The 57,671-nt window shown below is 38.3% G+C and carries 42 protein-coding genes and 1 riboswitch (1 of these 43 running past the window's edge); of the genes, 10 read left to right on the top strand and 32 right to left on the bottom strand.

The genetic code is table 11. The annotated features are described in order from the left end of the window. Positions 1–639, bottom strand: the 5' portion of a protein-coding gene (locus CBF35_RS11505) for an HAD family hydrolase (protein WP_126781317.1). Its footprint begins 189 nt before the window's first position; 639 of the gene's 828 nt are visible here — the first part of the coding sequence; it begins with the start codon at positions 637–639; its stop codon lies off the left edge, out of view. A 422-nt stretch (positions 640–1,061) separates the two neighbouring features. Here CBF35_RS11505 and CBF35_RS11500 point away from each other — a divergent pair, with 422 nt between their 5' ends. Continuing rightward, positions 1,062–1,898, top strand: coding sequence for a VOC family protein (locus CBF35_RS11500; protein ID WP_126781315.1), 837 nt, complete (start codon positions 1,062–1,064; stop codon positions 1,896–1,898). Between the two features lie 127 nt (positions 1,899–2,025). Further along, on the top strand, positions 2,026–2,643 hold the full coding sequence (locus CBF35_RS11495) for a GyrI-like domain-containing protein (RefSeq protein ID WP_126781313.1): 618 nt from the start codon (positions 2,026–2,028) through the stop codon (positions 2,641–2,643). Between the two features lie 63 nt (positions 2,644–2,706). Here the strand turns inward: CBF35_RS11495 and CBF35_RS11490 are convergent, their stop codons facing one another. Next, positions 2,707–3,669 carry an L-lactate dehydrogenase gene (locus CBF35_RS11490; RefSeq protein WP_126781311.1) on the bottom strand — a complete coding sequence of 321 codons (963 nt, stop codon included), beginning with the start codon at positions 3,667–3,669 and terminating at the stop codon, positions 2,707–2,709. A 210-nt stretch (positions 3,670–3,879) separates the two neighbouring features. Here CBF35_RS11490 and CBF35_RS11485 point away from each other — a divergent pair, with 210 nt between their 5' ends. Continuing rightward, on the top strand, positions 3,880–4,098 hold the full coding sequence (locus CBF35_RS11485; protein WP_126781309.1) for a hypothetical protein: 219 nt from the start codon (positions 3,880–3,882) through the stop codon (positions 4,096–4,098). Positions 4,099–4,139: 41 nt separating this feature from the next. Here CBF35_RS11485 and CBF35_RS11480 read toward each other — a convergent pair whose 3' ends face one another. From CBF35_RS11480 to CBF35_RS11470, 3 genes are all read right to left on the bottom strand, one after another. Then, positions 4,140–4,910 carry a helix-turn-helix domain-containing protein gene (locus tag CBF35_RS11480; protein WP_126781307.1) on the bottom strand — a complete coding sequence of 257 codons (771 nt, stop codon included), beginning with the start codon at positions 4,908–4,910 and terminating at the stop codon, positions 4,140–4,142. A gap of 99 nt (positions 4,911–5,009) precedes the next feature. Further along, positions 5,010–5,657, bottom strand: coding sequence for an HD domain-containing protein (locus tag CBF35_RS11475; RefSeq protein ID WP_126781305.1), 648 nt, complete (start codon positions 5,655–5,657; stop codon positions 5,010–5,012). A 100-nt stretch (positions 5,658–5,757) separates the two neighbouring features. Continuing rightward, entirely contained in the window at positions 5,758–6,483 is a 726-nt protein-coding gene (locus CBF35_RS11470; RefSeq protein WP_126781303.1) for an SDR family oxidoreductase, read from the bottom strand. A gap of 114 nt (positions 6,484–6,597) precedes the next feature. On the opposite strand from CBF35_RS11470, the gene CBF35_RS11465 reads away from it, so the two are divergent. Further along, positions 6,598–6,933, top strand: a complete 336-nt coding sequence (locus tag CBF35_RS11465; protein WP_126781301.1) for a winged helix-turn-helix transcriptional regulator — start codon at positions 6,598–6,600, stop codon at positions 6,931–6,933. 2 nt (positions 6,934–6,935) lie between these two features. Here the strand turns inward: CBF35_RS11465 and CBF35_RS11460 are convergent, their stop codons facing one another. From CBF35_RS11460 to CBF35_RS11385, 16 genes are all read right to left on the bottom strand, one after another. Further along, positions 6,936–7,481, bottom strand: coding sequence for a recombinase family protein (locus tag CBF35_RS11460; RefSeq protein ID WP_170174789.1), 546 nt, complete (start codon positions 7,479–7,481; stop codon positions 6,936–6,938). 368 nt (positions 7,482–7,849) lie between these two features. Further along, positions 7,850–8,884: a glycosyltransferase family 2 protein gene (locus CBF35_RS11455; protein ID WP_126781297.1), complete on the bottom strand. Its 1,035-nt coding sequence runs from the start codon at positions 8,882–8,884 to the stop codon at positions 7,850–7,852. A 9-nt stretch (positions 8,885–8,893) separates the two neighbouring features. Then, the gene (locus tag CBF35_RS11450; RefSeq protein ID WP_126781295.1) at positions 8,894–10,183 is read right to left on the bottom strand and encodes a nucleotide sugar dehydrogenase; all 1,290 of its coding nucleotides are present in this window, start codon (positions 10,181–10,183) and stop codon (positions 8,894–8,896) included. Between the two features lie 143 nt (positions 10,184–10,326). Further along, positions 10,327–23,049: a MucBP domain-containing protein gene (locus CBF35_RS11445; RefSeq protein ID WP_126781293.1), complete on the bottom strand. Its 12,723-nt coding sequence runs from the start codon at positions 23,047–23,049 to the stop codon at positions 10,327–10,329. 91 nt (positions 23,050–23,140) lie between these two features. Next, positions 23,141–28,207 carry an isopeptide-forming domain-containing fimbrial protein gene (locus CBF35_RS11440; protein ID WP_126781290.1) on the bottom strand — a complete coding sequence of 1,689 codons (5,067 nt, stop codon included), beginning with the start codon at positions 28,205–28,207 and terminating at the stop codon, positions 23,141–23,143. Positions 28,208–28,279: 72 nt separating this feature from the next. Beyond that, positions 28,280–28,552 carry a hypothetical protein gene (locus tag CBF35_RS11435; protein ID WP_126781288.1) on the bottom strand — a complete coding sequence of 91 codons (273 nt, stop codon included), beginning with the start codon at positions 28,550–28,552 and terminating at the stop codon, positions 28,280–28,282. 13 nt (positions 28,553–28,565) lie between these two features. Then, a complete protein-coding gene (locus tag CBF35_RS11430) occupies positions 28,566–29,240 on the bottom strand; it encodes a hypothetical protein (RefSeq protein WP_126781286.1) in 675 nt (224 codons plus the stop codon). Positions 29,241–29,259: 19 nt separating this feature from the next. Next, positions 29,260–30,135 carry a BsaA family SipW-dependent biofilm matrix protein gene (locus CBF35_RS11425; protein ID WP_126781284.1) on the bottom strand — a complete coding sequence of 292 codons (876 nt, stop codon included), beginning with the start codon at positions 30,133–30,135 and terminating at the stop codon, positions 29,260–29,262. A 91-nt stretch (positions 30,136–30,226) separates the two neighbouring features. Continuing rightward, on the bottom strand, positions 30,227–30,964 hold the full coding sequence (locus tag CBF35_RS11420) for a hypothetical protein (RefSeq protein WP_126781282.1): 738 nt from the start codon (positions 30,962–30,964) through the stop codon (positions 30,227–30,229). A 34-nt stretch (positions 30,965–30,998) separates the two neighbouring features. Continuing rightward, entirely contained in the window at positions 30,999–32,297 is a 1,299-nt protein-coding gene (locus tag CBF35_RS11415; RefSeq protein WP_126781280.1) for a hypothetical protein, read from the bottom strand. Positions 32,298–32,354: 57 nt separating this feature from the next. Beyond that, on the bottom strand, positions 32,355–33,224 hold the full coding sequence (locus CBF35_RS11410) for a signal peptidase I (RefSeq protein WP_170174788.1): 870 nt from the start codon (positions 33,222–33,224) through the stop codon (positions 32,355–32,357). A gap of 604 nt (positions 33,225–33,828) precedes the next feature. Further along, positions 33,829–34,206, bottom strand: a complete 378-nt coding sequence (locus CBF35_RS11405; RefSeq protein ID WP_126781276.1) for a hypothetical protein — start codon at positions 34,204–34,206, stop codon at positions 33,829–33,831. Positions 34,207–34,231: 25 nt separating this feature from the next. After that, a complete protein-coding gene (locus CBF35_RS11400; protein ID WP_126781274.1) occupies positions 34,232–34,561 on the bottom strand; it encodes a hypothetical protein in 330 nt (109 codons plus the stop codon). Between the two features lie 394 nt (positions 34,562–34,955). Further along, on the bottom strand, positions 34,956–35,909 hold the full coding sequence (locus CBF35_RS11395) for an NAD-dependent epimerase/dehydratase family protein (protein WP_126781272.1): 954 nt from the start codon (positions 35,907–35,909) through the stop codon (positions 34,956–34,958). 27 nt (positions 35,910–35,936) lie between these two features. Beyond that, positions 35,937–37,124 carry a glycine C-acetyltransferase gene (locus CBF35_RS11390; protein ID WP_126781270.1) on the bottom strand — a complete coding sequence of 396 codons (1,188 nt, stop codon included), beginning with the start codon at positions 37,122–37,124 and terminating at the stop codon, positions 35,937–35,939. 204 nt (positions 37,125–37,328) lie between these two features. Next, on the bottom strand, positions 37,329–39,557 hold the full coding sequence (locus CBF35_RS11385) for a glycoside hydrolase family 3 protein (protein ID WP_244922594.1): 2,229 nt from the start codon (positions 39,555–39,557) through the stop codon (positions 37,329–37,331). A 191-nt stretch (positions 39,558–39,748) separates the two neighbouring features. Between CBF35_RS11385 and CBF35_RS11380 the strand changes: the two genes are divergently transcribed. Next, complete coding sequence (locus CBF35_RS11380) at positions 39,749–39,934, top strand: hypothetical protein (protein ID WP_126781268.1); 186 nt, start codon at positions 39,749–39,751, stop codon at positions 39,932–39,934. Positions 39,935–40,007: 73 nt separating this feature from the next. Here the strand turns inward: CBF35_RS11380 and CBF35_RS11375 are convergent, their stop codons facing one another. The 3 genes from CBF35_RS11375 to CBF35_RS11365 form a co-directional block, all read right to left on the bottom strand. After that, complete coding sequence (locus CBF35_RS11375; RefSeq protein ID WP_126781265.1) at positions 40,008–40,826, bottom strand: ZIP family metal transporter; 819 nt, start codon at positions 40,824–40,826, stop codon at positions 40,008–40,010. Between the two features lie 142 nt (positions 40,827–40,968). Beyond that, positions 40,969–41,496, bottom strand: a complete 528-nt coding sequence (locus CBF35_RS11370) for a folate family ECF transporter S component (protein WP_126781263.1) — start codon at positions 41,494–41,496, stop codon at positions 40,969–40,971. Positions 41,497–41,534: 38 nt separating this feature from the next. Further along, a riboswitch (THF riboswitch) is annotated at positions 41,535–41,634 on the bottom strand. Positions 41,635–41,698: 64 nt separating this feature from the next. Further along, the gene (locus CBF35_RS11365) at positions 41,699–42,124 is read right to left on the bottom strand and encodes a methylglyoxal synthase (RefSeq protein ID WP_126781261.1); all 426 of its coding nucleotides are present in this window, start codon (positions 42,122–42,124) and stop codon (positions 41,699–41,701) included. Positions 42,125–42,380: 256 nt separating this feature from the next. On the opposite strand from CBF35_RS11365, the gene CBF35_RS11360 reads away from it, so the two are divergent. After that, positions 42,381–43,484, top strand: a complete 1,104-nt coding sequence (locus tag CBF35_RS11360; protein WP_126781259.1) for an ABC transporter ATP-binding protein — start codon at positions 42,381–42,383, stop codon at positions 43,482–43,484. A gap of 86 nt (positions 43,485–43,570) precedes the next feature. Here CBF35_RS11360 and CBF35_RS11355 read toward each other — a convergent pair whose 3' ends face one another. Both CBF35_RS11355 and CBF35_RS11350 read right to left on the bottom strand, forming a co-directional pair. Further along, positions 43,571–44,617, bottom strand: coding sequence for a HAMP domain-containing sensor histidine kinase (locus tag CBF35_RS11355; RefSeq protein WP_126781257.1), 1,047 nt, complete (start codon positions 44,615–44,617; stop codon positions 43,571–43,573). Continuing rightward, complete coding sequence (locus CBF35_RS11350) at positions 44,595–45,284, bottom strand: response regulator transcription factor (RefSeq protein ID WP_126781255.1); 690 nt, start codon at positions 45,282–45,284, stop codon at positions 44,595–44,597. The genes CBF35_RS11355 and CBF35_RS11350 overlap by 23 nt, the downstream gene beginning before the upstream one ends. Positions 45,285–45,443: 159 nt before the next feature. Between CBF35_RS11350 and CBF35_RS11345 the strand changes: the two genes are divergently transcribed. Next, positions 45,444–47,795, top strand: a complete 2,352-nt coding sequence (locus tag CBF35_RS11345) for an ABC transporter ATP-binding protein/permease (RefSeq protein ID WP_126781252.1) — start codon at positions 45,444–45,446, stop codon at positions 47,793–47,795. Positions 47,796–48,148: 353 nt separating this feature from the next. Here CBF35_RS11345 and CBF35_RS11340 read toward each other — a convergent pair whose 3' ends face one another. The 5 genes from CBF35_RS11340 to metG form a co-directional block, all read right to left on the bottom strand. Beyond that, positions 48,149–48,733, bottom strand: coding sequence for a hypothetical protein (locus CBF35_RS11340; RefSeq protein WP_126781250.1), 585 nt, complete (start codon positions 48,731–48,733; stop codon positions 48,149–48,151). Positions 48,734–48,874: 141 nt separating this feature from the next. Next, the gene (gene rsmA / locus CBF35_RS11335; protein WP_126781248.1) at positions 48,875–49,774 is read right to left on the bottom strand and encodes a 16S rRNA (adenine(1518)-N(6)/adenine(1519)-N(6))-dimethyltransferase RsmA; all 900 of its coding nucleotides are present in this window, start codon (positions 49,772–49,774) and stop codon (positions 48,875–48,877) included. Between the two features lie 35 nt (positions 49,775–49,809). Beyond that, positions 49,810–50,385 carry a ribonuclease M5 gene (rnmV, locus tag CBF35_RS11330; protein WP_126781246.1) on the bottom strand — a complete coding sequence of 192 codons (576 nt, stop codon included), beginning with the start codon at positions 50,383–50,385 and terminating at the stop codon, positions 49,810–49,812. Next, positions 50,386–51,156, bottom strand: a complete 771-nt coding sequence (locus CBF35_RS11325; RefSeq protein WP_126781244.1) for a TatD family hydrolase — start codon at positions 51,154–51,156, stop codon at positions 50,386–50,388. A 79-nt stretch (positions 51,157–51,235) separates the two neighbouring features. Continuing rightward, positions 51,236–53,242, bottom strand: a complete 2,007-nt coding sequence (metG, locus tag CBF35_RS11320) for a methionine--tRNA ligase (RefSeq protein ID WP_126781242.1) — start codon at positions 53,240–53,242, stop codon at positions 51,236–51,238. A 204-nt stretch (positions 53,243–53,446) separates the two neighbouring features. Between metG and CBF35_RS11315 the strand changes: the two genes are divergently transcribed. Both CBF35_RS11315 and CBF35_RS11310 read left to right on the top strand, forming a co-directional pair. Beyond that, positions 53,447–54,169: a gamma-glutamyl-gamma-aminobutyrate hydrolase family protein gene (locus CBF35_RS11315; protein WP_126781240.1), complete on the top strand. Its 723-nt coding sequence runs from the start codon at positions 53,447–53,449 to the stop codon at positions 54,167–54,169. 548 nt (positions 54,170–54,717) lie between these two features. Then, entirely contained in the window at positions 54,718–55,401 is a 684-nt protein-coding gene (locus CBF35_RS11310) for a metal-dependent hydrolase (RefSeq protein ID WP_126781238.1), read from the top strand. 41 nt (positions 55,402–55,442) lie between these two features. Here the strand turns inward: CBF35_RS11310 and CBF35_RS11305 are convergent, their stop codons facing one another. Further along, positions 55,443–56,279 (bottom strand): aldo/keto reductase, encoded by an 837-nt coding sequence (locus CBF35_RS11305; RefSeq protein ID WP_126781236.1) that lies wholly within the window; start codon positions 56,277–56,279, stop codon positions 55,443–55,445. Between the two features lie 216 nt (positions 56,280–56,495). On the opposite strand from CBF35_RS11305, the gene add reads away from it, so the two are divergent. Beyond that, a complete protein-coding gene (gene add, locus CBF35_RS11300) occupies positions 56,496–57,518 on the top strand; it encodes an adenosine deaminase (protein ID WP_126781234.1) in 1,023 nt (340 codons plus the stop codon). Positions 57,519–57,671: the final 153 nt, after the last annotated feature.

Raw genomic sequence — 57,671 nt, 5'->3', positions numbered from 1 at the left:
AATGCCTAAGGTTTTAGCTAAATCAATTAAGCCCTGTCCTTTGTCGATCCCTAAAGCATTAAACTCCATGTAACGATTTGAAGAGTAACTAACTTCAACACAGCCTTCAGTAATGGCTGCCATCTCAGGTTCTAATTGATGTAAATAGTCACTATCAATATTTTGAAATAAGACTTTTGCAATCGGCTGATCTTGCAAAAAGGCTAGTGAATGACTCTCCTGTAGTTGATAGATCATCGTGTCACTATCAAAACGTGCTTGCTCGCTGTCAGAAATATTAAAAACGAATAGCTCTTCTTGGGTATACACATGAATACACACGTCTTTCGTTAAACCAAATTCAAATAATTCAAGGGCTTTGGGATAAGGTAAGCCTTTGAATTGTAACAGCTTGTTGTTTTTATTTTCTGTCAACGCACCACCATTAAATGACAGCACGTATTCTTCTGCTAGGCCGATTAACCCAAGCTCCTTTAAAGTATTTTGAACTGAAGCGTAACCTCTACCAGTAGCTGGTACAAACTTCACCCCAAACTCCTCCCGGGCTCTTTTAATAGCTGCAATGTTACTCTGTGGTATTTGATGGTTACGATCTAATAAGGTTTCATCTAAATCGCAGGCGATTAATTTATAAGTCATTCTTATTCCAACCTTTCTTACTTTAGCTACTCTTCCTTCATCATAACAGTTGCTTCCTTGACTAGCTGAATAATGAGGTAAAATAAAACACGTTTTTCAAAAAAAAAAACCGAAATCTCAAAGGATTTCGGTTACAAGATGAGTTAGAATGATCAGAAAGAAGCACTTATGGACCACTCAGTTTGAAGACCCTGTGACCAAAAAGGGGGGAATGCTCAAAAGGGTTATCTTTTTAAACTGTATTGTCTTCTCCCTAACATTATCTTAATTATACAAGTTACTTTAAACTATTTATCTCAATTTTGTCTTTTAATAAACTGGTTTTTTGATTTAATATCCTCGTCTTTTCGATACTTATTATTTGTAAGTAACTATCTTTTAGTGTATGCTTAATTTATAAACTTAAGAGAGAAGGAAAACTAATGGATTTAACTAATTATAAAATCACTGAAGTAACTTTAAACGTCAACAATTTAATCAAGATGAGTCATTTTTACCAAGAAATTATGGGTTTAACAATTTTAAAAGAAGAAACTGACTTAGTGATCTTAGGGATTAAAGAAACAAAGACGCCCTTACTCACTTTAAAAGCTGTCAAAACTTTAAAAACTCCGACTAGCGGCCTTTACCATGTGGCCTACTTACTACCTAACCGTAACGCTTTAGGTAACTTTTTACGGCATATTGCTATCACTCAGTACCCTTTACAAGGCGCCAGTGATCACGGTTATAGTGAAGCGATCTACTTAGCTGACCCGGAAGGTAACGGCATTGAAGTTTATGCTGACAAAGACGAATCTCTTTGGGACATTCGCGACAACGGCATCATTGTTGGGGTAACTGAACCGATGGACGTTGAAGGTGTCTTGGAAGCAGCTGATGAAGAGTTTGAAAAAATGACCCCAGAGACTTTTATCGGTCACGTCCATTTAGCAGTCTCTGAAGTTGCGGAAACGAGCCGCTTCTTTACTGATATTTTAGCTTTTACGATCACCACTGAATTTGGCCAACAAGCCGCTTTTTACGGCAAAGACGGCTACCACCATCAATTTGCCGGCAACGTTTGGGAAACTCGTCATGCCCCTAAAAACGACCCCTTAGCTCCTGGTTTAGCGGAAATTAAAGTCGCTCTTGCCCAAGAAGTCTTTAATGATACTCTGACAGCTTTGGAAACAGCAGCTTATCCTTTTGATTTACAAGACAACGAATTAAATTTTGTTGATCCGAATAACATTGCGTTTCGTTATCAAGTGAATTAAGGGTTTGTATTTAGGAATGATAACCATCGAAAGACTAATTAAGGCTGCTGCTGACTAATGTCACAGCAGCCTTTTTTATGCTATGATAATGTTAATAAACATACGTAAATTAAAAGGAGCTAGACAGATGAAATACGAATGGCGAAAAAACGATAAAGAACTTTATTTAACGAGTCAGCAACCGACCCTTTTGACTCTTCCAAAAATGACCTATTTAACTTTAAAAGGGGAAGGTAACCCTAATGGCGAAGATTTTTCAAAACGAATTGAAGCCCTTTACAGCTACTCTTACAACATTAAAATGTCTCCTCGCAAAGGCATCGAAACAGCTGGCTACTACGACTATACGGTTTTTCCTTTAGAAGCTTTTTGGGACTCCAAAGTTGTCGTCATTCCAGGGGAGCCACTTGATAAAGAGCAACTGACTTATGAGTTAATGATTCGCCAACCTGATTTTGTGACAACTGAATTACTCTCTCAAGTTAAAGCTAACGTTGCTAAAAAAGTTGCACCTGAACTACTCGAAGAAGTTCAATTGCAAGAGATAACTGAAGGTAAAAACTTACAACTCCTTCATCTCGGTAGCTATGACGATGAGCCGGCTAGTTTTGCTGAAATGGCAGTCTATTGTCAAACTGAGAATTTGGAACGCCTCGGTCATCGGCATAAAGAAATTTACTTATCTGACCCCCGGCGAACTGAACCAAGTAAACTAAAAACCCTTTTACGTTTCCCCGTCAAATAAAAACAGCAGTGATTTCCGTCCTGGCCTTAGTTAGCGGCCTTGTGAAATCACTGCTGTTCTATTTTATGACCTTAACTTGCTAAAGGCTTCTTCTCGCATACTGCGGATTGTTGCAACTGACTCTGACATTTTTTGTTTTTCTAAATCATTTAAAGGAATTTCGATAACTGATTTAATGCCTTCACGATTGATGACTGCTGGGGTACCGATGTAAATGTCCTCTGTGCCATATTCGCCGTCTAAATAGACCGACAATGGTAAAATTGCATTTTCATCATCAAAAATCGCTTTTGTAATCCGGGCTAAGGCGATGGCGATGCCATAATGAGTAGAGCCTTTCCGTTGAATGATTTTATAAGCAGCATCACGAACGCCAGTAACGAGTTCAATTAAGCTTTCTTCTGTCACTTCTGGGTGTTTTTTAACCCATTCATAGATTTGCATGCCGCCAATATTAGCGTGAGACCAAACTGGAAATTGAGTATCACCATGTTCACCAATAATATAAGCGTGGACATCGCGAGCATCAACTTCGGTAATTGTTGCTAAGGCACGACGGAAACGAGCGCTATCTAATGAAGTGCCGGAACCGATGACTTGGGAAGAAGGTAAGCCGGAAAACTTCCAGACGGCATAAGTTAAAATATCCACAGGGTTACTGGCAACTAAAAAGATCCCGTTAAACCCACTGGCCATAATATTTTCAACGATGGATTGAGTGATTTTCAAATTTTTATTAATTAAATCTAAGCGGGTTTCCCCAGGTTTCTGTGCTGCGCCAGCTGTTAAGACAATTAAATCGGCATCATGACAGTCTGCATAAGTAGCTGCGTAGATTTTTTTAGGGGAAGTAAAGGCTAACCCATCTGATAAATCTAAGGCGTCTCCTTCACTTTTACCTGTATTTAAATCAATAATTCCTAATTCTCGCCCAATATTTTGAGCAACTAAGGCAAAGGCGTAACTCGAACCAACATCTCCTGCGCCTACTAAGATAATTTTTTCTTTTTCCTTTTGTAATGTCATCTCTATCACCCTTATCTTCTATTATTTGCCTACAATGTTATTTTAACTCTTTTATTATTAAGTAGACACTTTTTTGTCCCGGGAACTTATATGACAAACTAATGTCATTCCTAGTCTAAATGACAAACTACTGACATAATGTCTTGATAATGATTTATCACTTAAAGGCTTATCATGTTATAGTAAGAGAGTAAAGGAGGTTGTTAATCGATGGCATATTGTGAAGATATTGAACAACTATTAATTGCTGAAGCTAAGAAGGAGTTACCACCACTGGTCACTCATGTAAAAAATTACCCAAACTTCCTTCAACAAGACGTTGAAGATACGGCAAAAACTCTTATCGCTAACAAGTCTATTCGTGCAAGCTTCCATTTTCACTACAAAGACCTTTGCACTATTACTTTTCTAGCTAACCGGAACTTTTAAACACAAATCCCCAACTTCTAAGAAAGAAGTCAGGGATTTTTTTATTTCTTAACAGACTGGTAGGTTTCGATAAACTTTCCTACTAAAACAAAAAGAACAGCACCAATCCCGTTACTAATTGACGTGATGATTGTACTTAAAACAACTGTCTCTGCCCCTCCCATGAGATTCGTTAAATAATTAGCCGGAATCGCCACTAGACATAGGAGTGCCAATGAGTAGCTCCACTGCCACTTCAATCGCCATTTGATTAACCCGACTAGCCAAAGTACTCCTAGCCATAGCAAGCAAATTGGTAAAGCAACTTCCATAAACCACTTTTCTTGAACAAGATGATTATTAATTAAAATCGATTCTAATAACATTAAGTAAAGCGGGATTAAACCACTTAAAGCGATACTCCCTTTTAAGAGCTTGGCAGTTTTGCTGCTAGTTATAATCACACTTGGAATTAGCACTAAAGCCAGACTTAGAATGACAATTAAAGACCAACTAAGCTGCCGATTAATGGCTAAATCGACTATTAAAGAAATCATTCCTCCTAATAATACTAACCCGTAACAAATGTTTTTGGCTATTTTCAGCCCTGTTGTTTTATTAATTTCTTTCACGATCCGTGCATCTCCTTTGAGTAGGGTATCGAGAGAGATTTGATAATAATCGCTAATTACGATAATCGTTTCTAGATCAGGGTAATTTTTTCCAAGTTCCCAATTTGAAATTGCTTGTCGTGAGACGTGTAAGTTTTTAGCAACTTCATCTTGAGTTAAGGCAAGTTCTGTTCGCCGACTTTTTAATTTTTCACCAATCATTAGCTATTCCCTCCCTAAATTCAGTCTACCAAAGTTCACTAATATTCCTAGCAAGGATCTCTTGCATCCTTGTTATATCAAGCTTTTAATTTTTAATAATTAGTTTCCAGACCATTCTTTCATAAAGGCTCTTAAAAAATCTTCCATCATTTTTAAGCGCTCTTTGCCAATTTCTTGTGCCAAAGTTGTATTTAGTAAGCTTGGTATTTTTAATAGTTTCTCATAAAAATGATTAATGACCGTTTCATTAACTCGATACTCTGCCTTTGATTGTAAGTCTCGAGGTAAGATTGCTGGATCATGAATTTTATGGCCAGTTTTGCCACCATAATAAAAGGTTCGGGCAATCCCCGTCGCCCCAATAGCATCTAAGCGATCAGCATCTTGGACAATTTGAGCTTCAATACTTAAGACCACTGGCTCTTTCCCTAGACTATGACTAAAGGAAACATTCTCAATAATATCAGCTATTTCAGCAATTTGTTGACTTGTCAGTTGAATTTCTTGTAAAAAGCTGTTTAGTTCTTGTTCAGCGACTAAAACATCTGGGACTAACTTATCATCGGTTACGTCATGTAAGTAGGCAGCAGCTTGTATTAAAAATAAATCACAGGTTTCACTTTCAGCTAGGCGTTCCGCCATTTTCACTACTCGCTCAATATGATCCATACTATGGCCGGAAGCATCTCCTGCTAAAACTTGTTCGGCATATGCCTTAATGTTAACTAACTGTTCACTTTGATTCATCTTTGATTTCCCCCAGTTTTAAGCGACTTCCTCTATTCTATCCTATTTTGGCAAACAAAAAAAGAACGTAAAAAAGTTCTTACGTTCTAATAGTTAATTTTTAATTATCTTGACGGGTGCTAGCAATCACTAATTCACGAATCGACACATTTTGGGGACGCTCATACATAAAAGCCACACTTTCAGCAACTTCTTGGGGATCCATAGCTAGCCCACCCATCGTCTCTTTCCACTCATTATAACCATCTTTAATCTCAGCATCTGTGGTGTGAGTTAGTAAGTCTGTCTCAGCTGCTCCTGGTGAGATTAATAAGACTCTAACGTTGTCTGCAGAAGCTTCTAACCGAACAGTCTCAGTTAAACCATGAACACCATACTTCGTGGCACAGTAAGCTGCATGATTAGCAAAAGCTTTAAAACCAGCAATTGAAGAGACATTAATAATTGTTCCGGTTTTAGCAGCTTTCATTTGTGGTAAGACAGCACTAACACCATTCAAGGTCCCTAGTAAATTGGCTTCAATCATCCGTTGCCACTCTATAGGCTCTTGTTTGCCTAAATCCCCTAATAACATTTGGCCAGCATTATTAATTAATAAATCAACTGGTCCGTATAACTCTTCCGCTTTTTTAATCGCAGCTACAAAACTTTCTTGATGGCTAACATCAACTTTTTCAACTAAGGTGTTTGGCAAGTTAAACTCTTCCATCAACTCTTTACGGCGTCCGATTAATAGTAAGGGATGGCCTTTACGACTAAACAAGTAAGCCATTTCTTTACCAAAACCACTACTAGCACCTGTAATCACAACTAATTTCTTTTTCACAATCAATTCCTCCAATGTTTTCCTTGCTTTTACTATACAATAGATATAGATTAATACTAGTACGCACTTTCAAGTAACGTAGTAACTTATAAGTTACTACTAGGAGGAATAAAGATGTATCTAAACGAATTTGATGCCACGATGCAACTGATTCAAGGCAAATGGAAAATTTATATTTTATACGATATTCACGAAAATAAAGTCGCTCGTTTTAATCAATTGTCCCGTTCAATTAAAACTGTGGCTAATAAAACATTAACTAATCAGCTGCGAGAACTTGAAAACGACGGCTTGATTAGTCGGCATGTTTACCCCCAAGTGCCACCAAAAGTTGAATATTCCCTAACAAAAAAAGGACAAAGTTTAATCCCTGTCCTTGACGTTATTTCTAATTGGGGCTTAGCGAATGTTCCTGAGCATGAACTCAAAGAAATATTGTGTACTGATTAAGACTACCAATCCTCATCTGGCCGGGCATATTTATACGCGGTTCCGATCGAAACATCACATTCTTTTGCAATTTGTCTAAAGGAATGGGTCCCCTTTTTGTGCAACACTTTAATTTTTTTTATTGTGTCTTCTTCAATTTGTGGTCTTCCAAGAACTACCCCGCGAGACCGTACTTTTTCAATGTTTAATTTAGTTTTAAATTGAACAATTGGGATATGTGTTTGCTTCAGCAAGCTAACCATGTGATAAAAATCTTTTTGTTCATGGGTATCTAACTGATCGGCAATCGCAATTAAACGGATTTGTTTATCAGCCAACTGGGTGGTGATTTCTTCAAATGTCACAAACTCTTGTCCAAATACTTGTAAATTATAAACGACTAATTGGTCTTCATTTCTTAACTGCTGCAGTAATTTATTCAATTCTTTACGAACACTAAAATTCGTTTCTTCAATGAATATTTCCCGACATTTATAAGACATGACTTTTTCTAATTGATTGGTCGTTTCTACTGGAAAATCTTTTCTAATATACCCGTATATAGCCATTTCCATCCTCCTGACAAGATTTTTTGGTAGTTCACGATTAAATCTTCGGGAGTTTTTTATACCTCAAAACAATTTTCGAACACATGAATAGCTACCTTTATTAAAAGTATAAGCCTTAAAATCAAGCTTTGCAACGGCTTTCCTTTGATTTCCACTGACTGAAAACGTTCGTATAACTTCTTTATCGAACGTTTTGTTCAATAAAGGGTCAATATCTATTGCTATCACTTCATTTTATTAATAGTCTAATTATTATTATTAGTTGAAAATCGTTCATAATATAGGTCTATTTTGTTCTTATTTTATTATTATAAATAAAATATGTACATAACTATCTGTAATCAGAAAGTTATGTACTTAAACTTTAATTATAGTTCAGGGACCTTACGAGTTAGCCAGTCTGTCTCTTTTAAATAAAACAACGCTTTGTATTTCAAGTAAATCAGCACGATTGAATTAAAGAGAAACTCTAATGGAATAATCAGCAACATATACAATAAATACTCTTTTTTAATAATCGTTGATCTTCCAGCTAAGTAGACTAGACTTTGTAAGTAGCGAATACCTAAGCGAACAAAAATGTAAGTCATAATCAAGGAATAGAATCCGTAATAAGCGGCCACACCTAAAGTCACTACAAAGAAAGGCAAACTAATTAAGTAACCCATTCCTAATAACGGAAAGAATAATTGTTTAAACGTCAAATGTTTTAACTGGAAGGGGACGGCTTTCCAACTCCCTTTGGCCCACCGCAAACGCTGTTTGACCGTGCCTTCAATATCCTCTGGCATTTCTGAATAAACGATGGCCTCAGAAATCCCTACTGCCTTACCTGCAAGTAAGCTATACAAACATAACTGACGGTCATCACTGTACGTGCCACTAGTGACATACTCTTCTAAGTGATCGAAGACTACGTCACTAGCATAGAGTGCTAAAGCGCCTGAAGTTGTCTCTAAAGAGCCAATTAACGAACGAATCGGTCGACCTAACAAACAAGTGATCCCAATATTTAAGTCAGCCACCTTAGTAATTAGGTTTTTTTTCCGGTTGCGAGTTAAGACCACCCCTGTGCAAGCTTTTAACTGACTGTCGCCTTCGAAGGTTCTCACTAGATTTTCGACTGCCTGATAATCTAGTACAGAATCAGAATCAACTGCTAAAACATAATTATAGTCCTGGGGATTTAAGCTATCTAAGGCTTTCTTTTGTGCATAGCGCTTCCCTTGATTGCTTTGATAATGATAAGTAATTTTCGGGTGTACTAACTCGATTAGTTTTGTGGCAGAGCCATCATCTACGACATGGATAGCTGAGACGGGAAAGATTAAACGATAAGAAATAAATAAAAATATCCCTAGCGCAACTATTAGTATCGGATTAAACCATTTTCTTCTAGTCATATATACCTCCTATAGGGTGATTTTTCGTGAATCGTTAATATCACGACAACTATTTTTAGTGTCAATCAATAGTTGACTATGGGTCACCAGTTGGCGATAGTCCAAGTAATCATGGTCGACTAGTAATAACGTCATATCTGCTGCATTTAAGTCTGGATAATTGACCTTTTTGACTGGAATAACTTCCCCTGATTCACTCGTCATCTCTGTCAATAAATCATCGTAAACTTCGCAACTGAAATTATAACTAGCTAAAGCTTTAATTAATTTCGGGACAGGGCTCATTCGATAATCTGGGACATTTTTCTTATAAGTGGCGCCGACTATCGCGATTTTCCCACTAGTCAACGATTGCTTTTGACTAACTAGCAACTTTAGAACCCGCTTAACAGTGTAATCAATCATGGATTCATTGACACGACTTGCTGCTTCAATCATTTCCGTCGTCATGCCATACCCTTTCATATACCAACTAGTGTAATAGGGATCAACTGGGATACAATGGCCACCAATTCCGACAGCTGGGGTAAACTTCATAAAGCCAAAAGGTTTCGAGTCTGACGCATCAATGACTTCAAAAGGATCGACTTCTAACTTATCACAAATCTGGGTTAATTCATTCGCTAAGGCAATATTTACGAAACGGAAGGTGTTCTCATGTAACTTTGATAACTCGGCGACTATGGGACTTGAAACAATGTGAGTCTGGTTCGATAATACCTCAGAAACTAATTTCGAACAGTTAGCTGTCACACCGCCAACAACTTTAGGAACCACATTCAAATTACCATCACCTGGGTTAATCCGTTCTGGAGAATAGGCAACGAAAATATCTTTACCAATTGCCCAGCCTTGTTCTGTTAGTTTATTCACTAAATATTTTTCAGTTGTGCTCGGAAAGACTGTACTTTCTAGTACTAAGACTTGACCGGCTCGAACTTGTGAAATGACCATACTTGCGGCTTTCTCAACATAGGAAATATCTGGGATTTGATGACTGTCAATCGGTGTCGGGACGTCGATAAAAATAATATCAGCTGCTCGCAATTCTTGATAATCACTTGTAAAACTAACGACTTCTTTGGTGATCAAGTCTTGTAATTGCTCATCTGAAATATCAGAAATATAACTCCGACCTGCGTTTAACGCTTGAATCTTTTCTTCTAAAATATCAAAACCGATAACATGATACCCATTTGTAGCTAAACTCACAAGATTAGGTAAACCGACATACCCTAAACCAACAATACCAATTTGACATTTCTTTTCAGAAATTAACTGAGAAACTTTTTCGAACATCCTCTCACAACCTTTCAATTTTTAATACTAAATAAATTATACCTTTCACAAACCTCCCTTGGTTTCACTTTACCCAATAAACAAACCTGAAAAATGACTACCACAAAAAAAAACCGACAAAATTAATTGTCGGCTTGCTACGTTTATTTAAAAAGTTTCGCTTTTTGGACTTTGCGACGATATAGATAAAAGGCTACTAATATCCATCCAAATAGATAGTTATTGTACGAGACTGCTTCAGAAGTTTGCGGTAATAATTTTTTGTTTTTTTGCTCTTTATTTTCAGCTGGCTTCTTAACATCCCCTTGATCTTTTCCAGGTTTTTCTGGTTTACCTGATTCATCTGGTTTATCATCTAGTTTGTCATCTGGTTTTGGTTTTTCAACAGGTGGCTTACTTGTGTCCTCTTTGATTTTTTTGTAAACATAATTTACAGTGATTGCTTTATCTGTATAACTACCTTGAGCATTTTTAGGTGTATACATTAACTTATACCCTTTAATTTCAACTGCTTTCGTTTGGTACTTTTCACCAACCTTAGCCGTTAAAATGACTTGGCTCGCTAACTCTTTCCCTTTTTCATCTAGGTAATTAACAGTCACTGTTGACTCTTTAACTGGTGGAATCACAACTGGTGTTTCTTCCTCATAGACATACTTAACAGTCGTTGGTTCTTGGCTATATTGGCCATTAGCATTTTCTGGGATACTGATTACTTTATAACCAGAAATTTTAATTGCTGTCGTCTGATAGCCTTCTCCTAATACGCCTTCAAGAACTTTGGGTTTACTTAACTCTTGACCTTTCGTATCAACATATAAGACGGTAACTGTCCCTTTTAAGTCAACTGGCGGTGTGTTTTTATCATAGATAAAGGCTAACTTAATTTCTGTCATATTAGGAATGAAATCAATTGTAATAACATCTTGACTAGCAACCTTCCTTTGACCAATGACATGATAACCTGTCACTTCTTTGGCATAGACATTTAAGCTTGTACCAACTTGGCCAGTATAACTATCTGCTGCTGCTAAAACAGTTCCTTGGCTATCGACATAATTGACAACAGCCTCAACTAAATGAGCTTTATACGTATAAGTGACGTGAGTTTCTTTAGCTGTATAGACTCCTTGTTGATTTTGCGGTGTTTGATCTAGGAGCCAACCAACGTACTCTTTGCTGACTGTCTGATAGCTCTCACCAACAGTCCCTGTCATTACAATCACTTCTAAAACATCGCCATTGCCATCCCGATATGTGACTGTCACAGTTGATTTATCAACTGTTTGATCTTTTTCATAGCGGTAGATGACTTCGATTGGTGATTCGCTGTACTTCCCAGTACTATTGGCTGGCGTTTCAACTAAACGGTAACCCGAAATAGCTTTAGCTTCCGTTTTATATGGTTGATTAACTATTCCTTGTAAGATGACTGACTGAGCAATTTCTTCATTAGTCTCTGATAAATACTTAACAGTTACTTGAGATTTAATTGGTAAGACGGCTGTTTTACGATAAACATAATTAACAACAATCTCTTCTTCAGTCATCACACCTTGACTGTTTCCAGGCACTTCTATTAATTCCCAACCTGAGATGGCTTTAGCTTGGGTATAATAGGTTGAACCAATCGTTTCTTTAATCGTGATTGGTGATAATAAATCATTCCCAGCTTCATCAACGTAATTAACATAAACTGTTGAATGAGTCACAACTGCGGCTTTTTCATAAATATAAACGACAGTCTTCCCAGCTTTTTCATAATTACCACTTGTTGCCCCGTGGCTTTCTAGCAAGTTCCAGCCAGAAACTGTTTGTGCTTCTGTTTGATAAGTAGTGCCAATCTGACCTGTTAAGGTTCTTATTGGAGCGACCATCTCACCTAAGGCAGTTTCAAATTTAACAGTAACTGTTCCTTGGACTGCTTCATAGATGTAAGTCACGACAATTCCCGCTTCAGTATAAATACCTTTACCGTTACTAGGTACGGTGATTAACTTCCACGCTTCTTGTTCCACTGCCTTCGTCTCATAGACACTACCGACATCACCCGTTAACTCTTGGGTTTTGGCAACTTCTTGACCATCACTTGTTACATGTTTAACTGTGACTGTACTTTGTGTTTTACGATAAACGTAAGTGACTGTTACCCCATTTTCACTATAAAGACCTTCTTGATTCAATGGCTTCTCAGTTAAGACCCAACCACTAATCGTTGCCTCTTTCGTCTGATAAGCTGTACCGACTTGGCCTGATAGCTCTTGAGGTTTAGCCAATTCAGTGCCTTGATTATCTACATGGATGACTTTAACTTTTCCAGTCACTTTTTTATAGATATAATTGACTGTTTGTGTCTTTTCAGTAAATTTACCTGTCATCCCAGCTGGTTTATCGATTAATTCCCAACCATCAATTTCGATAGCTTTCGTTTGATAGTCCTCACCAATCTGACCTTCTTGAACGACCTCCTTGGCAACTTCATTGCCAGCAGAATCTTTATGAGTGGCAATGACTTTCCCAACTGTTGGAATTTTCTCGTAAACGTACTTAACGGTTTGTGCTTCTTTTGTATAAGTTAAGTCTTCCGACTCTGGTTTTGTTTTAACGCGCCAGCCTTCTTTTGTGACTGGTTTTGTTTTGTAAGTTGTCCCTACGACTTCCGTTGTCGCTACGTCTGGGGCGTATTCTTTCCCTTCAGTGTCTTCATGTTTGACGGTAATTGTTCCTGTAACTGGGATTTTCTCGTACACATAGGTAACTATTTGTGCTTCTTTTGTATAAGTTAAGTCTTCTGACTCTGGTTTTGTTTTAACGCGCCAACCTTCTTTGGTGACTGGTTTCGTTTTGTACGTTGTTCCTACGACTTCCGTTGTCACTACATCTGGGGCGTATTCTCCACCTTCGGTGTCTTCATGTTTTACGGTAATTGTTCCCGTTACTGGGATCTTTTCGTAAACATAAGTAACTGTTTGTGACTCTTTCGTGTACGTTAAGTCTTCACTTGTTGGGGCAGTTTTTACGCGCCAACCTTCTTTGGTGACTGGTTTCGTTTTGTACGTTGTGCCTACGACTTCTGTTGTCACCACATCCGGAGCGTATTCTTCTCCTTCAGTGTCTTCATGTTTGATGGTAATTGTTCCCGTTACTGGGATCTTTTCGTAAACATAGGTAACCGTTTGTGCTTCTTTTGTATAAGTTAAGTCTTCACTTGTTGGGGCAGTTTTTACACGCCAACCTTCTTTTGTGACTGGTTTTGTTTTGTAAGTTGTCCCGACGACTTCCGTTGTCACTACGTCTGGGGCATATTCTCCACCTTCGGTGTCTTCATGTTTGACCGTGATTGTTCCCGTTACTGGGATCTTTTCGTAAACATAGGTAACCGTTTGTGCTTCTTTTGTATAAGTTAAGTCTTCAGACTCTGGTTTTGTTTTAACGCGCCAGCCTTCTTTGGTGACTGGTTTCGTTTTATAAGTTGTTCCTACGACTTCCGTTGTCACTACGTCTGGGGCGTATTCTTTCCCTTCAGTATCAATATGTTTGACGGTGATTGTTCCCGTTACTGGAATCTTTTCGTAAACATAGGTAACCGTTTGTACTTCTTTTGTATAAGTTAAGTCTTCCGACTCTGGTTTTGTTTTAACACGCCAGCCTTCTTTTGTGACTGGTTTCGTTTTGTAAGTTGTTCCTACGACTTCCGTTGTCACTACGTCTGGGGCGTATTCTTTCCCTTCAGTGTCTTCATGTTTGACAGTGATTGTTCCCGTTACTGGAATCTTTTCGTAAACATAGGTAACGGTTTGTGCTTCTTTTGTATAAGTTAAATCTTCACTTGTTGGAGGTGTTTTTACACGCCATCCTTCTTTAATGACTGGTTTTGTTTTGTACGTTGTTCCTACGACTTCCGTTGTCACAACATCTGGGGCGTATTCTTTTCCTTCGGTATCTTCATGTTTGACGGTGATTGTTCCCGTTACTGGGATTTTTTCGTAAACATAGGTAACAGTTTGAGACTCTTTTGTATAAGTTAAATCTTCACTTGTTGGAGGTGTTTTTACGCGCCAGCCTTCTTTTTTGACTGGTTTTGTTTTATAAGTTGTTCCTACGACTTCAGTTGTCACTACGTCTGGGGCATACTCTCCACCTTCTGTGTCTTCATGTTTGACGGTAATTGTTCCCGTTACTGGGATTTTTTCGTAAACATAGATAACTGTTTGTGACTCTTTTGTATAAGTTAAATCTTCAGACTCTGGTTTTGTTTTAACACGCCAGCCTTCTTTTGTGACTGGTTTCGTTTTGTACGTTGTTCCTACGACTTCTGTCGTCACTAAGTCTGGGGCGTATTCTTTCCCTTCAGTGTCAATATGTTTGACGGTGATTGTTCCCGTTACTGGGATTTTCTCGTACACATAGGTAACTGTTTGTGCTTCTTTCGTGTACGTCAAGTCTTCACTTGTTGGCGCAGTTTTTACGCGCCAACCTTCTTTGGTGACTGGTTTCGTTTTGTAAGTTGTTCCTACGACTTCCATTGTCACTACGTCTGGGGCGTATTCTTTCCCTTCAGTGTCAATATGTTTGACGGTGATTGTTCCTGTTACTGGGATTTTCTCGTAAACATAGGTAACGGTTTGTGCTTCTTTTGTATAAGTTAAATCTTCACTTGTTGGGGCAGTTTTTACGCGCCAGCCTTCTTTGGTGACTGGTTTCGTTTTGTAAGTTGTCCCTACGACTTCCGTTGTCACTACGTCCGGAGCGTATTCCCCACCTTCGGTGTCTTCATGTTTGACGGTGATTGTTCCCGTTACTGGGATTTTCTCGTAAACATATTTAACTGTTTGAGACTCTTTTGTATAAGTTAAGTCTTCAGACTCTGGTTTTGTTTTAACGCGCCAGCCTTCTTTTGTGACTGGTTTCGTTTTGTACGTTGTTCCTACGACTTCCGTTGTTACCACATCCGGAGCGTATTCTTTCCCTTCAGTGTCGATATGTTTAACGGTGATTGTTCCCGTTACTGGGATCTTTTCGTACACATAGGTAACTGTTTGAGACTCTTTTGTGTACGTTAAGTCTTCAGACTCTGGTTTTGTTTTAACGCGCCAGCCTTCTTTGGTGACTGGTTTCGTTTTGTACGTTGTTCCTACAACCTCTGTTGTCACTACGTCTGGGGCGTATTCTCCACCTTCGGTGTCTTCATGTTTGACGGTAATCGTTCCCGTTACTGGGATCTTTTCGTACACATAGGTAACTGTTTGAGACTCTTTTGTGTACGTTAAGTCTTCAGACTCTGGTTTTGTTTTAACGCGCCAGCCTTCTTTTGTGACTGGTTTTATTTTGTAAGTTGTTCCTACGACTTCCGTTGTCACTACGTCTGGGGCGTATTCCCCACCTTCGGTGTCAATATGTTTGACGGTAATGGTTCCCGTTACTGGGATTTTCTCGTAAACATAGGTAACTGTTTGTGCTTCTTTTGTATAAGTTAAATCTTCCGACTCTGGTTTTGTTTTCACGCGCCAGCCTTCTTTGGTGACTGGTTTCGTTTTGTACGTTGTTCCTACGACTTCCGTGGTCACTACGTCTGGGGCGTATTCTTTCCCTTCAGTGTCAATATGTTTGACGGTGATTGTTCCCGTTACTGGGATTTTTTCGTAAACATAGGTAACAGTTTGAGACTCTTTTGTATAAGTTAAATCTTCACTTGTTGGAGGTGTTTTTACGCGCCAGCCTTCTTTTTTGACTGGTTTTGTTTTATAAGTTGTTCCTACGACTTCAGTTGTCACTACGTCTGGGGCATACTCTCCACCTTCTGTGTCTTCATGTTTGACGGTAATTGTTCCCGTTACTGGGATTTTTTCGTAAACATAGATAACTGTTTGTGACTCTTTTGTATAAGTTAAATCTTCACTTGTTGGAGGTCTTTTTACACGCCAGCCTTCTTTGGTAACTGGTTTCGTTTTGTAAGTTGTTCCTACAACCTCTGTTGTCACCACATCTGGGGCGTATTCTTTTCCTTCGGTGTCTTCATGTTTGACGGTGATTGTTCCCGTTACTGGGATTTTCTCGTACACATAGGTAACAGTTTGAGACTCTTTTGTATAAGTTAAATCTTCACTTGTTGGAGGTGTTTTTACACGCCATCCTTCTTTGGTAACTGGTTTCGTTTTGTACGTTGTTCCTACGACTTCCGTGGTCACTACGTCTGGGGCATATTCTTTCCCTTCAGTGTCAATATGTTTGACGGTAATTGTTCCCGTTACTGGAATCTTTTCGTACACATACTTAACGGTTTGAGACTCTTTCGTGTACGTTAAATTTTCACTTGTTGGAGGTGTTTTTACACGCCAACCTTCTTTAATGACTGGTTTTGTTTTGTAAGTTGTTCCTACAACTTCCGTTGTCACTACGTCTGGGGCATATTCTTTCCCTTCAGTGTCTTCATGTTTGACGGTGATTGTTCCTGTAACTGGGATTTTCTCGTAAACATAGGTAACTATTTGAGACTCTTTCGTGTACGTTAAGTCTTCACTTGTTGGAGTTGTTTTTACACGCCAACCTTCTTTTGTAACTGGTTTTGTTCTGTAAGTTGTTCCTACAACCTCTGTTGTCACTACGTCTGGGGCGTATTCTTTCCCTTCAGTGTCAATATGTTTGACGGTGATTGTTCCCGTTACTGGGATCTTTTCGTAAACATAAGTAACTGTTTGTGACTCTTTCGTGTACGTTAAGTCTTCACTTGTTGGGGCAGTTTTTACGCGCCAACCTTCTTTGGTGACTGGTTTCGCTTTGTAAGTTGTTCCTACGACTTCCGTCGTCACCACATCCGGAGCGTATTCTTTCCCTTCAGTGTCTTCATGTTTGACGGTAATGGTTCCCGTTACTGGAATCTTTTCGTAAACATAGGTAACGATTTGTGCTTCTTTTGTATAAGTTAAGTCTTCAGACTCTGGTTTTGTTTTAACACGCCAGCCTTCTTTGGTGACTGGTTTTGTTTTGTATGTTGTTCCTACGACTTCCGTTGTCACAACATCTGGGGCGTATTCTTTTCCTTCAGTGTCAATATGTTTGACGGTGATTGTTCCCGTTACTGGGATTTTCTCGTAAACATAGGTAACTGTTTGTGCTTCTTTCGTGTACGTTAAGTCTTCACTTGTTGGAGTTGTTTTTACACGCCAACCTTCTTTTGTAACTGGTTTTGTTCTGTAAGTTGTTCCTACGACTTCCGTTGTCACTACGTCTGGGGCGTATTCTTTCCCTTCAGTGTCAATATGTTTGACGGTGATTGTCCCCGTTACTGGGATTTTTTCGTAAACATAAGTAACTGTTTGTGACTCTTTTGTATAAGTTAAGTCTTCAGACTCTGGTTTTGTTTTAACACGCCAGCCTTCTTTGGTGACTGGTTTTGTTTTATAAGTTGTTCCTACAACTTCCGTTGTCACTACATCCGGAGCATATTCTTCACCTTCAGTGTCTTCATGTTTGACGGTGATTGTTCCCGTTACTGGAATCTTTTCGTAAACATAGGTAACGGTTTGTGCTTCTTTTGTATAAGTTAAGTCTTCAGACTCTGGTTTTGTTTTAATGCGCCAGCCTTCTTTTGTGACTGGTTTTGTTTTGTACGTTGTTCCTACGACTTCCGTGGTCACTACATCTGGTGCGTATTCTCCACCTTCGGTGTCTTCATGTTTGACGGTGATTGTTCCCGTTACTGGGATTTTCTCGTAAACATAGGTAACTGTTTGTGCTTCTTTCGTGTACGTCAAGTCTTCACTTGTTGGGGCAGTTTTTACGCGCCAACCTTCTTTTGTGACTGGTTTCGTTTTGTAAGTTGTTCCTACGACTTCCGTTGTCACCACGTCTGGGGCATATTCTTTCCCTTCGGTGTCTTCATGTTTGACGGTGATTGTTCCCGTTACTGGGATCTTTTCGTAAACATAGGTAACGGTTTGTGCTTCTTTTGTATAAGTTAAGTCTTCAGACTCTGGTTTTGTTTTAACACGCCAGCCTTCTTTTGTGACTGGTTTCGTTTTGTACGTTGTTCCTACAACTTCCGTTGTCACTACATCTGGGGCGTATTCTTTCCCTTCAGTGTCTTTATGTTTGACGGTGATTGTTCCCGTTACTGGGATCTTTTCGTAAACATAGGTAACGGTTTGAGACTCTTTTGTATAAGTTAAATCTTCACTTGGTGGAGGTGTTTTTACACGCCAACCTTCTTTAATAACTGGTTTCGTTTTGTAAGTTGTCCCTACGACTTCCGTTGTCACTACGTCTGGGGCGTATTCTTTCCCTTCAGTGTCTTCATGTTTGACAGTAATAGTTCCCATTACTGGGATCTTTTCGTACACATATTTAACGGTTTGTGCTTCTTTTGTATAAGTTAAGTCTTCAGACTCTGGTTTTGTTTTAACACGCCAGCCTTCTTTTGTGACTGGTTTTGTTTTGTACGTTGTTCCTACAACTTCCGTTGTCACTACGTCTGGGGCGTATTCTTTCCCTTCAGTGTCTTCATGTTTGACGGTGATTGTTCCCGTTACTGGGATTTTCTCGTACACATAGGTAACGATTTGTGCTTCTTTTGTATAAGTTAAGTCTTCAGACTCTGGTTTTGTTTTAACACGCCAGCCTTCTTTGGTGACCGGTTTCGTTTTATAAGTTGTTCCTACAACCTCTGTTGTCACTACGTCTGGGGCGTATTCTTTTCCTTCAGTGTCAATATGTTTAACAGTAATAGTCCCTACTGTTTTTTCATAGATATAATTAACTGTTTGAGCAGTTGTCGTAAAATCACCTGTATTATTACTTGGGGTTGTTTTTAGTTTCCAACCTACTTTGTCTACTGGGACAGCTTTATACGTAGTTCCTAGTTGTCCTGTTAATTTGACTGATGGCGAGACTTCCGTACCGTCTTCCCCTTTATGAGTCACGGTTACTTCTGCTCCCATGACTTTTTCGTAGACGTAGTTTACTGTTTGAGCAGTTGTCGTAAAATTACCCGTATTATTACTTGGGGTTGTTTTTAGTTTCCAACCTACTTTGTCTACTGGGACAGACTTATACGTAGTACCTAATTGTCCTGTTAATTTGACTGCGAGCGAGACTTCCGTACCGTCTTCCCCTTTATGAGTCACTGTTACTTCTGCTCCCATGACTTTTTCATAGACGTAATTTACTGTTTGAGAAGTTGTCGTAAAATTACCTGTATGGTTACTTGGCGTGGTTTTAAGCTTCCAACCAGTTTTTTCTACTGGGACAGATTTGTACGTAGTTCCCAGTTGACCTGTTAATTTGACTGCGGGCGAGACTTCCGTACCGTCTTCCCCTTTATGAGTCACGGTTACCTCGGCTCCCATGACTTTTTCATAGACATAATTTACCGTTTGAGCAGTTGTCGTAAAATCACCTGTATTATTACTTGGAGTTGTTTTTAGTTTCCATCCAGTTTTGTCTACTGGGACAGACTTATACGTAGTTCCTAGTTGACCTGTTAATTTGACTGCGGGCGAGACTTCTGTACCGTCTTCCTCTTTGTGAGTCACGGTTACTTCTGCTCCCATAACTTTTTCATAGACATAATTTACTGTTTGAGGCGTTGTCGTAAAATCACCTGTATTATTACTTGGAGTTGTTTTTAGTTTCCATCCAGTTTTGTCTACTGGGACAGACTTATACGTAGTTCCTAGTTGACCTGTTAATTTGACTGCGGGCGAGACTTCTGTACCGTCTTCCTCTTTGTGAGTCACGGTTACTTCTGCTCCCATAACTTTTTCGTAGACGTAATTTACTGTTTGGACGGTTGCCGTAAAGTTACCTGTATTATTACTTGGCGTGGTTTTAAGTTTCCAACCAGTTTTCTCTACTGGAACAGATTTATAAGTAGTTCCTAATTGTCCTGTGAGTTTAACTGCGGGCGAGACTTCCGTACCGTCTTCCCCTTTATGAGTCACGGTTACTTCTGCTCCCATGACTTTTTCGTAGACGTAGTTTACTGTTTGAGCAGTTGTCGTAAAATTACCCGTATTATTACTTGGGGTTGTTTTTAGTTTCCAACCTACTTTGTCTACTGGGACAGACTTATACGTAGTTCCTAATTGTCCTGTTAATTTGACTGCGGGCGAGACTTCCGTACCGTCTTCCCCTTTATGAGTCACGGTTACTTCTGCTCCCATGACTTTTTCGTAGACATAATTTACCGTTTGAGGAGTTGTCGTAAAATTACCTGTATTATTACTTGGGGTTGTTTTTAGTTTCCATCCAGTTTTGTCTACTGGGACAGACTTATACGTAGTTCCTAATTGTCCTGTTAATTTGACTGCGAGCGAGACTTCCGTACCGTCTTCCCCTTTATGGGTCACGGTTACTTCTGCTCCCATGACTTTTTCATAGACGTAATTTACTGTTTGAGAAGTTGTCGTAAAATTACCTGTATTATTACTTGGAGTTGTTTTTAGTTTCCAGCCTGTTTTTGTTACTGATTCTGTTGTATAGCCGGTTCCTAGTTGACCTGTTAATTTGACTGAGGGCGAGACTTCCGTACCGTCTTCCCCTTTATGAGTCACGGTTACTTCTGCGCCCATGACTTTTTCGTAGACGTAATTTACTGTTTGAGGCGCTGCCGTAAAGTTACCTATATTATTACTTGGAGTTGTTTTTAGTTTCCAACCCGTTTTCTCTACTGGGACAGATTTATACGTAGTTCCTAGTTGACCTGTTAATTTGACTGCGGGCGAGACTTCCGTACCGTCTTCCCCTTTGTGGGTTACGGTTACATCGGATCCCATGACTTTTTCATAGACATAATTTACCGTTTGAGGAGTTGGCGTAAAATTACCAGTATTATTGCTTGGAGTTGTTTTTAGTTTCCAACCTACTTTTTCTACTGGGACAGATTTATACGTAGTTCCTAATTGGCCTGTTAACTTGACTGATGGCGAGACTTCCGTACCGTCTTCCCCTTTATGGGTCACGGTTATTTCTGCTCCCATGACTTTTTCGTAGACATAATTTACTGTTTGAGCAGTTGTCGTAAAATTACCAGTATTATTGCTTGGAGTTGTTTTTAGTTTCCAACCAGTTTTGTCTACTGGGACAGATTTATACGCAGTTCCTAATTGCCCTGTTAATTGAACAGGTGCAGATACTACTTCACCATCTTCGCTTTTATGGGTCACGGTCACTTCTGCTCCCATGACTTGTTTATAAATATACTTAACTTTTTGCTCATTTTCAGTAATTGTTATTGTTTCATTTGTTGGTTTAGTTTCTACTGCCCAGCCAGTAACAGATACTGGTGCGACTGTCACATTACTACCGATTTTACCGGTATGACTTGTTTGAGCAGCAATTGGTACACCTTTTTCATCCACATGATCGACTACTACTTTTCCTTCTGTAGGGATTTTATCGTATAAATAAAGAACTTCTTGGACACTTGATTTATATGTCCCACTGCTATTAGTTGGTGTTTTATTTAATCGCCATCCTGCTACTGTTACGGGATTTGTGTTGTATGAACTCCCAACCGTTCCTTTGGTTTCTTGAGTTGGTGCGACTTGTGTTTGGGCAGCATCTGTTCCCCGATGAATAATTTTAACTGTCCCTTCTTCTTGAGCTGTTTCAAATACATCTTGGTAGAATGTGACATTAGTACTAGACAGTCTTAAGAATAATTTGTGTGGTTTACCTGTTTCAGATGGGGTCAACCACGTAATCTTGTTATTTTCATAAATCCCAGCAGTTTCAGGCGTTATTGTTTGTATTGTAGCTAGTTGCCCTTTATTATTCAGCAACTTTCTTTCTTCGGGCTTATTAATTACTCCTGGAGATAAATAAATTATTTGTTCTGCTGAGCCTGTTAAAGTTATATTTGAATGATTACCAAATGAAGAAAAATCCCAAATACTATTTTTATTCAAATTCATTCTAATTTTGTTATTAGGTAAATTATCAAGCAAACTAGCTATATTCTCAATTTTATTATCACTTAAATCTAATGTTGTAATACTATCTAACCCTTTTAAAAAGTTAGTTTCTGTAATATTTCCTCCTGTGATGGATAATTTTTTTAAGTTTGTTAATGAATTATTAAGCTCTGACAAATTTGCGTTAGGCATATTTTTGAGATTTAATTCTTCTAAATAAGGCATTTTCTTTACAAATGAAATATCTGTTGTTGCTGCCCCCCCCATAGATAATGATGACATATTTACTAATTCTTTCAGTACAGACGTTTCTGAAAATCCTGGTTCCAACGGTAGAATTAAATTCTCTAAGTACTTAAAATTTGATAAGATTGAAATATCTATTACTTTAGTATTTAATAAAGATAAATTGCTTAGTTCAAGTAATCCTGATAGACTTGACAAATCTACGATATTAGTTCCATCAATCTTCAGATTACTCAAACCTTTAGAGGTTGCTAACGGACTTATATCCGTAATATTATTCCCACCTAAATCTACATAGGTCAATTTAGTTAGTCCACGTAAAGGTTCAATACTGCTGATATTTTGAAGCGACGCTGTTAAACTCCTTAAATTAGTGGCTTTTTCCAAACCTGTTAAATTTGAAATCGATTCACTTGTTGTTAAACGCAGCGTTTCTAACTTAAGCATTTCTTGTTCTGTAATTATTTCTGGTTGACCTTCAATACTTCTTCTAATTGCCATTTCCAATGATTTATCAGGAATTAGTACAACACTTCTACTACTAAATCCTTCATTTTTTAATGGATACAGATATCCCAATTTTTTTTCAACCACTTCTTTTTCTATTGTACCTTCATTAATAGTTACTCCATAAACTGTTACCGCTTGACCTAGCAATAAACACAAAACACTAACTAATGCAATTATCTGCTTAATTTTTTTATTCATTATTCTCCTCCAATTAACTTAATCGAATAATTTATAGAAAAAGGGATACATAGAATAAATCATTGAACCTTCTATGTATCCTCTTTCTATGTTATTTTATGACACCAAAATCATTAATACGATTTGACCAACTATACGGTCTTGGGCTTTCTTCTGGTTGATCATCTTTATCATTACCAAATTTAGGTTCTAAATAAATCGTCACCCAATATTCTTCAGATTTAGAAAAATCTACAAAAGCTAGTTGTTTCCCACTATCTGTTGGCAGTTTACTTGAAAGATGTTCTTCTTTCAATTTAGCCTTATCAATCGTAGCAATATGTCCAACGTACTTATAATATTCTGGAATCATATCCTCAATCAATAGGCCTTTAACAGTTTTGTCTAGTTCAATAAAATGGGTTGTAAATAAACTTTCAGTGATTTCTGAACTACTGTCTTTCGTTGTAGATCCTGATGTTAAGGCAAACTGACTAATTTTCGTTGTACTCACTTTATCAATCTGATTACTCACGCGATAGTACGCAGTTGAAGGGATTACCAATTCTTTACCATCATTGTTGATAATTACCTGTCTAACGTGTAATAACTGATGATACATTAGGGTTTCTACTTGTGCTTCTGGCGGATTGTAGTTTTTACCATCTTTGTCTTTACCAGTAGCATTAACTTTATTTACTAGTTTACGACTATCTGGTAAAATATTCACTTTAACTTTAAAAGTAATAACCTTACTATCCTCAGATTGTAAATTAGGCAATGGCAATGTTAATTTCTGCCCACTCCAAATCCCTGTATCAGCTTTAGCTAATCCATCAATTTGAGTTGAGTTAGCGACATAACTTAATTCTATCGGCAGCTCGTCTGTAACAATAACATTGTGCCATTCACCGCCACCTTTTTTATTTGCAACTGTTAAGGTATAAGTTAAAATGTCGCCTAACTTGGCTGATTCAACATCTACCTCTTTGGCTAAGGTTGGTAATGGTGGTGTATCATTGACTACTTGATTAGTTGTTTTTTCGTCATCAGTTGGTTTATCGACTACTTTACCAGTCACTGTGGCAATATTTTTTAATATTCCACTAGCACTTTTTTCAATTGTCACATCAAAACCAACTGTCAGAACACCTTTGTCACCAATAATATCTCCGATATCCCCAGTATTTAAAATCCTACCTGAGAACAAACTGTCATCTAATGGCGTTTCTGCACCATCTTGATCTGTCACTGTTAATGTTCCTGCTTTAAAAGCCAACCCTTCTGGGATTGAATCTTTCACAACTACATTTTCAACGACTGAATTCTTTTTAGGATTTTTAACTTCGATATCGTAATGTATAGTGTCTCCAACTTTAACAGTTTTACCATTTAAATCTTCCCGTTTACCTGAAGCGTCTTTTTCGCTTAAGACTTTTTTCTGAACTTCAATTGTCGGTTTACCAAGAACGCCTAGGTTAACATGTTCTTTTACACCTTCACTAGGATCAAAAATATTTTCTGGAAGACTATACTTTTTACTGACTGGTGTTAAGAAGTTTTTACCATCAAGGGCTACTGGATTATTTTGAACATTGCTATTATTTCTTTCAATAATTCCGGCTGCTTCTTGCTTAGTAATGTATAATTCTTCTGCATCTACTTCAGCTTTCACATCAAACCCTACAATGTAATCTCCATGAGTTAAAGCATCAAATTCATAGGTTCCGTTAGCTTTAGTTTTAATTTTAGAATTTCCTGCAGCGTCCACAAAAATTGTCCCTTTAATATTTTGGGTTACTTTTGTTAACGTATCACCTGATCCAACTTTATATAAAGTAACAGGCACATTCCCTTTAAACTCTTCATTAGTATCGATACCACCATTGTAATCCGCATCATACCAGACGCGTCCACTAATTTTACGGTTTATAACTTCTGTATTTTGAACTCGAGAATTAATAACTCCTGAATAATTTTTAGAATTAGCACTAGCTGTATTTCGATAGCGATCTCCCGGTTCATTATCTGTTGGTAATATTGTTATCTTAACAAATGCAGATTCTTCATTCTTAAGTAACGGTATCGTTGCATAAATGGCCGTTACCTCCTCATCAAGGTCACCACTTGAACTAAGATACTGATCCCAGACACTAAAATCATCTTCAATATCATTAGGATTTGTATCTCTATCTATTGAATCAAAACTATAGTATGTTTTAGCTTCAGGGTTTATAGCAATGCCATTATTCCCTAGCACTTTTATGCTTTTTAGTGAAATTCCACCTGTGAATTGTGAACCTAGATCGTCAAAATCCACTGGAAGTACGTCAAGCACTTTAGCGCCGTTAATATCTTTACCTGTTTGATTCGTTATTTTCAGTGTGTAAGTCACAGGACTTGGGCTATCGGCTTCAATCAATCCCTTGTCTACCGTTTTATCAATTTCCCATTTTTGTTCTTTGATGACATTGACTGTATAATCGGACTTCCTTAATTTTTCTCCACTATTGTCGCCAGGGCTACTTATTATAGCTGTATTTGTTAATGAACTGACCCCTGAAGAATTGAAGGTCATTTCTGATTGTATGAAAGACGTTTCGTAACTAATTTGAGGAACTGCTTTTCCTGGTACAGCATCGAATTCCCATACTAAAGTAGTAACACCTTGATCATTTGGACCTGAAATAGTTGGTTCAGTTTTTTGTGATCCAATTTCACTTGAATCAATTACATACCTCATTCCTTTAGGTAGAGTATCTTCTATTTTCACAGATACAGCTTTCAAATCCCCTGACGCTGTAGAAGTAATTTTGGGATTTAATCGCCAAGTTACAGTATCTGAACTCTGAAAATCTGTAGCTTTTTGAGTTGTATTATGTTTATATCCAATTTTCTCTATTCCAACGCTATACGGCACTACCAATAAGGTATCTCCCCAAAGCCCTCCTGGATTATGATATTTAACAATTCCTGTATCATTATACGTTGACGGAATGTATGTTGGCTCTCCATCATAAGGTGAACTTACTGATTTATCTTTTCCAATTTCATGAGTTAGTTTACCATGTGAGATTGTTACAAATGGAGTTCCATCAGAGGCTTGAGTCCCTGTGGCGTCTTGATTCACTTGTCTTAACACATTTAAATATTCGTAATCCTTACTCGCTCGCAGTCCCGTTGCTCCACTTGACACGGCAGAAATAGGCCCTTTTCTCACTGCCTCTTCTGGTGTGTTAAACCAATTGTAATCTTCTGCCCTATTATTATGTAAGCTCTTTAAACTAAAATCACCTGTTTTACTCACTCCATAAATAATCGGTTTAGGTGTTGTCTTTCCTTGCCCAGACATAAGCGAAGCTGGTGCATAGCCAGCTTGAATAAATTTTGATTCTTTTGGGTTCCATTTTTGAAGAAGTGTTGACTCTTCTGGATTAAATCCAGCACCTGAATCAACGGTTGTTCTTCCGTAAAATTTTTGCCCGGCAGTTGCTTTAGAGTCGCCTCCATTCGCGATGTTATTGTATTTAGAACTCAAAGGTTGATTATTTGTGTCATTATATGTTGTATAAGTAATAATTGAACCTTCTGGATATTTTTCAGTGGCCCATGAAAAATCCCAATTTCTATCTCCCGGAATAATTACCTTTTCATCTTCATCTACTTGTATATCTTTGACTAAAAATCTATATGATAAATTAATGTTATCTGTTAATCGTTCTTTAGGTTCAACTACATATGTTCCAACTGATAATATATTTTTTTGATGTGGTAAATATCTTACTGCCCCGACATTATCTGATTTTCCTTTTATGGGCACATGGTTCATATTAATTTTATACGCATCAAAAGTTAGTGTAATTGTATTATCAATATTATTCACGATTTTTATAATCCCTGAATCATATACTGAGTTAATCTCAACAGCTGTATTTTTAAAACTAAATGGAATATATAAACTATTAGGTAATTTGATATAATTATACGGTTGATTCAAAGCATTACCGTAACCATAAGCTGATGTTATTGGACCATAGTCAAATATTTTCATTCCTCTAGTATCTGTACCTATATTTAATTCTTTTGTTGTAGTTGAGCCTCTGACTGTTTCAAATATTTTTTGTTGCAGGGTGACTGAAACTTTTCCACTGGGTGCCGCAGATCCAACTATACTAGTTCCTCTATCAGCTAACGGTACCACCGCTACTGACATTCCTACTTGTCTGATATTTGAATTCTCATCATCTTCTGATTTAGTCATCATGTTGAATGGTAAAAATTGATAGTTCCAAGATTGTGACATGAACGTTCTTAAATTTATTTTTGAACTAACTTTAATATCCTTCAACTCTTGAATCGGTTCAATAATTTTTTCATTTGTTAAGTCATGAACTATCCCGCTACTGTCCTTAGCTGATAAAATTTGAACAGTAAAGTCTTCCATATTCAATACAGTGCCATTTTTAGCGCCAAAAACTTCCATGGGTAATGTTATGGTTCGATTACTACCAGTATTGGCTCCTTCACTTCCGGGCTTTCCTCCTAATTGATAGTTTATAATGGATTCCTTTCTATTTAAATCATATCCACCACCATTTATCGCTGGAAAGGCTGCATTTAACATTCTTCCATCGGCAGTCACACCATTCTTTACTTTCCCAGTAATCTTCAAAACAATATCCGTATACAATCTTTTATCTTGAGAGTTCAAGTTAATCTTAAATGAATAAAAAATCTTATCAAAACTTCTGACGATATCATTTGTTTCTGAAGAATCATAACCAGGATTATCATTATTATCAAATCCTACACCGGCATCCCCTGTTAAAATCTCCGCCACTAAAGGTTCCGCGAAATAGATTGTTGAATCTTGTTGGGGTTGGGTAATCTTCGGTTTAACTTCCTTCGTTTTTTTAGTATCTTTTTTTGAGTCTTTTTCTTCTATTTCAGTTTCTGCCTCATCTACTTGAGAGTCTTCGGAGCTAGTAACTTCTTTTTCACTAGTTGTTTCTGTCTCTTCTTTAGTAGAAACCTCTGTTGTTGTTGATTCTTGACTGTTTTCTGCTGCTTTCAATTGACTGTTTAACGTCAAGCGTAAACCGATTAGTAATGCTACAGCTAATAAGATTACGAGACTAAGAAAGCCCTTCTTTTTACTATTTTTATGTTTTTGCTTCACTTTGTTCTCCTCCTTATAAGTTCGTCATTACCGAAAAACAAAGGTCCCTTCCATAATGGATGACCTTATGCTTTATTCTTCTATTTTAATTGTGACTTCATTGGTCTTAACTTCAATATCTCTCTTTGGTGTGTCGGCAGCAGGTGCTTCTGTAGTAGCTTCCGATTGGGTATTTTTATTTTGATTGTTTTTAGGTTGAGCCTTTTCACCACTTCGATTGAGATAAATTAAGCTAGCACTAAATAATACTAAGAGTAATAAGCCTGCTACTACTTTTAAGTGTTTTTTATTGCTGGCTTTTTGAGGTGTTTTTGTTTGTTTAGTTTTAACCTTATTTCCATTCATCTCTTGCCACTCCTTATCTAGCTAAGTCTTTCAATGCACTATCGATTGGTAATAAGCTTGTGCCAGCAGCTGGTGTTTGACCTTGCCACCAAGCGTCTCGATAGGCCCATTTTGTTGTGCCAATACTTTCAACTTTTACGTGCACTTGAAGTTCGGCGCCTGTATATGGTTCTTTAGCTGTTGCAACTTTGACTTTTTCAAATAAGCTGACTGTTTTTTTGTTAACATTTAGTCCTTTTAAATAATAAAAGTAACCATCTTTACCATCGACCCAATCAGCGTTATCCGTAATTGGTTGATCATCTTTATCTAGTAAAACAACTTCTTTTCCTAGACTTGAGGCTAACAACACATCAGGCTTGCCAGTTTGGCCTTTTTTAGTAATTTCTGGAATAACCATCACTCTGATAAACTGATCTGTTTCACCAGTATTTTTGACGGTAACTTTTTTAACGATTGGTTCATCAATCACCGTTTCCGGCCGATCTGTAAATTCTTCGACTAGTTCGGTTTTCAAATCACCGACTGCAAAGTCATTGTTTCGCGTTTCTGAAGATTTCTCAGCTGAATAAGTGTAGCCAAGAATCCCTAAACTGATAATCAAAAAGGACAGTAACAAGGTGCCAACGAGAACGACCCATTTGTTTGTTTTTCTTTTAGTTTGTCGCTTTTTACGATTTGTTTTCACTGTTCTGTTCACTCCTTTTTTAATCGATATTTACTTGATTAATTAGCATTTGATAAATCTCATCAGAAGGATCACTATGTCCCCAATCAGCTAATGTGGCTGCTATCGAATGGCTGCCATCCATATTAATTTTTATTTTATACAACGCATCTTTTAAACGATTAGGTGTTGAAGAGGATAGATTTGTTTTTTCTAAAAATAAAGTAGTCACTTCCCCTGGTTCTAAACGTTCTGAGTAATAATAGTAGCCATCACTGTATTTCCAATACTTACTTGTTAGACTAGGCTTGCTATCAATGACTTCACCGAAAGCTAAGTTCATGAAAGTTAAATCAGAATTTTCTCGCTCAGTCGTGTCTTTGCCCACAATGAACCCTTTACCAGTTGCTGATAAATCAGCTGGGACACTTTCTAAGCCTTGATAGTAATTCTTTCCTACACTATTATCAAAGTATTCTTCTGCTTTCCAAGTTAGAACTTCTTCTTCATTGATTGTCGTTGTTGCTGGTTTAGGTTTGATTTCTAAGACATTTCCAGTACCATCAAGACTGTCAGTCCCTTTGATATCCATTTTAAAACTTAGTAAAAATTCTTCTGCCGACAACCTAACAAAGGCTGGGTAGTTTCCATCATTGGCCACGTAAACTTCTTTAATCGTTTCACGCCCCGGTTCCCATGTTTTATTAGGAGTAAACTTTTCTCTTAAAACAACATTAAAAGCTAATTTAGTTAATTTGTTTTCCTTTTCATCACTATAAGTTTCCCAAGCATAGGTCCCTTGGATTACTAGTAATATTGATAACAGCATCACGAAACTGAAAAAAATCGGTTTCTGACGTTTTGAAAACCAATTTTGAAAGTTTTTTGATGATCGCTTATTTTTTGGCCGTTTCATTTATCTTTCACTCCTCTTTCAATTCGTTTCTCTTATGAAAAGACAACTTCTAGTAACCTTCTCATAGGGGAAACGAATTTCCCCTGTTGCTTTATTCTTTGTCTGACATTTGACTGTCACGACGTTTCTTGATAAATAATAAGACGACACAAATGATGAAAATACCGGTAATCGCTTTGTAAATCAACGAACGCCATTCTTCACCAGTTTGTGGCAATTTAATGATTGGCTTTTTTTTGATTGGGTCTTTCGGTTTGCTTGAATCCCCCGGTGAACCACTTGAATCAATTGGTGGTTCTGGTTTGTCCTTTTCCTTTGTCGCAATGAATTCCCACTTAATGATGGCGTAACTTTTTGTTTCCCAAACTTCAGCAGGTAAATCTGATGAAACAGCGAATTGGACTTCTAGTTCTTTAAAATCACCATAAGCGTATGTCCCTAATTGCAAACGATCTTTTTGAAGATCCGGTTTCCCGATGCCAATTAAGTTGCCATTGTAAACTTCCTTACCATCTAGAAGCATGACCACTGTAATCGCCTCATAAAAATCAATGGCTCCTTTTTTTTCTTTCGGAGCCATATCCATTTCTAAGACATAAGGTCGGTCATTTTTCTCAGTATTCATTAATTTGATTTTCTTTACGAATTTGTCGCCAGGCTGCAAGTCCTCTTTTTGAACATAATAAGCACCTGTCCCGTCAACTGATATCCCTTCCGAATCTCCAATTAACATACCTGGAGGAAGAATCTCCGCTTGAACAGGGCTACTAATCATAAAGCTAAAGGCTAATGAAAGAAACATTAGTAATTTTCCCATTCTTTTTTTCATGCGTGGCCTTCCTCCCTAGTTTTCAGTTAGTTTTTTATGGTACTGGTAGTGGATCTGGGTCAACTGGTGTGTTAGCATCAGCTAATGTTACTAATTTGTTGTAGATTGTTAATGACGGCTCAGCAGTTGGAACTGTTCCACCAAAGAATTGTTCTAAAACAGCTTCTTTTTTCGGTAAGACAGCTTCAGCATCTACCCATAGTGAGTAGTCTAAGTAGTCGTATTTAGTTCCTAAGTCAATTCCTAAACCAACGTGGCTTAAGATTGGGTTAGTGTAGCTACCTGAACCAACAACACCCATATAATAGAAGAAACCATCATTTTCGTTGTACATCCAAGTGTTTTCTGAGGCATCAGCTTTTAAGAACGCTGAGTAATATAAATCAACGCTAGCATCAGCTGATGATTTGTTGATTGCTGAAAGAGCTGGTAATTTAGCAACTTCTGTTCCTGGTCCGATATGTAAATCTTCAGCTGCCCAGTTAGCAACACCTGAACGAACTAAACCATCGTAAAATTCCATGTTTAAATCTGTGAAGCTATAACCAGTAATAGCACCTGTTGATGCATCGTAAGCTGCTTTAAAAGTTGTTTTGCCTGCTGCGTTTTTAGAGTTAACTTGTTGAGCAACAAAAGCTGTATTGATTGTTCCTGTTGCAGGGTCTGTAAATTTAACAACTTTATCTTTAGAAACGTCACCCATATTAGTATAAGTTAAATCAAATTTGCGGAAAGCCACGTATTCAACGTCAACACGGTACTCAGTTGAACCACCGACAGCGGTAATATCAACTTTGTTCGCTTTCGCTAAAATCGTAACGTCTGCTGGAGCTCCTGTCATGTCTGATGTTACGTCAGCCCATGTTACAAAAGGATCATTCGCTGTATTCTTTTTAAGTTCACTAACATAATAGCCATTGTCCATTACAACTGGAATATAACCTTTTGTATCAGCGTTTGCTGCTGTTGGTACGTGTGTTGTCGGATCTAAATCAGCATCAGCAAATTGTTTGATGATTGCTTCTTTTTCACCAGGTTTAGTATTTAATGTATTCATTATTTCTTCGAAGGTTAAACGAACAATAGTGTTACTTGAACTAGTATTGACTGTCCAAACATCTTTTTGTAATTTTGCTCCTTCTTCTAACATTGGATCTGGGAAGATCTCTTCGATCTCAATACTACCGCTTGATAAGGCATTACCAAACTTATTCTCTTTCTCTGCTTTGTAAACTTCCCAAGCAAATGTACTTAATAGTAATGTACATAGTGCCGCTGCTGCCGTAACAGCAAGAACGCGTTTTCTCTTATTCTTGTTTTTTCCCTTAATCATGGATAAAAACCTCCTATAGTATTTGTTTTATATATAACCTCTTATCAAGGTACATAACTAATTAATGGTGTTACTTTTTCGTTTTGAACTCTTTTTTTGAACAGAACTTCTTTTACGGGTTGCTTCTGGCAAAGGATCCATGTCTTCAGAATAGGAGAAGTAATACCTTAAGCTGATGATTAGTGCGAAGATTGCTACTAAGGCACCAATACTAACTAAGAAATTCTCTCTTAAAAAGCTCATGATTGACCCCATTTTCGGAATCGCAAAGACTTTCTTACCAATAACTTGTTCTGCGTTTATCGGTCGGTCGGCTGCGGTATTCGCGTCTCCTTGTGTTTGAAAGTATAATCCTTCTTCACCGTTTAACTCATCTAAGCGATCAATCACTCTATGGGTTAGAACTGTTGTACTTTCTGGATCTGCGGACATTAAGCCGTAAGTCACAATGTCACCTTTTTTCAGTTCTTTCGGATTGAGCATTTGCACAATAATAATGTCCCCTGCTGCAAAGCCGCCTTTCTGAGTCGCCGGATCACGAGGAACCATCGAATTCGTCAAAACTGTATAGAATCGATAGCCGAAAAATGATTTCTCTGAATCTTGGCTAACAGTGAAAATCACCGCCCCAATTAAGATGCCGAAAGTTAAGATGTAAAACAAGGCGTTCATTATCCAATTCAATACTTTATGAACTTTGTGGGATTTTTTTTTACTTAAATTATCCTCTTGGCCCTGAGTACTTGAATAACCCTCTCGCCTTTTCCCGTGACTACTTTCTGCTCTTCGTTTTGCTGTAGGGGATCCGTCTGTTCCATTAGAGAATTCAACTGACTGTCGCCGACGAACTTGATTTGACGAGGAACTGCTTACGCTCTTACGTCGTCTTCTGCGTTTTTTATGTTGGAACTCATTTTCTTTTTCCATCATTTCTCCTTTCGTCAGTTTTTCGAACAATCGCTACAAGTTGTCTTTTTCAATCTAACTTACCATTCACTTATTATGAGAACGGCTAACTTATTGAACAACTTTAAACAGCCAATCCTTGTTTAATCAACAACAAGAATCCCTTACACAATTTATTATATGTTGTTATTGATCACTTTTCAATTATTTTATGAACAAAAAGACCTAACTCTTCTCGTTCAATAAACCCTTTTTAAACGGTTATTTATTATCGGTAACAAGCTTAAATACTGGTGGTACAGGATTCTAGCTCTTATCTCGATCAACGGTATTATGTTCAAAAACCACCTTTATGTTGTTCAATATCATTTTGAACAAAAGTTTCTTAACTTCTTCAATTGTGGATTCGCCTAAGTCTTCTTATGCGTTGATTTTTTCACAAAAAAAAATAAACCTGCCGCAGTTATTCTGCCTCGGTTTATTTTAAAACGTGATGTTTCCTCTATATAAATACCAAATTAAAACACCTACTACACAGTTAAGTATTAAGAGGATGATTAACTTGCTCGTCTCGCGACTTGCTTGACGCTCTCTTTGTAAGATTTCTTTACGTGTGCGCGTTCGATCAATTGTTTGCGTTGGCCCTTGTGGCTGTTCTTTTAGCATCTCGGCCTCCTTTACTAATAACTAATGGTACATCATTTAAGCCTAAGGGCGGATGATTTAAAACTTCTTTTAACTTTTTACTAATTTCCGCCATTTCGACTAGTTCACGATAAGTTTGTGCAGGCATTTTAGCTTGCTTACGCCATTTGCTACTTTTAACTTGATCTTTTAAAATACTATAACGTTGATACTTCATGAACCTTTGGATAATGGCACCATATTTGAACTCATACCACTCATTAGGGGCTTCATCTAAATAACGGAACCACGTTTCTTCTAAGTGGTCGATAGATGTTTGGAGTTGCTCAAATTCAGCTAGGGTGATTTTCTTCCTCATTGCCATGCTCCTTCATCGCCTTTCTTTATTGCACTATGACTAACTTACTTGCTGTTGCTGCAAAGAGATAATCCTCAAGTTCTTCATTATATGTAAAATTACCTTTAAACTCTTCAAAATAAACTTGGGCTAACTCTAATTCATTGAGTGGTCCACAAGCAATATTATCATTTACAATCACTGTGATTTTTTCTAATCGGTGACTCGTCAAAGCAACAATCACTTCCGTACCTGTTCTGATTCGTTCTGCCTCAGTTGTTGCTTCTTCATAATGGGGAAACATCTCGACTAAAACAAATTTCCCACCACTTAAAATCATCTCGGCATTAAATTGAATTTCCGCAATCTTGATCATGTTGTGATTCCCTTCTCTCCGGACACTCTATTAATTAGTGTCAATTTCTTCTTGATATTATAAGTATATGGCTTAAACTTACGGCTTGCAAAGTTACTTTTGCCTTATCTGAACTCACCACCTGTTCGTTTAAAGAGCTTTAGTGAACTGGTTGTTCCACCTTTTGATTTAAATAGCTAGAGAGTCACAAAGAGCATGAGTACATTTACTAATCGTTTATTTTCTACCGTTCGTTAAAGGGGCTTATTTCCTCTGCAAACTTTGCAGCTTTTTCTTAGCTAAAGTATTGATAGGACGGCGATTAGTCTCTGTCTGCCTTTTATCAATCGAGATAAAAAAACTCCTAAAAACAGGTCATTCACTGTTTTTAGGAGTTGATTTTTACTCGTTATAACTACTTTGAAACTGACGTCGGCAAATGGGCAAACATATCTGCTAACATTTCTGGTAAATCATAGTCGTATGTAAATTCCCACTCGGCTATGGCACAACTTGGATCTAAACTATCTGGCCAACTATCAGCAATTTTTTGTAAAACTGGATTAACGTTGTAAGTTATCTCAAAGTCCGGTTTAATTGCTTTAATTGCTGCTGCCATCTCGGCAGGGGTAAAGTTCATGGAACTGATATTATAAGCGTTACGATTTTTCAGTTTCGAACCATCTGCTTCTAATAAATCGATGATTGCTTTAATCGCATCTGGCATATACATCATGTCTAAGCGAGTATTTGGGCCTAAGGGGCATTCATAACGATTTTCCGCTTGGGCTTTGAAACAAATGTCGATAGCATAATCTGTCGTTCCCCCACCTGGTGGCGTTAAATAAGAGATTAGTCCTGGAAAGCGGACACCACGAGTATCGACACCAAAACGCTCATAGTAGTAGTCACAAAGTAGCTCACCGGTGACTTTGTTTAAGCCGTACATCGTTGTTGGCCGTTGAACCGTGACTTGTGGGGTTTGTTCTTTTGGCGTACTTGGGCCAAATGCCCCGATTGAACTTGGGGTGAAAAAGAGTAACTCCTGAGTGCGAGCCACTTCTAAAGCATTCATTGTCCCATCCATATTGATTTTCCAAGCTAATTGGGGATTGCTTTCAGCCACTGCTGACAGCAAGGCCGCTAAGTGAATTAACGTATCGACTTCGTGAGACCTTGCCACTTCTAAAAAGCGCTCATAATCAGTGACGTCTAATAATTCAAAGGGTCCTTCTTGTGGAATCTCAGAACGACCGTCGTCGACATTATTCGTGGCAATGACGTTCTCAACACCGTATTTCTCCCGTAAGGCACGGGTTAATTCTGAACCAATTTGGCCTAAGGCACCAGTAATTAAAATCTTTTTCATGTTTTGCTCCTTTTGCAAAATTAAAATTTAAATTAAGTTAAACTCTTTTCCAACTGTTTCATAGACGGCTAAAGCTTGATCAAGCATTGCTTTCGTATGTTTTGCCGTTGGCATATTCCGAACTCGGGCTGTCCCTAGAGGCACTGTTGGAAAAACGATTGATTTAACATAAACGCCTTCTTCATATAAACGCTTACTGAAGTCTTGGGCTGTTTGTTCATCGCCAATAATAACTGGCGTAATCGGTGTCTCAGTAATCCCAGTATTAAAGCCTAATTTTTCTAACTCTGTTTTAAAATAGCGCGCATTTTCCCAAAGTTGGTCATTTAGACTGCTTTCGCTGTCAATAATTTTTAAAGAAGCAATGGCTGCAGCAGCATCTGCTGGGGTCATCGAAGTTGAGAATAAGAAAGGCCGCGAACGAACTTTCAGCCAATCGATTAAAGCTTGACTTCCTGCCACATAACCACCAACGACACCAATGGCTTTTGATAGTGTCCCAATTTGGAACTCAACTTCTTTTTCTAAACCAAAGTGTTTCACTGTCCCGTGACCATGACCTAAAACCCCAGAACCATGAGCGTCATCAACATAGACCATCATGTCAAATTCTTTCGCAATTTCCACGATTTCAGGTAGCTTACAAATATCCCCGTCCATTGAAAAGACGCCATCAGTAATAAACATCGCTTTCTCATATAAGCCAGACTCCCGAGCCTCTTGAGCTTTTTGACGAAAATCAGCCATATCAGAATGGTTCACTCGAATAATTTTAGCTCCAGATAGACGACAACCGTCGATAATTGATGCGTGATTTAATTCATCGGATAAGATGACATCTTTTTTAGTCATGACAGCGGAAATCGCTGCCATGTTACAGTTAAAACCTGACTGATAAGCAATGGCGGCTTCAGTACCTTTAAATTTAGCTAGCTCTTGTTCTAAGTCTAAGTGAACTTGTAACGTCCCATTAATTGTTCTAACGGCACCAGCCCCTGCGCCCCATTGGTCTAAAGCTGTTTTAGCAGCTGAGACTAACCGTGGTTCGGTAGCTAAACCTAAATAGTTATTTGAGGATAAGTTAATTAATTCTTGCTGACCAATCGTAATCATCGCGCCATTAGCACTTGCTAAAGGTTCAATTTCATTATAAAGACCTTTGTTTTTTAATTGCGTTAAGTTTTCTTCTAAAAACTGGTTTAATTCCTTACTCAATCAAAATCCCTCCACTATCTTATTTGGATGCCTATGGTTAAAGCTTTAGGCTCTCTATTTTTCATTATATTATTAATTGACAGAAATTGATAATAATAACAGTTCGTTTTCTAAGATACTTTTTAAATGTTCAATTTATAAACTCCTTTTACTTTGCCGATAAGAAAAAAGAAGTCTCAATTTTAAATTGAGACTTCTACTAAATTATTTTTTATAAGTCGCTACTCGTTGGTCATTGATTACCCCAGAAAAATCCATTCCAAAGGCAAAGTCATAATTATGACCTGCTTGATCTTGATAAGGAATCATATCATGAGGAACATCTTCTTGCTGGGTTTCCACGGTTTCCATATTAGCAGGCATTTGGAAAGGCAATAAGCCCTTTGGTTCCGCCTGACCACTAATGATTTCTAAAAGTGCTTGGTTCGTTGAACCAAAGTGAATCAATATACTATCAGCATAAGCTTCAAATTCAGCCGGAACTGTTGGATTATTACTATCTAAAGTCACAATAACTGGTTTATCCCTCATCTCTTGGCGGGTAGCTAGTAACTGATCAAGATCTGCTTCGTTTTCAGCGTAGTTCGTTTTCCCTTGATAGCTGCGGTTAAGTGTTTTTTCTAAGGGATCACCACCGGCGATACTAACTAAGCGGCCTTTTTCTGCTGTATAAGGACGGTATTGTAGGGTGACTGGGACATAACCTAGGTCTTTTTGATAACCGTAAGACTTCGGTGACTCCATCATCACTAGGGCAAAGTCCGCTTCTGCTGGCGTAGCCACAAGCTCATAATAAGGAGCCACAGTTTCTGCAAGCATTGGCATTTCTTTACGAGCTGGTGTTGTTTGACCAAACCAATTAACACTTTCCGGGCGAATCCGTTCTGGAATGTAGACTTTTAATTTTTTCGCTAAAGGTAAAGTTTGGTTGTGATTTTTAACCATCACAATTGATTGAAGCTGAGCGGCAAAGCCTTTTGCCTGATAGTCAGGAATGCCGTACTGTTGTGTTGAGACTGCTAAGTCTAAATAAGGATTTTCCATTAAACCAGTTCTAAAAATATTACGTAATAAACGACTAGCACTTAAGTTAAACTTGCGGCGCATATGAGTCTCACCGTGTTCAATCACGCCTAACTCGTAAGCATCTAGGACTGGTTGAGCTTGATTGTTTCCGCCGAATTGATCGACACCGGCCATTAATACTTTATAATGGCGCTCAGCGATTGTTAAGTTTTCAACACCCCAAGGTTTGCCGACCATAAACGAATCAATTGCCGGGGCGTCGTGGGTGATGTTCCAATCGGTACAAACGACACCTTGATAGTTGTATTTGTCTCGCAGTAGTTCCGTAATTAAATGACGGTTAAAGCCATTGCCAACTTCTTCGTTACTTTGATTAAAACTAATCGTGTAATAAGGCATAATAGCACTCGCTTGTCCGGTTTTTTCGAGTTTAAAGGCCCCGTCGATAAAAGGTTTTAAGTGTTCATCGAAATTATTTCCTGGATAAACTGCAAATTTACCATAACCGTAATGGGCATCCCGGCCACCTTCACCACTACCACCACCTGGCCAATGCTTAACCATGGCGTTGACACTCTGACTGCCCCAACCTTCTGGACTGTTCTGGAAGCCTTCACAGTAGGCTTTGGCTAAGTCGGCACTTAATTGGCTGTCCTCACCGAAAGTCCCGTTAAATCGCATCCAACGAGGTTCTGTGGCAATGTCTACTTGAGGAGAAAGAGCGGTTGTAATGCCTAGGGCCCGATATTCCTTAGCAGCAATTTCCCCAAATTCTTTAATCGTTTTAGGTGAAAACGTGGCAGCTAAACCTAGTTGGTGAGGCCATTTAGAAATTTCACCACCAGCTCCAGCATCAAATTCGCTATGCGCACTCGTCGTGTGACGGGGGTCTGTACTGATGTTCACCGGAATTCCTAAGCCTAAGCTTTCAGCATGACTTTGTAAGTTGTTACTCCAATTAACCCCTGTCTCTAAATCTTCCACAGCTGTTAATAAGACGTGGCGCAGTCTTTCATCTTCTAAAAAGGCTTGCTGTTGGTCGGTTAAATCACTTAAGCTCTTTTGGCTTTCAGCTAAAGGCAGGCCGTCATAAGTCCCGGCAAACATCTTGCCAAATAAGTTGGAACTAGAGACTGATTGGTGACCACTGTATAACATTAAACCTGCGATGTCTTCGATCGTTAATTGTTCAACTAAGTCCGCGATTCGCTCTTCTAGGGGGAGTCGCCAATCTTCATATTTATCTAAGGTGCCATTTTTGTTCAAATCTTTAAAGGCAAACCCGTCAACTTCAAGTAAGGTTACCCCACTAGTCTTACTGTAACCTAGGGTTGCCCCACCTTGATTTTCCACAATTATATATGTTCCTTTATCAATTACTTGATAGTTTTTTGTCATTTTATTCATCCCTTCTTAACGACTAACCTTCACATTTGTTCACATCGCTACCTATTATATAATATTACTGAACTAAAGAAAACTTTAAAGACAGGTCTCAAGTGCTAGTTAAATTCAGCCTCAAGTTGGATACGACTGAGACTTCCTCATGATAAGATTAATCTATAGAAAACAAGAGCAGAAAGAGGAGGTCAGGCACTATGGAACATACAAGTATTTGGTCAAAAATATTGACTGTTATCGGATTTATCTTTGTGGCATCGTTATTAATGTCTATTTTAGGTGGGATTATTGGTTTCGCGTTACACGTCTTAATTCCTATGGCATTAGTCGTCTGGTTAGTCCGCTACATCTTTAGTGGCCGCCAACGTCACTACTATCGTTAAGGTAAAAAAACAAAAAAGTACAAAAAAAGTACAAAGAGGAGTGAATTTTATCACCTCTCTTTGTACTTTTTATTTAGCCTAAAGCCACATCTAGGACCATCATAATAATAAAACCAATCATAACACCAAAGACACCATAGTGATTTTTACTAGATGACGTCTGTTGGGCTTCTGGAATTAATTCTTCAACGACGACATAAATCATTGCCCCTGCTGCAAAAGCTAAAGCATACGGTAAGATTGAAGACATCTTTGTGACTAAAATCGCCCCTAGCACTCCTGCAATCGGCTCGACAATCCCTGAAGCTTGACCGTAAAGAAATGACTTCCAACGACTTAAGCCTTCTTGTCTCAAAGGAATCGCCACGGCGGCTCCTTCTGGGAAATTTTGAATCCCAATCCCGATGGCAACAGAAATAGCAGCCAAGACACCTGCTGTCGGATTTGCCATTTGGTTCGCTGCCCCAAAGGCCACACCAACAGCTAAACCTTCAGGAATATTATGTAAGGTAATTGAAAAAACTAATAAGATTGTCCGTTTCAAATGGCTTGGTAAGCCTTCTTTTTCTTTATTTGGCCCAAAGTGCATATGGGGAATCAAGCGATCGGCCGCGTATAAAAAGAGTCCCCCAAAACCAAAACCGAGACCTGCTACTAACCATGGAATGTCGCCATTGGCTTCGGCTTGAGCGATGGCGGGGTCTAATAATGACCAAAAACTTGCTGCAATCATGACGCCTGAAGCAAAACCTAACATAATATTTAAGACATCTTTTTTAATGTCTTTAAAGAAAAAAACTAACGCTGCTCCTAAAGCGGTCATACCGTATGTAAATAAGGTTCCTACTAAGGCTTGTTGCCAAGCTTCTAAACTGACTAACCATTCAATCATCCTGCCACGTCCCTTCCCTGTTTCTGAACTTATATGTTAATTTTAGCACATGTCTGATTAATCACCAAGACCCTTCAAGTTACTCATAACATCAAAAACGCTTAGACGTGGGAGGCGTCTAAGCGTTGACTGTTATTTATTGCTAGTTCTTTTGAAAGCGTTGAATTTGCTGTTTCAAAATACGATGGTTGCCTAAATAGTAAATAATAAAGACTTCAATCGGAAAGCCAATGATGATTCTAACGATGCGAATCGGTAACTGAACTAAGGCTGCTTGTCCCATCATCATATATAACCAAGTCGTATTCAACAAAAGACTCACGACTAAAGAGACGACGAGTTTTGCTAAAATGACTCGTTTTAAAGTGATTTCTTTTTTATAAAAAAAGTAACCGTAAATGGCTCCCCCTAGAAAAGCTGAGAGTGAGAATCCTGGAAAATAAGGGCCGGTCTTTGCGAATAACGAAATCCCAATAAAATCCGATAACGTTGAACCGACACCTGTTAACAACGGACCAAAGATAATCCCCATAATAACTGTGGGAATAAAACTAAAGCCGATTCTTAAAAATGGTGTTTCGATTGACAAAAAGCGGGTGAAGATCAATTGGAGGGCCATTAATAACCCCATCAATGCGATATCTTTCGTTCGTAACTTCTGTTTAACCATGTGCTGTGCATCTCCTTTGTAAGAGCTGCTACAATAATTGCAGCGAATGCGAAAACAAAACCGCGAGCCTACTGACTCTTCGTCCAAAGGGCAACATCCCATCCCTCTGACACTTAACGCTTCATTTTCTACTCTGATATTTTTGGTATTCCTACCAATTTTTACTATAGCACAGGAGCTGAGGGACTGCTAGAGATTGGCTCTAATAAGTTGGAATTAACGGGTCTAACTCTTTTGGAGCGACTTTTCGAAAATCTAAATAACCTGCGGCTAAGCCACGAATCAAAACTTCCGCTGTGCCTTCGTTTGTCGCTAATGGAACATCGTAAACATCACTTAAACGGATCAAGGCATTAACATCTGGCTCATGAGGCTGGGAAGCTAAAGGGTCACGTAAAAAAACAATCATGTCGATTTTGTTTTCAGAGATCAAGGCGCCAATTTGTTGATCCCCGCCTAAAGGTCCAGAATTAAAACAATGAACTTCCAAACTTGTGGCAGTCATAATGTGTTGGCCAGTCGTGCCAGTGGCATATAAGTGATGTTTTTGAAGTAACTCTTTATACGCAATGGTTAAATCAACAATGGCTTTCTTTTTACGGTCGTGAGCAATTAAAGCGATATTCATCAAGTTTTCCTCTTTTCGATTTCTTTTTTCTTTTAGTTTACCATGGTCTTAGGATAAAAGTCTGAATTAACCTTAGTGTTGATTTGGGCTAACTGATCAATCAACTATTATCAAGCTTCAATCTGACTCAGTCACATTGCCGAAAAAGTCCTACCTTTTCTTGTGCAACTTAACATTGCTGAAAGACATCGCTTTCATTTATACTTCAGTTATAGCTTAGAGAAGCGAAATTTCAAACAGAAAGAGTGATTTTAAAATGGTAGAAATCGCATTAAAAGGAATTCACAAAAAATATGACAACAATGACTTTTACTCAGTAACTGACTTTAACTTAGATATTAAAGACCAAGAATTTATCGTTTTCGTTGGCCCTTCTGGTTGTGGTAAATCAACAACTTTAAGAATGGTTGCCGGTTTAGAAGATATTTCTGAAGGTGAATTATGGATTGGCGACACATTAATGAATGACGTCGCACCAAAAGACCGTGACATTGCCATGGTTTTCCAAAACTACGCATTATACCCACATATGACAGTTTTTGATAATATGGCCTTTGGTTTAAAACTACGTAAATATCCAAAAGAAGAAATCCAAACACGAGTCGATGATGCTGCTGCGATTCTCGGTTTAACAGAATACTTAAAACGTAAACCAGCCGCTCTTTCTGGTGGTCAACGCCAACGGGTAGCTCTTGGACGTGCCATCGTTCGTGATGCGAAAGTCTTCTTAATGGATGAGCCTTTATCAAACTTAGATGCTAAACTACGGGTTGCTATGCGTGCTGAAATCGCTAAACTACACCGCCGTTTAGCTACTACGACAATTTATGTTACCCATGACCAAACTGAAGCGATGACGATGGCTGATAGAATCGTTATTATGAAAGATGGTTTCATTCAACAAATCGGTTCACCAAAAGAAGTTTACGATACTCCGAACAACGTTTTCGTTGCCGGTTTCATTGGTTCACCAGCTATGAACTTCTTCAATGTTACGTTAAACGGTGGCGTGATTTCTAATGAACACGGCATTAACTTAACTTTACCTGAGGGCAAGTACAAAATGCTTAAAGAACAAGGCTACGAAGGCAAAGATTTAGTCTTTGGTATTCGTCCAGAAGATATTCACAGCGAGCCGATCGTCTTAGATACAGCGCCTGAATCAGTTGTAAAATCAGAAGTTGTTGTTTCTGAATTACTTGGTGCTGAAACAATGCTTTACACAGTTGTCGGTGACACAGAGTTCATCTCAAAAGTTGACGCTCGTTCCGCTTACCGTCCTGGTGAAGTGATTGACTTAGGATTCAACTTAAACAAGAGTCATTTCTTCGACAAACAAACAGAAGAAGTTATTCGTTAAACAGCCCCCCTTTTCTAGATTTAATGCAAGACTTAATCGCTTAAATCAGAATTTAAAAAAGCCTTCAGCGTAAGCTGAGGGCTTTTCTATTTGTCATTTTCAAAAACTACCGTAAAAACCGAGCCTACCCCAACTTTGGATTTAATAAAAATTTCCCCGTGATGAATGTCTGCGATTTTTTTAACAATCGATAGGCCTAAACCGCTACCTGCCCCTTGATGAGACAATTCTCCTTGGTAAAACTTATCAAAGATATGTTCTCGCACACTATCTGACATACCCATTCCTTGATCGGCAATTTTAACTTTGACTTGTTGCCCAAAACGATAACATTTGATTGTTAACTTCCCTTTATCTGGACTAAACTTAATGCTGTTATGAAGTAAGTTGAGCCACAAGGAGGCCATCATTTCTAAGTCACCATAAAAATCAAACTCTTCTAGCTCTAAGACTAGCTCTAATTCTTTGCTTTCCCAATCTGCCTGTAAGATCAATAAACAATGACGGAGTTGTTCCGCTAATGAATAATGCTCTGGGGAAAAGCGAATGACTTCATGATTTTCTAAGTTAGACAAGAGCAAGATATTCGATGATAAGTTAGATAACCGGCTCGTTTCACTGATGATGACTTGTAAAAACTCATGGCGTTCGCTTTCAGTTAAATCTGGTTTTTCTAATTGTTTAGCAAAGCCTTGAATCGACATAATTGGTGTTTTAAATTCATGGGAAAAGTTACTAATAAAGTCATTATGAATGATCTCAACTTTGTTTAAAGCCTGGGTCATTTCATTAAACTGATTGATCAACTCATAGACTTCATTACCTTTAGGGCCTTTATGACTATTTTTAACGGAGATACCAAAATTCCCTTTGGAGACTTCTTTGGTCCCTTCGATTAATTGTTGAATAGGCATTAAGATATGATTACTCACTAAGGCTGAAATAAACGTGCCAATGATTGTACTGGAAATTAAGACTAACACTAAAGGGTACCAGTGAGAGTTAGTTTCTTGCCATTTAATCGGTAAATGGCTGAGGATAAACAATAGCAAGGCAGAAACAATGCCTGTAGCAATAAAAATCAAAAACGTCGTTAAGATAAAATGCCATCTAAGAGTACGATTTTTCTTCATGTTTCACCGCCTTATAGCCTAGTCCTCGAATTGTCATGATTGAAAAGTCTGAATTGCCTTCGAAACGCTTCCGTAATTTTTTAATGTGAGTATCGACTGTTCGACTATCTGTTTCACTGTCACGCTCCCAAATGTCGGTCATTAGCTGTAAGCGGGTGAAGATTTTATTCGGGTTGGCTAATAGTTTAAACAGTAATAAGAATTCTTTTTGAGGGAGCTCGACTTCTTCCCCAAAACTACTAACGGTTAAATTATCTTTATTCAAGGTGGTTTGATTAATAACTACTGTTTGTTCGGTCATTATTTTAGCCCGGCGCAGCAAAGCTTGAATTCTCAATAAAAACTCTTCTTCATTAATTGGTTTAACCATATAATCATCGGCGCCAGCTAAAAACCCTCGTTTTTTATCTGCCACAGATTCCTTAGCAGTTACTAAAATAATTGGTAAGTCTCGGTTGTATGGACGGAGCTCTTTGATAACTTCAAAGCCCGTCATTTTTGGCATCATCACGTCTAAAACTAACAAATCCACTTGATAGTCTTCTAAAGTAGCTAAGGCTTCCTGGCCATCATTAGCGACTAACGTCTCATAGCCTGCTTGTTTTAAGAGGCGGACTAATAATTTTTGGATGTTTAAATCGTCTTCGGCAATTAATAATGTTGTCATGCTTGCCCCTCCTAGCTTGTTGCTTTTTAATATACCACAGGCTGCGTTTTTTTTCATCGTCAAAGAAGTTCACTGTGAGGACACATTACTATGATATCTTAGATTGGTAGGTTAATTAATTAGTTAATCTAGACATGTACTAACAGAGGAGGAAGAACTGTGTTACAACTAAATCAAATTAAAAAGAGCTACACGACAGGTGATTTTACTCAAGTTGCTTTAGATCACGTCAGTCTAAACTTTAGAGAAAATGAATTCGTGGCTATTCTTGGAACAAGTGGCTCAGGAAAAACCACCTTATTAAATATTATTGGTGGCTTGGATCAATACGATAGTGGTGATTTAATCATTAACGGGAAATCCACGAAAGACTTTAAAGACGGAGAATGGGACGCTTACCGGAATAATAGTGTCGGTTTTGTTTTCCAAAGTTATAACTTAATTAGTCATTTAAGTATTTTAGACAACGTTGAAATGGGAATGACTTTAAGTGGCGTCAATAAGGCCGAGAAAAAACAGCGGGCAACGGAAGTTCTTGAACGGGTTGGCTTAAAAGACCACATTAATAAAAAACCTAATCAATTGTCTGGTGGTCAAATGCAACGGGTGGCAATTGCTCGAGCGTTAGCTAATGACCCGGATATTATTTTAGCCGATGAGCCAACTGGTGCTTTAGATTCAACGACGAGTCAACAAATCATGGATTTAATTAAAGAAATTGCTGATGACAAGTTAGTCATTATGGTAACCCATAATCCAGATTTAGCAAAAGGTTATGCCGATCGGGTTGTTAATCTTAAAGATGGTCAGTTATTAGATGATAGCAACCCTTACACTGATGTTACTAAAAGCTCTGACTATCAACTGAAACGAACAAGTATGAGCCTTTTTACTGCTTTAAACTTATCCGGTCGTAACATTGCCACTAAGTTATGGCGAACAGGCTTAACTGCCTTTGCAGCCAGTATCGGGATCATCGGGATTGCTTTGATTTTAAGCCTTTCGACTGGCTTTCAAGTTCAAATCGATGACTTCCAAAGTGATGCCTTAGCTGAGTTTCCAGTCATCATTTCCCAACAAGCCATGAATATGGACGAGGAAGCGATGAAAGAACTCCAAAGTGAGTCGCGGATCAGCAAAAAGGAGTATGTTTCTTCTGATGAAGTTTACCTTTACAATCAAGAGGACAGCTTGATTACCCATGTTAACAATATTACTGATTCATACACTGACTACTTAGATGAGATTCCCGATGATTTAGCTAAGAGCATCGGTTATACCCGCATTGTCGGTATGAATCTTTTAAGAAAAGTCGATCAAGAAGTTAAACCTGTTTCTGTCAATATTGGCATGAGTGGCGCTGACACTGTTGGGCTAGCTGGTATGTCGAGTATGCGTGGTGCTGGGCTAACTTCTTACCCAACATCTATTGAAGGGGAACAAGACAGCTATTTAAAAAATAACTATGACGTTCTGGCTGGTGACTACCCACAAACCCCTCACGATTTAGTTTTAGTCGTCGACAGCAGAAATCAAATCGATACTAAGATTTTAACTAACTTAGGTTTTGATACTGATAATATTGAGGCGATGAAGTTCACAGAAATTGTTGGGACTGAGTTAAAGCTTATTGGTAATAATGAGTTTTATCAAAAATCTGAGTTTGGAAATTACATGCCCGCTAATGATTACAATCAGTTATTCGACAATAATAAGAACACAACGTTAAAAATCTCAGCGATTTTAAGACAAAAAGAAGACGTCCAAGTTACAATTTTAGGGAATGGTTTAGCTTATAGTGATGCTCTTGTCGAAGAAATTCTCCAACGTGAGCAAGACTCGGAAATCGTTGACGCTCAAAGAGACTCCGAAACAAATGTCATCACAATGGAACCTTTTAAAGACGGTGAAAAAGATTCAACCTTAGCCTATTTAGGTGGCGACGCTACGCCAATGATGATTTATATTTACCCTGTTGATTTCGATAAAAAAGAAGAAGTCTTAACGTACTTAGATAATTACAATATTGGTAAAGAAAATAAAGACAGTATTGTTTACACCGACTTAGCTAGTTCGATGACTGAAATGACTGGTGGCATTATGACCGCTATTACGAATGTCTTAATTGCCTTCGCGTCAATTTCTCTAGTCGTTTCATTGATCATGGTAGGTATCATCACTTATATTTCTGTTCTTGAACGAACAAAAGAAATTGGTGTCTTACGTGCCCTTGGTGCTCGTAAAAAAGATATCACTCGGGTCTTTAATGCTGAAACTTTAATTATTGGTGCCTGTTCTGGTATTTTAGGAATTACCATTGCCTACTTATTAACAATTCCAACGAATATCATTTTAGAAGATATGACTGGTTTAGCTAATATTGCTCAATTAAACCCTCTCCACGCCTTGATCCTAGTAATTATCAGTATCGTCTTGACCTTAATCGGTGGGATGATTCCCGCTCGAATGGCTGCGAAAAAAGATCCGGTGGAAGCTTTACGTTCGGAGTAGCCCCCTCACTTCAATCGCAACAGCTTCTAAGGATATAAAATCCTAAGAAGTGAAAGGCTCCGCTCTGAATAAATTCAGCCTTCGTTCTCATCAATTGCTACGCACTGCCGTTATTCTAATGACTTTAGTCATTAGAAATAAGGGACAACGAAGAGCCGTTATTCTTAATGCTTTAGCATTTAGAGATAAGGGACAACGAAGTAAAGTGCTAGCATTGAAGGTTACGTTCGGAGTAGCCCCCTCACTTCAATCGCAACAGCTTCTAAGGATATAAAATCCTAAGAAGTGAAAGGCTCCGCTCTGAATAAAATAAAAATGCCTTAACAGTCTTAGAAAACTGTTAAGGCATTTTTTTATAGTTGGCTTGTTCTGATTTTTTTCGTTCCACCATTTACAAAGACGGGGAACGTAAAGTGTTTGCTTAGGCGTTGGCCGATGAAGAAGGCGATATTATAATCCAGTAGGCTGTGAATAAAGCCACCGAAGCCAATTAAGATGACTACTGTGTATAAGAAGCCGGCTTCGTAGTTACTAGCTGCCATGTTTCCTTGCAAAAAGAAGACTGCTACGACTAATAGTTCAACAGTTGCATGAATAATACCGATAACTACATTAAATAGTTGAAATTTCATCATTGAATTAATAATTTCTGGATGTTTTTGTAAGTACATTGCTCCTAGTAACGCAAAGACAATATGTGACAATGCTCTGAAAGCGATAATAACTGGTAAGGATAAGAAAAAACCAAAAGCAGTTCCTAGGGTAACAGCGACTGCCACTCCTGGGGAGATAAACATAGCAAGAAAAACTGGCACATGGCTAGCTAAAGTAAAGGAAGCTGGTCCAATCACAACTTTTGGCATAACCATGGGAATTAAAATTCCTAGAGCAACTAAGATTGCCGAAAAGGTTAGTCGCTTCACTGGTGATAATTTCATAATTAAAAAACTCCTTCGTTAGGTGTCATGACACCTTGATGTTTTTCAGTTTACATTATTATCCCTTATGTGTCAAGACACCTTTCTAACTAACTATATAAAAAAGAAGCTAGAGGACGTGTCTAGCTTCAGCTTTATAAATTAATTATTTTGTTGTGCCGCAAAGACTGGCTCTAAGGCATTGGCTAAGTTAGCAAATTCTTGTAATGATAATGTTTCACCGCGACGTTTAGGATCAATTTCAGCAATTTCTAAGGCTTTTAGTAGCCCTTCTTTCGTTGCTTCTTCTTTACCAAAGTTTGCTAATAAGTTATTCCAAAGAGTTTTTCGACGTTGTAAAAAGGCACCTTTTGTTACTTTGAAGAAGTGCTTTTCGTTAATGACTTCGACAGCCGGTTTCTCACGCTTAGTCAGTTTGATAATGGCTGAATCAACGTTTGGTTGTGGCACGAAAGCCGTTTTCGGTACGATAAAAGCGACTGAGGCTTCCATGTAATATTGAACGGCAATTGACAATGAGCCATAGGCTTTTGTGCCAGGTTTCGCAGTAATGCGGTCGCCGACTTCTTTTTGCATCATCACGATCATTTCACTCACATCTAAATCAGATTCTAAGAAATGCATCATGATTGGCGTTGTAATATAGTACGGCAAATTCGCTACGACTTTAATCGGTAAGTCTTCTTTAAAATAGGCTTTCGCTTCTGTGCTTAAATCAGCTTTTAAGACATCTTGATTGACGACTGTCACATTAGGGTAAGGGGACAACGTATCAGCTAAGACTTCGACTAGGCGACCGTCAATCTCGTATGCTAAGACTTCTTTCGCATAGCGGGCTAAATTTTCTGTTAGTGAACCAATCCCAGGTCCTACTTCAATCACGTTCGTAGGGGCTGTTAAGTCAGCAGCATGAACGATGTTTCTTAAAATATTCGGTTCTGTTAAAAAGTTCTGTCCTAGACTTTTTTTGAAAGTAAATCCATATTGTTTTAAAATCTCTTTCGTCCGACTAGGGGTTGCAATGTCTTTGTATTCCATCAGTGACCTCTTTCTTATTTTGAACAGTTCCCTTAACCTTATTTTTCTAGGTTAGCTTGAACTTCTGTCATGGCAGCAGCTAATTCGGCTTGGGTAATTTGGAACATCCCTAAGCGTTTATGTAATTGTTTTCCATTTGTATAACCAATCCGCAGTAACTCTCCTAAAGCTTCACGTTTTGCTTTCGCTTGATTGCCGGCAATTAAGCCGTAACTGATCAAATCATCTTTCGTAATTAACTCAGCTTCCGACGTTTCTTTAGGGGTCATCACATTTTTTAGAGCCTCGATAATCGCTTCATTACTCGCATGCTCCACTCCGAGACTAGCTCCTCGTTTAGCTGGTGTTGCTAAACGCCGTGAGATAAAGGCATGTTTAACTGAAGGAATCTGTTCAGTTATGATTTTACGGATTTTTTCCCCTGAAAAATCTGGGTCCGTAAAAACAATCACTCCCCGAACTTCTTCAGCATGGGCAATTCGCTCCAAAATTTCAGCGTTAATGGCTGAACCAATTGTTTCAATGGTATCAGCTTCCACCACTTGTTGAATGCGTTTAGTGTCGTCTTTGCCTTCAACGACGATGATTTCTTGAATCTTAATTTTATCTGTCATTTAAGACTCAATTCTAAATAACTCGAAAGCATTTTGGCGTGTGATTTTAGCTACATCTTCTACAGTCATCTCACGAAGTTCAGCGACTTTTTCCGCCACGTAACGAGTATAACCTGGTTCATTCCGTTTGCCTCGATAAGGCATTGGTGCCAAATAAGGTGCATCCGTTTCAATCAGCAAGCGTTCTAAAGGCACCGCTTGCGCCACTTCATGGACTTCTGTGGCTTTTTTAAAGGTAACGACACCACTTAATGAAATGTGCATTCCTAAGTCTAAGAAACGTTTCATCCACTCAACATCGCCACTGAAACTATGCATAATGCCACCGACATTTTGAATATTTTCTTCTTTAAGAATTTGGTAGGTATCTTCAATCGCATCACGAGTATGAACGCTAATCGGTAAGTTATGCTCTCTAGCAATCGCAATTTGGCGACGAAAAACCTTTGCCTGAACTTCTTTTGGGTCATTCATCCAATAGTAATCTAAGCCGATTTCTCCTAAAGCAACAACTTTCGGTTCAGTCAATTGACTTTGTAACTTGTCCTCAATCGCTTTAGAATAGCTACCAGCTTCCGTTGGATGCCAGCCGATAATACTGTAGATCTCTGGGTATGTTTGACTTAATTCTAAGGATTTTTCAATCGTCGGTGTATCGAAACCAACAACTGCCATCTCTGTTACACCTAACTCACGACTACGTGCCATCGTTTCTACTAAATCATCTTTGAACTGCTCGACATTTAAATGAGTATGAGTATCAAATATCATTTTTGTCTCCCGACCTTTCCATAAGTTTACGTAGGAAAACGACTGAAAACTAATGGCAGCTTTCAATCGTTCCTGTCAATTAGGCGATTACCGACCCATTTGGAACCCCTTTAGGAGCTTCCATAATCTGTAACTTGCCATCAAATTCCGCAGATAAAATCATCCCTTGACTGATTTCTCCCCGCATTTTTCTTGGTGTTAAGTTGGCAACGACCATGACTTTCTTACCAATTAAATCGGCAGGATTATCATAAAATTCCGCTACGCCAGATAAGATTTGACGGTGGGCTTTGTCGCCTGCATCTAATCTAAATTGTAATAACTTGTCGGCACCTTCGACTTTACGACAGTCGATGACTTCAGCGACTTTTAATTCCACTTTATCAAAAACATCGTACTTAATGTCTTTCTCTTTAACGGAAACTAATTCTGTTTCTACCGGATCCCAAGTAAAGTCTTCGGCATTTTTGCCAGTGACTTCGTTCATCTTCATTTGAATATACTCAACTTCTTGTTCAGTATCTAAACGTGGGAAGATTGGTGTTCCTTTGCTGACAACTTTTTTATTTTCTGGGAATTCTCCGAAACGAATCTCACTCATCGACATTTCCACAGGTTCAAGACCTAATTGTCTAAAGATTTCTTTTGGCGATTCCGTCATAATTGGTTGTAATAAAATGGCTGAAATTCTTAAGGATTCAGCTAAATGAACCATGACACTGTTTAACTCATTGACCTTTTCAGGGTCTTTGGCAAGCACCCAAGGCTCAGTTTCATCAATGTATTTATTTGCTCGAGAAATTAACGTCCAAACTGCTTGTAAAGCCACGCTAAATTCCATATTGTCCATCGCTTTATGGTATTGAGCAATCACGTTAGCCGCCGTTGTTGATAATTCACTATCAAAGTCAGTTACTAATGAGGCATATTTAGGCACATTGCCATCACAGTATTTATTAATCATAGCAACTGTTCTATTTAATAAGTTCCCTAAATCATTAGCTAAGTCATAGTTAACTTTTGCGACAAAGTCTTCTGGTGTGAAGACACTGTCATTACCAAAAGGCACAGCTCTTAATAAATAATAACGTAAAGCATCTAAACCATAACGTTCGATCAACATTTCCGGATAGACAACATTGCCTTTAGATTTCGACATTTTGCCATCTTTCATGACAATCCAACCATGAGCGTAAACTTTCTCTGGTAAAGGTAAGTCTAGAGCCATTAACATAATCGGCCAGTAAATTGTGTGGAAACGAACAATCTCTTTTCCAATCATATGAACATTAGCCGGCCAGAACTTTTGGAAGTTGCTGTCGTCATCAGTGCCATAGCCTAAGGCTGTCACATAATTAAACAAGGCATCAATCCACACATAAACAACGTGTTTCGGGTTACTTGGAACAGAAACACCCCAAGAGAAAGTAGTCCGTGTTAAAGCTAAATCTTCTAGTCCTGGTGTAATAAAGTTATTCATCATTTCATTTTTACGGGAAACTGGTTGAATAAAGTCTGGGTTTTCTGCATAGTGTTGAATCAAGCGATCCGCGTATTTACTCATTTTAAAGAAATAAGCTTCCTCTTTAACTAAGACGACTTCATGACCACTTGGTGCTTTACCACCAATAACTTTTTCATTTTCATCACGGTAAACTTCCGCTAATTGCTTTTCTGTGAAATATTCTTCATCGGAAACAGAATACCAACCTTCATATTCCCCTAAATAAATATCTCCTTGAGCTAATAGCTGTTCAAAGATCTTTTGAATTTGTTCTTTATGATTTTTGTCAGTTGTTCTAATAAATTTATCATTACTAATATCTAAGTCTTTCCATAACTTTTGAACTTCCACTGCCATTTCATCTACGTATTGTTGCGGTGAAATTCCCATTTCTTCAGCTTTTTGTTCAATTTTTTGGCCATGTTCATCCAGTCCTGTTAAGTAAAAAACCTCATGACCTGTTGAGCGTTTGTATCTTGCCACAGCGTCACAAGCGATTGTTGTATATGAACTGCCGATATGTAATTTTCCACTTGGATAGTAGATTGGCGTTGTAATATAAAATGGTTTTTTTTCTGCCATTACAAAAAATCCTCCTTCGATCAGAAACTAGGTGTATGTACTCTTTTCTGTCAATAATTTACATATAAGTATACCATATTTAGAGGTCTTTACTCAAAGTTTTATTCTATTAGCCTTCTCTGTCATTTCACTAATCAAAATTACTTGCTAACAGGCTTTCTCATGTTACAATATATTTACAATTTGTGCAGGAGGAAAATATTTATGAGCAACCCAATTATCGGCATTGCCGGCAATGAATTAGCCGCCGGTTCAACAGAGTTTTACGGCAACGCAGTAAGTTATACCCCACTTGGCTTTGTGACAGCGATTGAAGCTGTTGGTGGCGTTCCAGTCATCTTACCTATGACTAACCCAGAGTTAGCTAAAACTTATATCGCAAGTATCGATAAATTAGTCCTAGCTGGGGGACATGATGTGGACCCTCAATTTTACGGTGAGGACCCTCACCCCAAACTTCAAGGAACGAATCCCAAGCGTGACTTGTTTGAAATTGCCTTAATTAAAGAAGCTTTAGCCCAAAAGAAACCGATTTTTGGTATTTGCCGGGGGATGCAACTTTTAAATGTGACACTTGGTGGCACTTTGTACCAAGACTTATCACTTTATACTGATTGGGCCGTTCGTCACTTACAAGACCCCACTTTACCAATTTTTCCTACTCACAAAATCTCGATTGAGCCAGAGTCTCACTTAGAAAAGATTTTAGGCTCCGACTACTTTGTGAACTCCTATCACCACCAAGCAGTTAAGCGCGTAGCCAGTTCTTTAAAAATTACCGCTTTAAGTTCTGATCAGCTAGTGGAAGGGTTAGAGTGGATTGATGATTCTCAAAAAGTTTTAGCTATTCAATGGCACCCTGAAATGGCTTATGAGCATCACTTATCAGAAAAAGCTTTGTTTGATTACTTTGTTAATCAATTATAATTACATTCTTCAGGAGGTGTGACAAAAGTCGTTTAAATACAAGTACTTCGTTGTCCCTGTCTCTAATGACTGCCGTTGCTCTTGCTAATTTATTAGCTTAGAGGCAAGGGACAACGTAGTAAAGTCATAAGAGGCACGGCTATTGGAAATAAATCCGACTTCGATCACATCAACTTCTAACGATTAAAATCGTAAGAGTTGAAGGAACAATCAGTTCTTTTGATTGTGGCCTTTAATTCTTAGTGCTTTACTTCGTTGTCCCTTATTTCTAAATGCTAAAGCATTAAGAATAACGGCAGCACTTAGAGATTAATGAGAGCGAAACAGAGTGTAGTCGTATTTATTGAAATTATCGTGCCTTCAAAGCTTTGCGCTTCAGCGCTTAGCATTTGTTGAGAACGAAGTTATTTGACTTTTGGAACTCGTCTATCAAATAACGTTCATCAAAAAAGGGCGCCGATGACTAATGTCACGGCCCCTTTTTGTTCCTTTTAACGTTATCGGTTATACTTAAGGGAGTATAAATACATTTATCAGGAGGGCTTTTTATGAAATTATCATGGCACGGTCAATCTTGTTTACAAATCATTACTACTGAAGGCACACGGATTTTAGTTGATCCTTTTATTACTGACAACGATTTTAGTGACTTAAACGCAGAGAAAATCTTAGCTGACGTGATTATCTTAACTCATGCTCATAACGATCATGTTGGTGATACTGAAGCAATCGCCAAACGGACTGGCGCATTAATTATCGCTAATGTGGAATTAGCTGCCTACTTTGCCAAAAAAGGCTTAAAGACTCATGGTATGCAGCCTGGGGGCAAGTACGATTTTGAATTCGGTCGTGTTAAAATGACACCTGCCATTCATAGTTCTGTCTACGAAGACGCGAGTGGTCAACTGATTCCTTTAGGCATCGCCGCTGGTTTACTTTTAATGATTGATGGGGTGGAAATTTATCACGCTGGGGATACTGCTTTGTTCAGCGACATGCAGTTGATTGGTCAGCAACATGAGATTGATTATGCTTTTTTACCGATTGGTGATAACTTTACGATGGGACCAGCAGATGCCGCATTAGCCACAACTTGGCTGAAGCCTAAAAAGGTCACACCGATTCACTACAACACTTTCCCGATCATTGCTCAAGACCCACAAGCTTTCTTTAAATTAATTCCTGAAGAGCAAGCCTTGCTTTTAGCAATTGGCCAAGTCATCGAAGCCTAAAAAAAACAGCCCAAGGATTAACCTTGGGCTGTTTTTTATCTTTAAAAGACTTGCTTAGTATCAAATTCATTAGGATTTGTCCCAAAACGTTGGCCAGTATGGAATTCATCAATGGTTTTTTTATCTGCCGGCGTTAATTCAAAATCAAAGATTGCAGCATTTTGTTGAATCCGTGATTTTGTGACTGACTTAGGAATCGTAATAATGTCATTTTCTAAGTCCCAGCGTAAAATTAGTTGGGCCGGTGTTTTACCGTATTTTTCCCCCATCGTAACTAAACGTTCATCTGTTAACAAGTTCCCTTGTCCTAACGGTGACCAGGCTTCTACCGCAATATTATGTTCCTCACAGAAGCTTCTTAGTGGAAGTTGGTTTAGTAGTGGGTGTAATTCAATTTGATTGACCATTGGCATTACTTCCGCCTCCCCCATCAAATCACGGAGATGATGCTCATGGAAGTTACAAACCCCAATTGCTTTGACGCGACCTTCTTTGTATAAGTGTTCTAAGGCTTTCCAAGTTTCTTTGTATTTACCAGCAACTGGCCAGTGAATTAAATATAAATCAACATAATCTAATTGTAGTTTTCCTAAGCTCGTTTCAAAAGCTGCCAAAGTCGAATCATATCCTTGATCCTCATTCCAAACTTTCGTCGTCACAAAAATATCTTCACGTTTGACACCAGACTCTTTCAAGCCGATCCCAACACCGCTTTCATTTTTATAAATTGCAGCCGTATCGATTGACGCGTAACCTGTCTCAATTGCCCATTTGACAGCATTGATAACTTCTTCGTCATCTTTCGCTTTCCAAACTCCTAATCCTAAACGAGGCATTTCAATTCCATTACTTAAAGTTCTACTACTTCTAATATTCAAACTGATCAATCCTTTCCCGTTAGTCCTTCTAGTTTACCTCTTTAAGCCGGTGACTGTAAAGGGATGTGGCTAGCTGTTTATGAGAATTAGCTTAAAACTAGTCGTCTTTTTGGTATATTTTACTCTTATTACTGGAAGTTTCTAGCTTTGTTAGCCTTTTCAGTGTATATTAGTACATAATATTTAAAGTTAAAGGAATTTTATAGGAGGAATTACGTGGAAAGAACAGTTGTTAAAAATTTACCAAAAATTGAATTACATTGTCATTTAGACGGTGCCGTCCGTCCCCATATTTTAGAGCAATTAGCTAAGGCTCAAGGAGTCAAACTAGACGTAACTGGCTCGGCATTAGCTGAGAAATTAATTGCCCCAGTAGAATGTCAAAATCTTGGCGAATATTTAGAGCGTTTTGACATGGTTTTACCTTTCTTACAACAAGCCGCAGCTTTAGAACTGATTGCCTATGATTTAATTGAGCAAGTGGCTGCTGAAAATGTGACATACATCGAAGTCCGTTTCGCGCCAATGTTATTTACTCATCAAGGTCTAAGTGTTACGGCGATTATCGAAGCCATTTCAGCTGGTCTACAACGAGGCCAAGCAGCTTTCGGCGTTAAAAGTAATATGTTATTATGTGGCATGCGCCATCATACAAAAGCCCAAAATATTGAAGTCGTTGAAGCGGCTAAAGCTCATTTAAACAAAGGAGTTGTCGGTTTTGATATTGCCGGTGACGAAGCCAATTTCCCAGCTGATTTGTATACCGATATTATTACGTTAAGTCATTCTTACGGCATCCCTTTAACTTTACACGCTGGTGAATGTGGCTGCCCACAAAATGTTTTAACCTCGATCAAGCTTGGGGCTACTCGAGTTGGTCATGGTGTGGCGATTCAAAAAGACCCAGCTGTTTTAGCTGCTTGTTTAGCCGCTGGCACCTTAGTCGAAATGTGTCCAACAAGTAATTTCCAAACAAAGGCGGTCACTAGTTTAGCGGACTATCCATTTAAACGTTTCTTAGATGCCGGCTTGAAAATTTGTATTAATACTGATAATCGGACCGTCTCTAACACGACTTTAACCGATGAATACATGAAATTACATCAATGGTATAACCTTGATTATCAACAAATGCGAGACTTAAACCATAATGCTGTCGACGGCGCTTTCTTAACTGAAGCTGATAAAAATGAGCTGCATAGTCATTTAACTACGGCTTATGAAACTTATCTTAACTAATCAACAAAAAAGTGTGTGTCTGGAACTAAAGTGTACCCCTTGTCAAGGACATAATAAAAAAAGTGGTATGAATTGTGTAAAGATGATTCCCAAAATTTGGGGATCATCTTTTTTATACTTTGAATGTTTCGTAATATTTTTGAGGTGTCAATC

Origin of the sequence: Vagococcus salmoninarum (assembly GCF_003987495.1) — a bacterium.
Taxonomy (GTDB): Bacteria; Bacillota; Bacilli; order Lactobacillales; family Vagococcaceae; genus Vagococcus_D; species Vagococcus_D salmoninarum.
The sequence above is the reverse complement of the archived record's forward strand: the minus strand, read 5'-3'. Positions and strand labels throughout refer to the sequence as shown.

Coding starts and splice junctions, on each gene's coding strand:
- CBF35_RS11500 (WP_126781315.1), top strand. CDS start 1,062: ATGGATTTAACTAATTATAAAATCACTGAAGTAACTTTAAACGTCAAC.
- CBF35_RS11495 (WP_126781313.1), top strand. CDS start 2,026: ATGAAATACGAATGGCGAAAAAACGATAAAGAACTTTATTTAACGAGT.
- CBF35_RS11490 (WP_126781311.1), bottom strand. CDS start 3,669: ATGACATTACAAAAGGAAAAAGAAAAAATTATCTTAGTAGGCGCAGGA.
- CBF35_RS11485 (WP_126781309.1), top strand. CDS start 3,880: ATGGCATATTGTGAAGATATTGAACAACTATTAATTGCTGAAGCTAAG.
- CBF35_RS11480 (WP_126781307.1), bottom strand. CDS start 4,910: ATGATTGGTGAAAAATTAAAAAGTCGGCGAACAGAACTTGCCTTAACT.
- CBF35_RS11475 (WP_126781305.1), bottom strand. CDS start 5,657: ATGAATCAAAGTGAACAGTTAGTTAACATTAAGGCATATGCCGAACAA.
- CBF35_RS11465 (WP_126781301.1), top strand. CDS start 6,598: ATGTATCTAAACGAATTTGATGCCACGATGCAACTGATTCAAGGCAAA.
- CBF35_RS11460 (WP_170174789.1), bottom strand. CDS start 7,481: ATGGCTATATACGGGTATATTAGAAAAGATTTTCCAGTAGAAACGACC.
- CBF35_RS11455 (WP_126781297.1), bottom strand. CDS start 8,884: ATGACTAGAAGAAAATGGTTTAATCCGATACTAATAGTTGCGCTAGGG.
- CBF35_RS11450 (WP_126781295.1), bottom strand. CDS start 10,183: ATGTTCGAAAAAGTTTCTCAGTTAATTTCTGAAAAGAAATGTCAAATT.
- CBF35_RS11445 (WP_126781293.1), bottom strand. CDS start 23,049: ATGAATAAAAAAATTAAGCAGATAATTGCATTAGTTAGTGTTTTGTGT.
- CBF35_RS11435 (WP_126781288.1), bottom strand. CDS start 28,552: ATGAATGGAAATAAGGTTAAAACTAAACAAACAAAAACACCTCAAAAA.
- CBF35_RS11425 (WP_126781284.1), bottom strand. CDS start 30,135: ATGAAACGGCCAAAAAATAAGCGATCATCAAAAAACTTTCAAAATTGG.
- CBF35_RS11420 (WP_126781282.1), bottom strand. CDS start 30,964: ATGAAAAAAAGAATGGGAAAATTACTAATGTTTCTTTCATTAGCCTTT.
- CBF35_RS11415 (WP_126781280.1), bottom strand. CDS start 32,297: ATGATTAAGGGAAAAAACAAGAATAAGAGAAAACGCGTTCTTGCTGTT.
- CBF35_RS11410 (WP_170174788.1), bottom strand. CDS start 33,224: ATGGAAAAAGAAAATGAGTTCCAACATAAAAAACGCAGAAGACGACGT.
- CBF35_RS11405 (WP_126781276.1), bottom strand. CDS start 34,206: ATGAGGAAGAAAATCACCCTAGCTGAATTTGAGCAACTCCAAACATCT.
- CBF35_RS11400 (WP_126781274.1), bottom strand. CDS start 34,561: ATGATCAAGATTGCGGAAATTCAATTTAATGCCGAGATGATTTTAAGT.
- CBF35_RS11395 (WP_126781272.1), bottom strand. CDS start 35,909: ATGAAAAAGATTTTAATTACTGGTGCCTTAGGCCAAATTGGTTCAGAA.
- CBF35_RS11385 (WP_244922594.1), bottom strand. CDS start 39,557: ATGAATAAAATGACAAAAAACTATCAAGTAATTGATAAAGGAACATAT.
- CBF35_RS11380 (WP_126781268.1), top strand. CDS start 39,749: ATGGAACATACAAGTATTTGGTCAAAAATATTGACTGTTATCGGATTT.
- CBF35_RS11375 (WP_126781265.1), bottom strand. CDS start 40,826: ATGATTGAATGGTTAGTCAGTTTAGAAGCTTGGCAACAAGCCTTAGTA.
- CBF35_RS11370 (WP_126781263.1), bottom strand. CDS start 41,496: ATGGTTAAACAGAAGTTACGAACGAAAGATATCGCATTGATGGGGTTA.
- CBF35_RS11365 (WP_126781261.1), bottom strand. CDS start 42,124: ATGAATATCGCTTTAATTGCTCACGACCGTAAAAAGAAAGCCATTGTT.
- CBF35_RS11360 (WP_126781259.1), top strand. CDS start 42,381: ATGGTAGAAATCGCATTAAAAGGAATTCACAAAAAATATGACAACAAT.
- CBF35_RS11355 (WP_126781257.1), bottom strand. CDS start 44,617: ATGAAGAAAAATCGTACTCTTAGATGGCATTTTATCTTAACGACGTTT.
- CBF35_RS11350 (WP_126781255.1), bottom strand. CDS start 45,284: ATGACAACATTATTAATTGCCGAAGACGATTTAAACATCCAAAAATTA.
- CBF35_RS11340 (WP_126781250.1), bottom strand. CDS start 48,733: ATGAAATTATCACCAGTGAAGCGACTAACCTTTTCGGCAATCTTAGTT.
- rnmV (WP_126781246.1), bottom strand. CDS start 50,385: ATGACAGATAAAATTAAGATTCAAGAAATCATCGTCGTTGAAGGCAAA.
- CBF35_RS11325 (WP_126781244.1), bottom strand. CDS start 51,156: ATGATATTTGATACTCATACTCATTTAAATGTCGAGCAGTTCAAAGAT.
- metG (WP_126781242.1), bottom strand. CDS start 53,242: ATGGCAGAAAAAAAACCATTTTATATTACAACGCCAATCTACTATCCA.
- CBF35_RS11315 (WP_126781240.1), top strand. CDS start 53,447: ATGAGCAACCCAATTATCGGCATTGCCGGCAATGAATTAGCCGCCGGT.
- CBF35_RS11310 (WP_126781238.1), top strand. CDS start 54,718: ATGAAATTATCATGGCACGGTCAATCTTGTTTACAAATCATTACTACT.